Here is a 54,298-nt window from a genome sequence, read left to right on the forward strand (position 1 = left end):
GCGGATCGAGCACGGTGTCACCGGCCCGACCGTGTTCTGCCAGATGTCGCTGACCCGTTGTCTGCCGAGTATGTGGCGGCTGCTCGGCAAGACGGACTCGGCACGCGTGGACCTCTCCGGGCCGGACTTCGTGGCCCCGAGAAAGCTGCGCAAGCCGCGGGCGCGGTCGTGGGTCAACGCGTTGCCGCTGACTGCCTCTCAGCGGTTCCTGCTGGTGCTGAAGCTACGCGCTCCCCTGCTCGCGACGCTGTTCCTCGCCTGCTACGCACTGGACGCGGCCGACACCGCGCGGCTGAAGGCACTGCACCGGCTCCGCGGCCGGCGGAGCGAAAAGCCCTCAAGCACCAAGGGTGATCGATAGCCAAGACGAGGAGGCTCTGCGCGCGGCGGTCCACGCCCGTCCGGAGACCAGGGACCTGCACTCGGCGCGGATCGAGGGGTGGACCGATCGCCGATGCGGACCGGACAGGCAGGGCAGCAGCCGCAGGGCCCGTCCAGCGCAGGGCGGTCCCAAAGTGCGGACCGGGGCCGTGCCGGCCAAGCGGGTGTCCGACTGCTCCGGCGGAGCCGTTGCCGGTCCGCAAGCCGGGGCACGCGGCCCCGACCGCGGAAGACGACGACCCGCCATGCAGACAGCCCCCGGACGCAACTCGCCCATGCCCGTGCGGGCCGAGGGCGACACCGCCCTCCGGACCACCGACCTGCGGTGCGCGCACCGCTCTGGAAAGGAGCGACCGTGACCGTGGCCGAAGCGATGCCCCGCCTGCTTCTCGCCCTGCCGCTCGCCATCGCGGTCTGCCGTGCGGGCGGCGCGGCAGCACGCCGCCTGCGGCAGCCACCCGTGGTGGGCGAAATCGCCGCCGGAATCCTGATCGGCCCCTCGCTGCTCGGCGGGACGTGGTCGGCGGCACACAGTTATCTCCTCCCTCCCGCGGTCCTGAACCACATAGAGATTCTCGGTCAACTGGGCCTGCTCACCTTCATGTTCCTCACCGGATCCACCTTGGACCTCCGGCACCTGCAGGGGCAGGGGCGCGTGGCGGTCGCGGTCAGCCAGGCCGGAATCCTGGTACCCCTCCTGCTGGGCGGCGCACTCGGCCTGGCCATGTACGGGCCGCTGGCGCCCGAAGGGGTCAACCGGGGTACCTTCACACTGTTCGTCGCAGTCGCCATGAGCATCACCGCCTTCCCCGTACTGGCACGGATCCTCACCGACCGCGGGATCTACCGTTCCCCGCTGGGCGGCCTCGCCATGGCCTGTGCCGCGGTGGACGACATCACCGCCTGGTGCCTGCTGGCCCTGGTGGTCGCCGTCAGCCGCGGGGGGACACCGCTCGACTCGCTGACAGCCGCGGCGCTGGTGGTGCTGTACACCGCGGTAATGCTGCGGCTGGTACGGCCTCTGCTGGAGAAGGCGCTGCGGTCGCGGTCCGGACCAACCGTCCTGGTGTGGCTGTTCTGCGGCGTGTGCCTGTCCTCGCTCATCACCGACTGGATCGGGGTCCACGCCTTCTTCGGTGCCTTCGCGTTCGGCGTCGTCACCCCGCGCGGTTCCGACGCGGTCGAGCAGGCAGTGGGAGCACTGCGATCGGTCGTCGTCCCGCTGTTGCTGCCCTTGTTCTTCCTGACGGCCGGCATGCATGCCGACGTCGCAGTCCTAGCGGCCGATCCGGCACAGTGGTTGTGGCTCGGCGCCATCCTCGTCGTGGCCCTGAGCGGAAAATGGGGAGGCGCCACCGCGGCGGCCCGGCTCAGCGGACTCCCCTGGCGCCAGGCCCTGGCACTTGGCGCCCTGATGAACTGTCGCGGGCTGACCGAACTCATCGTGCTCAGCGTCGGCCTGGACCTCGGCGTCATCGGCCAGGACCTCTTCACCATGCTGGTACTGATGGCACTGCTCACCACCGCGATCACCGCGCCCGCAGTCGCCGCCTTCGGTTACGGATCCCGCCCACGAAACGGACCCGCCGGTACCACGAGCAAGGCAAGTGACATGGCCGAGGAGAGCGCGGAACCGCCGAAGCCCGACGACACGGTCCGCTCCGGGTGACGGACGGTCGCGGGGAGAGTCTGCGGCAGTGGCGGGCTCCAGCGGCCTAGGGCCCTTCTGATGGATCTCCGTGGAGGAAGGAGCGGCGTCCGGTGCGTGCTCTCGGCGCGGTGCGGCGAGCGGGGACACCTCCCACGCCCTTCGGGCAGTGGGGAGCGTGCTGGACGTCGCGACGCCGCGGAGATCCGTCAGAAGGGCCCTAGTTGTATTGATCACGAGCGTTGTTGACACTGGCCGGGCTTGATCATGGCGAAGACCTCCGGTGTGGTGGAGCTGTCTAGGAACGCACCGCACGGAGGTCTTCGTGTCCCACCGTAATGCCCGGCTGACCGTTCACGGCAGGCGGCTGCTGGTCGAACGTATCCGCTCAGGTCGCCCGGTCGCCCATGTCGCCGCCGAGATGGGCATCTCCCGCGTCACGGCCCACAAGTGGATCCGCCGCTGGCAATCCGAGGGCGAGCCGGGCCTTTGCGACCGCTCCCGCGGCCAGCCACCGATCAGCCGTGTGAACAACGCTGCGGGTCAATACACCTAGTCGGTGCGGACTCCGACAGCCGCTTGTCCTTGCGCTACCGGGCGGTCTTGCGCGGGTCGGCCTTGAAGTTGACGCTCCAACACCCAAAAATGAACGTTTCCGCAGGTCAGGGGCCTGAACTGGTGGGGCGGGTGGGACTCGAACCCACGGCCGACGGATTATGAGTCCTTTGAGGATCTTGGCGGTCCTTGTCGATCCATGCTCATCTTGGCCGTTTTCCCAGGTCAGACGAGGTTTGGCGCCTCGGTCCTTCTCGGCCCTTGTCAGTCTTTTCCGATCCTTGTGTCCAACCTGCGTCCAGAACGCGCCCTGGACGGACGCGCACACCCGGTTCAAGGATCCTCTCCCCAGCTGATGAGAGGGTCTCGAAATCTTCTAGTGCGGGTTGTTCGGAGGCTGCTCCAGCACCACCTGTCCGGATGGGCGTTGGGGCAGCAGCGGCAGATGCTGGATCCATGAGCGGCCCGGGCCGGGGTGGAGTGTGGAAGTTCACACCCCGGCCCGGGTCTCATCGCAGGTGCTTCGCAGGCTTGGTGGCGGCGTTGAGCAGGTACTCCAGGGGGCCGCGGCGGAAGAAACGGGACCAGATCGCGGCGAACAGGATGGCTCCGAGGACGTACATGATCAGGGGCAGCCAGGACTGCTGGGTGCCGGTTCCGGCGGGCGTGGACAGTGCGGACTGTGCGAGGAAGTGGCCGACGTAGGCGGTCAGGGACATGGTGCCCACGGCAATGACCGGCTTGGCCAGGCGGCGCAGTCGCGGCAGACGGTCCATCGCCACCGTCGCGCCCACGATCACGAGGATCGCGATTCCGACGCTGCCGATGATGTCGAACGTGGTGCCGCTGTGCGGCCCGGCCTTCAGGAGAAACGACGCGGACATGTCGGGGAACGACCCTGCATCAGCGGGCATCGACCCGCTGCCGGTGGGCATCGACCCGGAGCCGCCGGACGACGGCCCGTCTTCCGCGAGGCTCCGCAACGCGCCCTTGCCGGCGAGCAGCAGGGACATGCCGTAGGCGGCCGCGGTGAGGGTGGCGCCGAGCGCGGCCAGACGCTTCTGGATGGTGCCGCAGGAGAGGTCGAGGCGGCCCAGCGCCATGCCCGCGATGACGAACGACATCCAGGTGAGCGCCGGGTAGAAGCCTGTTAGCAGCAGATCGAGGACGCCGACCTCGCTGAGGTGACGGAGCGGGTCGTAGGTGTTGATGCTCTGCTGGACCGACGGGGTCAGCAGCGAGGTGAGGACGAATGCCAGCTGCGGTGTGACGAGGGCGAACGCGGCCGCGATGATCGCGAGGGTCCTGGCGCTCAGTCGCACCAGGGGCAGGGCGAGGAGGAAGTAGACGCCGTAGAAGCCGAGGATGATCACGCCCCCGTACTCCATCGCCATCACGGTGCCCAACGCCAGCAGGATCACGGCGCGGATCGCGATGCGGGCCCTCGCCTGCCGGCCCGCCAGGCCGGTCTTGGGCTCGCGGCGGCCGGCGAGCAGCATCAGTGAGAACCCGGCGAGGGTGGCGAACAGGACCGACGAGTGGCCGTCCGACATGTATCGGATCCAGCTGGCGACGCCAGTCGTGGCGGAAAGCGGGGGGCCGATGTGCACGACGTACATGCCGAACACCGCCAGCGCGCGGGCCAGGTCCACCCCGACGAGGCGTCCCATCGAGGGACCGGGCGAAGCCGGGGACTCGCGGGAGGTCTGGGGCGGCGGAGGCGAGTTCTCCTGCGGAGCTGATGTCTCCTGCGGCGGCTGTGTCTGTGTCATACGGAGAACCTCGCGTGGACGTCCGGGGACGGACCATCCGGCAGTCTTCGGGCTCTCCCCCGCCGATCGGCGGGTACCGCCCTGCCGACAGGCGGAGTCTCGTCCTGACCGGTCGGTCCGGTGCGACCGGACGGGCGGTGTTGTCCGGCCACTTGGCGGGGGTGGACCCGACGGTTGCCGGATGGGCCCGTGGCGGCCGGGCTTGAAGACTGGAGGCATGACAGACCGCGCCGACACAAGGAGCGCGAGGACTGCCCCGGCACTTCGCCCCGCGTACCGGGTTGTGACGCCGCGACACCGCAGAAGAAGGGAACTTCGTGAACACCGCATCCGCTCCGACGACGGATGAGCCGTCCCTGTCCGCCCGGGAGACGATCAAGGCACTGGGCGCGTATGTGCGGCCGCACCGGTGGGCGGTCGCCCTCGGTCTGTTGTGCGCCCTGGTCGGGGCCGCCGGGGGGCTGCTGCAGCCGCTGGCCACGAAGGCGCTGGTGGACCGGCTGGCCTCCGGTGAGACCATCGCCGGGATCCTGATCGCGCTCACCGTGCTGGTGGTGCTGGGCTCGGCGGTCGAGGCGTTCGGCGCGTACGTGCTGGAGCGGACGGCGGAGTCGGTGGTCCTGGCCGCGCGGCGCACCCTTGTGGGGCGGCTGTTGCGGTTGCGGATCTCGGAGTGGGAGCGGATCCCGCCGGGTGATCTGATGTCCCGGGTCACTTCGGACACCACGCTGCTGCGGGCGGTCAGCACCCAGGCGGTCGTCTCCGCGGCCACCGGCGCGGTGGCCTTCGTCGCGGCGGTCGTGGTGATGGCGTTCCTGGACGTCGTGCTGCTGGGTGTGACGCTCGGTGTGATCGTGTTGGTCGGTGGGGCCGCCGCGCTGGTGATGCCACGGATCGCGCGGGCCACCGAGCGGTCGCAAGAGGCGGTCGGGGAGATCTCCGTCGGATTGGAGCGGTCTCTCGGGGCGTTTCGCACGGTGAAGGCGTCCGGTGCCGAGGAGCGGGAGACCGCTCGGGTGGTGGCGGCGGCGCGGCGGGCGTGGCGGCACGGTGTGAAGAGCGCGAAGTGGGAGGCCGTGGCGGGCTCGGCCGACGAACTCGCCGTACAGCTGGCCTTCCTCGCGGTGCTCGCGGTCGGCGGGGCGCGGGTGGCGTCCGGGGAGATCCCCGTGTCCACCCTCATCGCCTTCCTGCTGTACCTCTTCTATCTGATCGAGCCGGTGTCCAAGCTGGTCGACGCCGTGACCTCCTATCAGGAGGGGGCGGCCGCGGCCTCCCGCATCGCGGCCGTGGAACGCCTCTCGACGGAATCGCCCGCTCGGCAGGCGGACGCCCTGCCCCGGCAGGGGACAGCCGCGCCGGGTCCGGCGTCGGTCCGTTTCGAGGACGTGTCCTTCCGCTACCGTCCGGGCCTGCCGTACGTCCATCAGCGGGTATGTTTCGAGGTACCGGGTGCCGGGATGACGGCCTTCGTGGGCCCCTCGGGTGCGGGCAAGTCGACGATCTTCGCGCTCATCGAGCAGTTCCACGAGGCCACCGGTGGCCGGGTCCTGGTCGACGGCAAGGACGTACGGCACTGGCCGCTGTCCCAACTGCGGTCCGCCATCGGATACGTCGAGCAGGACGCCCCGGTGCTGGCCGGCACGCTCCGCGAGAACCTCGTCTTTGCCGCGCCCAATGCGACGGACGACGCCCTCCGCGATGTCCTGGCCCGCACGAAGCTCGACACCCTCGTCGAGCGTCTGCCCCACGGCCTGGACACCCCGGTCGGCCACCGCGGCTCGAAGCTGTCGGGCGGTGAGCGGCAGCGCATCGCCATCGCCCGCGCCGTACTGCGCAAGCCCCGCCTGCTGCTGTTGGACGAGGCGACCTCGCAACTCGACGCCGTCAACGAGCTCGCGCTGCGGGACGTCATCGCGGACGTGGCCCGGGAGACCACTGTGCTGGTGGTGGCCCACCGCCTGTCGACGGTGACAGGCGCCGACCGGATCGTCGTCATGGACGCCGGCCGGGTCCGGGCCGTGGGCACCCATGAGGAACTGGTGGACCAGGACCGGCTGTACGCGCGGCTGGCGGCCACCCAGCTCCTGGCCCCCGCGCGATGACCCACCACACGCAAGGTTGTCCGGTCGTCCACTGTCCCAGTCCCGGCCGGACAACCCCAGGCACCGACACCCACGGAAACCAAGACCGCGAAAGGCCGCCTATGCGCGCCGAGTCCGCCGTCCGTTGCAGACGTGGGCTATGGGACTGGCTGGCCCAGCCGACTGCGCTGTTCGGCGGCGTGTACGGGCTCCTGGTGTCGAGTTCGGCCGTTGCCGCGCTCACGCAGTTCGGCGAGGTGACTCGGGCGGCGCGCATGGACGACGCCGTGTGGGTCCTGTTCACCGCCCTTGCCTCGGCCCTGGCTCATGGATACGCCCACCAGATCGCTCACCGCGATGCTCAGGGCCATCCCGGCATACGGGGAGTGGTGCGCGCAGTCCTCGCCGAATGGCCGCTGGTAGTGGCGGCGTTGCCCACCACACTGCTGCTGTGGGGGGCGGGCCTTGGCTGGTGGCACTCCACAGGCATCGAGTACGTCGCCTTCGGAATCAACACCGTCCTGCTCCTGGGCTGGGGCCTGCTCGCCTCCCGGGCCGCAGGCCGTACGTGGGGACGAGCCGTCAGGATCGGCGGTACTGACGCGCTCTTGGGAGTGGCCGTCGCCTTGGTCAGCACCCTGCTGAAGTGAGGCGGCGATCAGGGCTGTCAGCCTGGTTCCGGCATCCTCACCGGGCTGACGCGGCACCGGACACGGTCAGGACGGGGAGCTGGACAAAGGGCAAGCCGGCGGAGCACGGTCCAGGGGCGTCGGCGTGCGCTGCCGGTTGAGGCTCACGTGTGAGCCGCAAGCCGCAAGCCGCAAGCCGACAGAACAGCATGTCAGTCCGCGCTCAGGGGAACCCTCAGCCGCACCCGGTAGCCGCCCTGAGCAGTCGGGCCCGCGTCCAGGGTGCCGTGCAGGATCTCGGCCCGTTCCCGCAGGCCGACCAAGCCCTGCTGCGAACCGGGCAAGGAGAGGGAGGGGCGCGTGGGAGGGGTGTTGGTGACGGTCACTCCAATACCGTCCCCGTCCTGCCACAGCTCGACGCGAGCGTTGGCGCCGGGGGCGTGCTTGCGGACGTTGGTCAGCGCCTCCTGAACCGTGCGGTAAAGGGCGCGTTGGGCGGGTGTGCCCACGGTGGGCGGCAGCTCACCCGTCAGCTCCGTGTGAGTGCCGCTGGATTCGACCAGTTTGCGCAGGTCGGCCAAGGTGGGCTGCGGCGTCAGCTCGGTGGATTTGCCGCCGGAGGCGCGCAGCAGCGTGACCATGGTGCGCAGCTCGTCGAGGGTGGTGACGCTCAGCGAACGGATCGTGCGGGCGGCCTCCTTGGCGTCCGCGTCCCGCGCGGCGACCTGCAACGCCCCGGCCCGTACGGCGATCAGGCTGACCTGGTGGGATACCACGTCGTGCATCTCGCGGGCCAGCTGGGCGCGTTCACGGGCGAGCACGGCCTGGGCGTGCAGGGTCCGCTCGTGCTCCCTGGCCTCCTCGACCTCGGCCAGCCGCCGCGCCAGGTCCCGTCGTGCCTGGAGAAGCTGGCCGAAGAGGACCGGGGCGACGCTGGTTGCCAGGCCGTACACGAAGAAGACCAGCGTCATGGTCCGGTCCGCCTCGGCCAGGGGCCACGGAGTACTGCTCGCGACGGCGGCCAGGACGACGCACACCGCGAGGAGACGGCGGTTGCGGGAGCGTTCGGCCAGCGTGAACAGCGCCGCGAGCACAGCGACGGCGACATCCTGCATCAGCGCGATGGGCAGGGTGAGCAGGAAGACGCCGAGCGGGAACCTGCGCCGGAACGCCAACGCGGCGCAGCCGACCGCGGCCAGCGTGACCTCGGGACGCGTGTGCTCCCACATGTCCACCACCAGCACATCCACGGCCGCCACCGCCACCAGGACGATGTCGACGACCGGCGCGGGAACCCGCTGCCACACGGCACGTGCACGGCTCATCGGCCGGCCTCCGACCGCGGGCGCTCGTCGAGCAGCCCGGCCCGCTGCGCCAGCAGCGCGGCCTGCACCCGGCTCGTCACCCGCAGCTTCGTGAGGATCGCGCTGACGTGGTCCTTCACCGTGCCCGCGCCCAGGTGGATGCGCGCCCCGATGTCGGCGTTCGACAGTCCCTCCGCCACCAGGACGAGGACGTCGCGCTCCCGCGCGGTGAGCAGCCGGACCCGCGCGGCCTCCTCGTCGACGGCCGCCTCGGTGCCGGGGTGGCTGTGCAGCAGCGTCCGCGACGCCTTGGGCGACAGCACCACACCGCCCGCGACCAGGGTCCGCACCAGGTGGGCAAGCTGCTCCGGCTCCGTGTCCTTGAGCAGGAAACCGGCCGCGCCGGAGTTCAGCGCGGTCAGGATGTACTCGTCGGCGTCGAACGTGGTCAGCATCGCCACCACCGGCGGATCCGGCATCGTGCGCAGCTCGCGCAGGACGGTGAGCCCGTCGACGTCCGGCATCCGGATGTCCAGCAGCACCACGTCCGGCCGCTCCCGCCGGACGGTCTCCACCGCGTGGCCGCCGCTCGCGGTCGCGACGACCTCGATGTCCTCGGACGCGCCCAGAATGAGTTCGAAGCCCGAGCGGACCAGTGCCTCGTCGTCCACCACCACTACCCGGATCACGCGCCCTCCGCCTCATCTTCGTTCATGCCGTCCGGCCCATGTCGACTCGACCCTAAAGCCACGTAGAGCTCTTGCGGCCCGGCGAGCGGCAGCTCCAGCCACACGGCGGGGTAGCACCCACCACTCGGCAGGGACACGGCAGCCTTCTGCCGGATAGTCCATGATCGGCCCGGGTCTCCAGCCTGAGGGTCATGACCCATCACCCAGACTCCCGGCCGCTTACGGCCGACGCGCCGTCCCTTGAACGCGAGCGCAGCGAGCCCTCGACCGGCGCGCCCGGCGTGGGCCGGCTGATCGGGCTGGACCTGGCCCGCGGCCTGGCCGTCTTCGGCATGTACGCGGTCCACGTAGGCCCCGCTCCCAGCCAGGGCGGGGTCATCGGCTTCCTCATGGAGCTGGCGCAAGGCCGCTCCTCCGCCCTGTTCGCCGTCCTGGCCGGCTTCGCGGTCGCCCTCATCACCGGGCGCCGCACACCGAAGACCGGCCTGGCCGGCCGCCAGGCCGCCGCCAAGGTGATCATCCGGGCCGTGATCCTGCTTACCCTCGGCACCGCCCTGACCATGACCGGTACCCCGGTCGTGCCGATCCTCGCCTTCTACGGACTGTTCTTCCTGCTCGTGCTGCCGCTGTACCGGCTGAGAGCCAAGCCACTGGCGTTGATCGCCGTCGGATGGGCCCTGGTGGGTCCGCAGCTGCTGTACGCGCTGAAGCCGGTGGTCGGCGGCCGCGTGTTCCTCTCCTACGGCCAGGCTGACGGCCCCGTCTCACTGTTCTTCACCGGCGGATATCCGGCCCTGACCTGGGTTCCGTTCGTGATCGCCGGGATGGCTGTCGCCCGCTGCGACCTGGCCACCACGGCCGTCCGTGTACGCCTCGCCCTCACCGGCGTCGCCCTCGCCGTCACCGGCTACGGCGGCTCCTGGCTGACGGTGCGGCTCATACCCGGTGCCGCCGAAGCCGTCCGGAAAGCCGAAGAGGGGCCGGGCATGTCGTCGGTGTCGTCCGTATCCCCCGACAGCATCGGCATCTTCGACGACACCCCCGCCGGGATGCTGGCCTCAGCCCCGCACAGCGAGGCGACCCTGTCCATCATGGCCGCCACGGGTGTGGCAATCCTGGTGATCACCGCGTGCCTGGCCGCCACGGACGCCTTCCCCCGGCTGCGCCGCCTGGCCAAGCCCGTCATCGCGGTCGGCTCGATGTCACTGACGGCGTACGTCTACCACATCGTCGCCATCTGGCTCCTGGGCACCGAGACATCGGCCGTCCGGCCGCTGCACATCCTGCTCGGCTTCATCGCCTCCGTCACCGTCCTCGCCACCCTCTGGTCCCGCTTCTTCCGGCGAGGGCCGCTCGAATGGCTGATGGGCAGGGCGACCGGACTGGCCCACCGCATCCGATAAGACGCATCGGGGTGGGGCACTTCCCCCGGATGCCGTTCCGACGCGAGTTCGGGCGTCACCCCGCCGCTCGCCTCCGTGATCCATATCGATGAGAAGTGACGCCGCTCGGCCTTCAGACGGAGCGGAAGAACTGCCGGCTCGTGGTGAGCCTGCCGACCCGCGGCACTCCGGCGACCAGCTTGACCACCACAGGCGTTCTTGTACGACCGAGACCGGGCCCCCGCCGATCCGAGGGGCCACGCCGGCCGACAGGCGGGGGACCTCCTGAAGCCCGGCGGATGGTCGACCGCCCCCGCCTCGGCAAGGTTGTCCCGGTGACCGAGATCGAAAGCCCCAAGAAGGCGCCTGCCCAGCCCTTACCCGCACCCGAGTCCGCCCCGGCGACGAAACGCCCTCCGTCGACCGCACGGCTGGTCGGAGTGGACCTCGCCCGTTCCTTGGCCGTGTTCGGAATGTTCGCCGTGCACGTGGGCCCCTTCAACCCCTTCCCCACCTCCGGCGACGGCGCCGGCACCTGGTTCGTCTGGCTGGCGAGCGGCCGGGCCTCGGCGCTGTTCGCTACCCTCGCCGGGTTCTCGCTGGTGCTGATCGCCGGCCGCCTGGAGCCGCAGACCGGACTGGCCGGCCGACAGGCGAAGGCCAGGATCGTGATCCGGGCCGTGATCCTGCTCGTGGTGGGCACCGCGCTGGCGATGACCGACTTCGGCGGCGGCGTCATCATCAACTACTACGCGGTGTACTTCCTGCTGGCCCTGCCCCTGCTGCGGCTGCGGGCCAGGACGCTCGCGACCATCGCGGTCGCGCTCGCGGTCGTCGCACCGCAGGTGGCGTACTGCCTGCGGGCGCTGCTCAGCGATCACACCCCTGAAAGGGCAGGGCTCGGCGGCGGGCGGGCATACCTCTGTTGAGGGGTGTGCGGCCGCCGCCGAGCCCTGCCGGTTCTGGTGCCAGGTCCCGTCGGTAGAACCAAGCCCGCCCGCTCCTGCACACCGGATCACGTCACGCATGAGCAGGGGCCATCGATGCCTCTCGATGGACGGGATGAGCAGGAGCACCGGTGCGACTATTTGTGGGGCGGGACCCGCCCAGTCCGGACCGTCCCGCCATGTCTGTCGGTCCTTTCCGGACCGTTTCCAGTACGGGCCGTTTTCGCGTCCCAGCTCGGACCGCACCCCATTCGGGCGGCCTCCGTACCCAGCGGCCGACCCAGCAGAGCCGCCTACTCGAAGGTCCCTGGCAGCACTTCTGAATCCTCGCGTCCAGCCAGCGTCCAGAATCCGGCACCCAAGGCCTCGTGCACGCCACCCGCGGGAACCTGCCCCGTCGTCAGACCACGAAATCTGCGCAGGTCAGAGCGATGCGACCTAACACCGACCACAACGGAGCCGAACTCACGAGCAGCGGATTCAGTCCGTTCAAGCAAAGTTGACGATCCGGCAGGACAAAATGAACGTTTCCGCAGGTCAGAGACCTGCACAGGTGGGGCGGGTGGGACTCGAACCCACGGCCGACGGATTATGAGTCGGTAGGTTTCCCGCTGAGCGCCTCTGGATCGCTCTGGATACTCTGGAAATCCCTGGTGAGCGAGCTCCGTCACTCCGGCTCACTCCGAGGATTCCGGCCCTCTGCGGGACGTCCGCTCACGCATCGCTCACGCAACCTGGGTGGGCTGCACGGGTGTTGAACTGGGACGACTCCATTGTCCCGCACTCCCCCGCTCACCACAACGGGCAGACATGCAGCGGCCCCGGTTACCGAATTTGGAGGCGCTCCATGATGTCGGCGATCTCGGCGCGGGCGGCAGTGTGCTCCTCGTTCGTGATGCTGCTGCGTGGTCGGCATACCCACGTCTCCACCACGCCCGCGACGGTGACGAGTGGCACGTGGTACGACCCGTCTCCGTCGTCGTGGCGCGGCAGTCCGCCCTCACAGTGCGGGCAGTATCCGGGTCGTCCGCGGAGCTGGTAGCGCTCGCCCTCGGCCGTACACCAGGCGCCCTTCCGCCCGCGCCGCTGGTATGTCCGATCGAGGTTCGGATAGGAGGGGTCGCGGTAGGTCTCTACGACGCCCTCCTCGGCCAGCTTGCGGACGGCCCTGCGGGTGCTGACCAATTGGGACCGGGTGGGCTCCTCAACGGCGTAGACGGCGGCGGCCAGCTTGCTCATGGCGACGCCCTTGAACGCGGGCGCCGCGGTGACCTGCTCAATGACGGCCCGCTCGACGCGGCCATGGCCTCTGCTCATGACGCCCTCTCTAAGTGTTGCCTAGCTACGCCCAATTGTAGAGCTAGGCAACACTTAAGCGTCTCGGCGTCAAGACATGGAGCGGCCCCGGTCGGCGTCGGGGGACTGCCGGCCGGGGCCGCGGGGATCGTCACCGGTGCGATCGGCGTGCCACGCCGGTGACGGGGTCTACTTCCACTCGGTGTGTGCGTAGCGGTCCTTGTGGGGGCCCGAGTGGCCGGGCTCCCACGTGCAGCGGCCCCTCCTGTGCGGGTTGCGCACCCAGCAGTACCCGGCTGCTCGACCGGCCCGGAGGTCGTCGCTCTGCTGAGTGCGGTTCTTCTGTTCGTCAGTCATCGGCTCTGCTCCTTCGGGGTTCGGGTGGGCTGTCGGGGCCGGCGGCCGTGGCACCAGCAGCTACAGCGAATGGTCATGATGGGCGCCTCCCATGAGGGGGCGCCCGTCCGCCGTATCACCTTGGGCCCGCTGCACAAGCGGCACATGCCCAGCTGGCACTCGGCCGTCTTCTCGTCGCCGCTCACGGCCGGTCAGCGAGCGGGACCAGGCGGTGCTTGTCGCGGCACGGCGGGCAGGCAAACAGTGCAGGGCCGCCCCCTCGGGAGACCGGCTCGATGACGTCGATCAGCCGGACGTCCTCGGCGTCCCCGCCATGCCAGCAGCAGTAGCCGTAGGCGGTGGGGGTGGTCACGGGGTCTGTGGTCTCGGGTTGTGTGCTGCTCATCTGCTGTCCTTCATGGCTTGGTCGTTGGCAGCCGGCGGGCTTGAGGAGCCCGGTCACCGGCTGGCCCCTAACTGCGCCCACAGCCCGCACTCGTCGATGGTGAGACCGGAGGTGTGGGCGAGGCCGGTGATGATCTGCCAGCCAGGCCCGTGACTGTGGATGAGCGGGAGCGGGTCGGGGCCCTGCGCCGTGATGCGGATGCGTGCACCCGCGGTCGACAGGGTCATCTCGACGGCGGGGGCGCCCGAGCCGAGGATCGCGAGGTACAGCTCGTTCGCGATCACCGGGGCGTCGGGGTGCTTCACGCGGCCAGCCACCCACAGGCGGACATGGGCGGCTTCGATGGGCTCGGCCTTGAACGCCTTCTGCCACGTATGACCCGACTCGGGCATAGCTGTCCCCCGGATTCAACGGTTTCCGGATACGGGTAATGCTTATCCGTATCCAGATTGTCGGCGTGATTGGCGCTGGTCAAGCGGGACGGGAGAGTATGTGTATCCGGATTGACGTGATCGCTCGAAGTGGGGGTGTCTCGGTGGCACAGCCTGAGTACCTGCGGATCGCCGCCGACCTGCGACGCCGCATCTCTCCGGGCGGGGAGTTCGGGCCGGGCGACCAGATCCCGACGATCCCCGAACTGTGCGCCGAGTACGGCGTATCCGAGGCCCCGGTTCGCAACGCGCTGCGCCTGCTCGCCAGCGAGGGCCTCACCGAAAGCCGGGCCCGCGCCGGCACACGCGTGCGCTCGCGGCCTGCGATCCACCGAATGGCCGCCGACCGCTACCGCTCCGTGCCCGGCGCCAAGTCCACCCCGTACACCAAGGACCAGGGCATCGGTTGGACTGAGTACCGGCTCGACAAGCGGTTCGAGCGGGTCCAGGCCGACACCGAACTGGCGGCGCTGTTCGAGTGCGAGGTTGGTGAGCAGCTGCTCGCCCGGCACTTCGTGTTCCACGACAACGACCAGCCCACCCAGATGTCGACCAGCTACGTGCGCTGGTCCGACGTCGCCGGGACGCCGGTCGCCGACCCGATCAACGAGCCGTGGCCGGGCGGCACGCGGGCGCAAATGGCGAGCCTCGGCATCCGGGTCACGGCGATCACGGAGTCGTTCACTGCGGCCATGCCCACCGAGCTGGAGGCGGCGACGCTCCGCCTCGGCTCCGGCGTGCCAGTCCTGCGGTACACGCGCAAGCACATCGCCGACACCGGCCGGATCGTCGAGGTAGCTCACCCGATCGTGCGACGCGGCGACACGACCATCGTCGACTTCCGCATCGAGCTCGACGACTAAGGGGTAGCGCGACGGCCCTGGTTATGCGCTACCCCTGGGCATGACGAATCGCCCCCTGCACGGCCGCGTGGACCGTGCAGGGGGCGTTTGTTCATGGGTACTGGCGGCGGTTGGGGTCGAGGGCGGCGGCGAGGGGCCCGTTGCCGTCGCTGTTGCCGGGCTCGTCGGGCGGCGGGGCGTCGGTGCGGCGGCAGACGAGGGCGTCCGGGTCCCACTCGGGCGCCTGCAGGCTGTACCCGTTGGGGCAGGTCTGCCCGTCCGCGCCGTCCTTACCGTCGGCGCCGTCGCGGCCGTCCCTCCCCGGGGGGCCGCTCGGCCCTGGAACGGTGGAATCGGCCCCTGGTGGCCCTGATGGTCCGGGGACTGTGGAGTCCGCCCCGGGCTGGCCGGGTGCACCGGACGGGCCGGTGGCGCCGGGTGATGGGGTGATCGTGGGGGCGGGTTTCCCGGGGTCGCCCTTGTCTCCCTTGTCGCCCTTCTCTCCTGGGACGGGGATCGGCACGGGGACGCGGGCGCGGTCGTCGAGGTCCTCAACGGCCTTGCTGGGATCGGGCACTGCCGGCGTCACCCCTTCGGCTTTCACCTGCTCGCGCAGGATCCGCACGTCGGAGGCGAGCGTGGATACGGCGTTGCCGCGCCGGTCTGCCTCGTCGGCGAGCTGGTTGTACCAGGACCAGCCGATGACGGCGAAACCGGAGAGCACCAACAGCCAGCAGAAGACGGCGATCCACCGCCAGTGCCCGGCGAGCGCCTGCTGTGCACGGGTCACGGATCGCCTCCCAGCTCGACGACTTTGATGCGGAGGCGGGCGACTTCTTCCCGGTCGATGAGGCGTCGCTCGAGCAGTTCCTCGATCTTCTGGTCCCGGGCGGTGAGCTGCTCGCGCAGCTTGTCGCGCTCTTCTTGAATCTGGTCCATCTCGGCGTTCATGCGGGTGGTTGCGTTCTCGCCCCGCTTGCCGAGGTACGCCACCAGGCCGCCGACGACCGCGCCTACGCCTACGAGCAGGCTGCCGATGGTGGTGGCGTCCAAGGCGGCTCCGATCGGTCAGACGTCGGAGCGCGGCGTGTGCGGCGCCGCCCATCCGGCGACCGCCGCTGAAGCGGCTGGCACGAGTGCGAGGACGAACGGCTCCAGGGCGTCGGGCATGCCGGAGATCAGGGACGGGTCGTCGGTGACGGCGCCGAGGATCGCCAGCCCGGCGAGGCTTGCCAGGTAGGTGAGGACCGAGGCGGCCTTGACCTTCTTTTCGATGGGGGCAGAGGCAGCAGCCATGGTCAGGACTCCTTCGTGAGTGTGTCGCCGAGCTGCTCGAGCGCGGCCTTCGCGCCGGCCTCCGCCGCGGCCTGGACCTGAGCCAGCGGCAGCCCGCCGTCCCGGGCGAGCGCCGCAACCGCGGCGGCGAGCGCGGCGACCTGCGCGGTGAGGGCGGCCGTGGTCTTGTCGATACGGCGGATGCGGGTCGTGTTGTCGTTGACGTGGGAGCCGAACGCCCAGTAGTGCTTGGGCGACTTGGGGTCGGCGCTGTAGTCGGCCGCGTCCTTCGGGGCCTTGAAGACGCCGTCGGTACCGGCCAGCGTCTCCAGGTCGTCCTTGGTGAATGCCACGTCGTTTTCCTCGGGGGTGGTGGTTTTGGGCGGGGTGGGCGACGCTGCGGGGCGGGGTGCTCCCGCCTTGACCCAGGCGTAGACGGCGTCACCTGGGCAGGCGGTGGCGTAGCCGTCGCGGTGGCCGCCGATCCACATACCGGCCGGGCCCTGGGTGCGGCAGTACTCCAGCGCGTCGCGGGCGCCGTGCAGTTGGGCGTCGGTGGGCTTGGTGAGGCCGGTGGAGCCGACCATGAGCAGCACCGCGTAGTCCTGCTCGTTCAGGCTGGTGTTGCCGTTCGCGCTGTTGCGGCGCTTGAGGCCGCGACCCTCGTACACGTAGCCGTGCGTGCAGACGACGAACGAATAGCCGATGTCGGACCAGCCGTTGCCGTCCATGTGCTGTGCCTGGATTTGACGGACGTAGTCGTCGCACTTGTCGTGGGACCGGTCACTGTAGGCGGTACCGAGGTAGTGGAACTTCACCCCGCGGCGCGGCCGGCTGTACGGGGTGGCCCCGTTGGGTGTGCGGTAGGCGCGGGCGCCCCACTGCGATCGAGAGACGAGCTTCACGGCGTCCCCCTTTCTGGGCATGAAAAAGACCCCGGCCGTCGGCGCGGGGCGTCGGGGTCAGGCTGCGGTTTCGTACAGGAACGTCATGCGGACCTGGGCGCCGGCGGCGAGGGTTTCCGGGAGTGTCGGGCTCATCCAGCCCAGGCGGGGGTTGGTGCTGCTGGAGGAGAAGAACGGGCTGGTTGTGCTAGCGGAGTTGCCGATCAGCATGTGCCCGGCCCACCGGTCGGTCCCGAGGAGTTGTGCGTTGCCGATGATGGTGGAGCCGGTGTTGGCGGAGGTGAAGGGCAGGCTGAAGCTGTAGTTGCCGGTGCCGTAGGTAGTAGTGCTGCCGGTGGTGAGGTTGATGTGGCAGAGGCAGGTTCGGCCGATCTTCATGTGTCGGCCGGTCAAAGTCCCGTTACCCAGGACCGGGTTCGTGGAGGACGACGTCCAGGTAGGTGTGTAGGCGGTCCAGGCGGCGAACATCGAGTTGAACTGATCGCGGATCTCCTGGTTCATGATCGCGGCGGACACGACCTCACCGACGACGAAGGTGCGCGGGGCGAACGTCACAGCTCCTCCATCGGTCCGGGATCCGGTACCGGGTCCGGCGGCCGGTTCGGGTTGTTCGGGTCGTCGTCGTTCCACCAGTTCCGCAGGGCAGGCTTCAGCGGCAGCAGTGCCGCCTCCACGGCGGCGATGTCCGCGGGGAAGATCAGCGCGCACCATCCCCACTGACACTCGGTGCAGGCGTACCGGGGGTCGGTCGGGGAGACGACGGCCGCCGAACCGCAGCTGGTGCAGTCGGCGAGCCACCGGTTCTGGTTGATGCGCGCGTAGTACGTCTCGTCGACCGTCTCGGCCGGCGGGACGACGCGGCGCCCCATCCGAGTCTCGTACCAGCGCCACACCAGCTCGGCGGCGGGCACGTCAGCCCACGCGTCGGGCGGCATGGAGGGCGGGGGCGTGTAGAACGTCTCGGCCCTGACCACGGCGATGGGCATGCGGGGGCTCCTAGTAGGCGAGGCGGGTGGTGGAGTCGAGGACGCTGTAGGTGGGGTCGTCGAGGACCCACACGGTGTCGGTGTCGGCCCGCGACGTGTAGAAGTCGAGGTGGTGCTGGTTCAGGCCGATCCGCTCGGTGTAGCCCTCGACGAACACGTTCGTGGTGGCGGCCGGTGCCTGGTCGGGCAGGCTGGTCAAGCCGATCACTGTGGACACGTCGGCATCCAGGAGGGCGCGGTAGGTTGCCACGGGCATCGAGTACGCCTCGACGGGCACCTGCCGGACTTCGGCGACCGGATTCGCGTACCGGCTGACGAGCCAGTTCGCCGCGTCGAGGGCGGAGTTGTCGCTGTTCTTGAACAGCTGCAGGTCCCGGGACTTCTCGCCGTAGGTGTCGATCGACGCTTGGTTGAGCACTCGCTGGGTGGCGCCGCCCGGCCTGCTCGCGGTGACGGTGTTGACCAGCTTCTGGTTGTCGTAGGCGTACTTGACGCCGTCCGTCTCCAGGTCGGGGTAGCTGAGTGTCAGCGCGGGCGTCGGGTTGTAGCGCACGTCCCTGGACTGGAACAGCAGCGGGCCCGAGTTCCTGGTTGTCAGGAGCTTGCCGGACTCGGTCGCCTCAATTTCCCGCATGTGGTCCAAGGCGCTGCTGCCCAGTGCGGCCTGCGACGCCACCGCGTCGAACGTACTGCCCTGGAAACTCACCGTGACGCCGGCGTAGGAGGCGAGGCGGGAGAGCCGGGCGTTGGCGGCTTCACCGATGTGCTCGGTCGTGCCTGTCGTGTAGTGGCCGGACAGCTCGGCCGCGGTCACCGACCGGCAGTAGACGGCGACGTGAGCGATGGTGCCCGACCACAGGCGCGTGTTCCGGTAGCCGCCCACCGACAGCGTGCGTAGCTGATCGCCGTTGAAGCTGCTCAGCGAGTAGGAGACGCCGTCGATGTAGAGCAGGTTCTCGAACTCGTTGTAGACCATGTGGTGCAGGGCGCCGTCGGCGAGGTTCGGGGTGGCGAACACGTAGGACTGGGTGCCGTTGCCGCCCTGGTCTTTCTCCAGGGCGAGCTTGCCGGTGCCGGACTCCAGCAGGATGACTACCTTGGTGGCGCCGTCGCTTGAGGCCAGCGCCATCAGGACGCGGCCGTTGGTGCTGGTGGAGAACCACGCCTCGGCCCGCACCCGGAAGCTGGTGTTGGCGTCGACGAAGTTGGGGCCGAGGTCGGCGGTGAGGTACTTGCCCGCACTCGTCGACGCCGGCGTGAACACGGGCGCTCCGCCCGCGCTGGCAGGTCCTGTGCCCGCGCCGAACTCGAGCGTGCCTCCGGCCCCGGTCTGCACGAGGGAGAGGGAGCCCACTCCCTGCGTGCCGGACAGGTCGCCGGCGCTCGCGCTGGCCTCCGGCTCGGTCAGCGGGTAGTAGACGGTCGGCCGGTCGAGCAGGACTTCCTGCACGAGCATCGGCTTCAGCGGCTTGGTGATGCTGGCCCACGTGAAGAGGTCCGAGCAGGTGATGGTGGCCGTGGACGCGAGGCCCTTCCACGCCACCGGCCACTGGTTGACGAGGCCGAAGAAGCGGGGGTGGACGGTCGCGCCGAGCCAGTCCCATTCGGCATAGTCGCCGGTGCCGCCGGTGCGGGTGCCGGTGAACTCGAAGTCGACGGTTTGCGAGGTCACCCAGGCGGGGGTGGCGAGGCTGCGGCGCACGGTCCAGGTGGCGCCGTCGCGGGAGGATTCCCAGTAGACGGTGCCCGCAGTCTCGCGGACGCGTAGCCACATGTGGTCGTAGGCGGAGTAGGTGAGGGACACCGGGCTGCCGTCACTGAACGACACCTGGTTCTGGCAGCTGAGGACGTTGGTGACGGGGTTGTAGGACCAGCCGATCCGGGTTCCGCTGGTGGTGGAGTGCACCCACATGCTCGCGGTCGCGGTCGACGAGCCGCCCGCAGCCGGTGCGCTGATCAGCCGGGCAGTCACCTTGGACCCGGTCAGGGTCCACTGACGGACGGTGCGGAATCCCGAGAACACCCCGGGGTCGAGACGGATGCGGGCCCGGCCGCCGGTCTCGCTCGCGCCGCCGTACACGGTCGGCCACAGCGCGGTGTTCACCCGGTTGTCGTCGAAGTCGTCGGACAGCATCTCGATCGGGTACGGCACCGACCCGGTCTGCGGCGTGAACGTCGCGACGCTGACCCGGATCGGAACGGCCAGCTTCACGTTCGGGTAGTAGGCGCCCGGCCGGTCCGGAGTGAACCGCCCGTCCGAGTTGTCGAGGACCAGGCTGCACGTCCCGGGCTGTATCTCGCCCAGCTCGTTCTCCGCACCGCGCGTGATATCGATCCCGCGCGACAGGTCGACGTACTGGGAGATGTCCGTCAGCGTGGGAGAACTCGCGGTCAGGGCGTGCCCGAACGCGACCTCGACGATGGTGTGCGTCACCAGACCTCCTCTCAGGCCAGGCCGAGATCGCCGCCGCCGTTGTTCCGCTTCAGCTCGCGCAGGGCCTCGCGGGCAGCCCGCGCGAACCCGAGCGTGTCTACGACCGCGCCGTCGACGTGGATGTGGATATCGCCGCCGCCGCGCCGCCCGGCGACAACCGCCGCCCGGCCGACGACTGGGGAAGCGAAAGCGCGCCCCGCGATCCGGCCCGCGACGGTGTCCATCGCCTGGTCGATGTACGGCAGTCCCTTGATGACGCCGACCGCCACGCCCTTCGTGGTGTTCTCCCCGTCGGGCATCATCTTGGTCGCCGGGCTCTTGATCCCCAGGGCCTTGCGCAGGGATCTCTGCATGGCCTTGGCGATCTTCTCCATGGCCTTCTCCAGTTGCTTCTCCTGGGAGAGGAGGCCCGTGAGGAAACCCTTCGACGCGTTCTTGCCGCTGTCGTACATGCGGTCCGCGCCGAGGCGGCCAAGGCTCGTCGTGCTCTTGTCCACTTGGGTTTGCAGGGAGTTGATCTGCTTGAACGTGTTCTTGTCCGCGCCGACGAGCGCACTCGCGTAGGCGTAGCCCGCCTCGGGGCCCATGTTGAGGATCTGCCGCAGCAGCCCCTTGTTGAGGCCCTTCTTGGCGAGGATGTCGATATACCGGGTGAACATCCGGATCTGCGCCAGCTTCGACGCCAGCCCGGCCTTGATGCCGCCCGCGGTGACCTGCTCGGGTTCCATCCCGAGGTTTCCGAGGCTGGCGCCCTGGCGCGCCGATGACGTGATTTCGCTGGCGTACTTCTTCGCCGTGGCGATGGTCGCGGCGACCTTGTCCCGCTTGGCCGCCAGGGCGAGGAGCTTCTTCGTTTCCCGGTTGACCATCGCGACCAGGCGGTTGTCCTTCGACCCGGAGAACGCAGTCCAGATGTCCTTCGCGAGATCCTTCGCAGTGGCCTTGATCTTGGCCCGGGATCCGGTCAGGCCGATGATCATGCCCTTGCCGACGTCGGCCATCAGCGCCTTCGTCTTCTTCGACGGAGACTTGATCTGCAGTTCCTCGCTGATACCGGCCGTGACCGCGGCCGCCATCACCCGGGCAGCCGTAAACACGCCGGACGTCGACCCCAGCCCCGCGGCAAGACCTTGAGCCGCGGCTACGCCCGCGCCCACCGTGCTGCTCAGCATCTTCTTGGTCGTCGCCGCATCGAAGACCCGGGCGTCGGCCCCGAACGTGACGATCTCCGGGCCCTCTTCGCCGACGATGGCCATCTCGCCCCGGCGGGGCGTACCACCGTCCGCGTATCCGTTGAGCTTGGCGTTGTTCCGGCCCGCGGTGGCCTCGACGTTGATGGTGTGGCGGACGGTGTAGATGTCGACGGTCTTGCCGCGGATCGCGTCGATCGCGCGTTTGATTGACCGCGCTGGCCCGCTCGCCCGGTCCAGCAAGGACGCCGTGACGTTCTTGTTCTTCAGCTCGCCGAGCTTGCGCTTCGCCGCGTCGACCTTGGCCTGCAGGTCCTTGATGGTGGCCTTGAGTGCGGCCTGCTTCTCCGGCGGCAGGCTCTTCATCTTCGCCTTGGCGGCCTCGATCTGGCTGGTCCAGTTGTTGATGTTCATCTTCAGCTTGCCCGCGGCCAGTTTCGGTGCGGACGAAGCCGCGAATTCGCTGGCCTTCTTCTCGGCCGTGGTAAGGCCGTTGAGGAAGCCGTTCTTGAACCGGTCGAAGTCCCGGTTGGCGGCCTTGAGCTTGTCGCCGATGCCGGGGACCCAGCCGAACGCCTTGGCACCGCCGGACACGATGGCGTCGAGCGCGGTCAGTACGCCGGTCGCCGCCAGCCGGAACCCGCGGATGATCACGGGGGTTGCGCTGATCGCGGCGCTGGTCATGTCGATCATCGCGCCGCCGAAGACCCGGGCGCCTTCCAGGACGGCGACCTTGTTGTCGGCGACCCAGCGGTTGAGCCGCTGCAGCGGGCCGACCGCCTTGTCTACGGACTCGCCGATCGGCAGGAACGCCGAGGCGATCCCCAGGCCGGCATCCTTCAGCGTTGGCCCGACGATCGCGCCGACGTCGCGGACCGTCTTCAGTCCGAAGCTGACGTCCTTGATCACCGGGCGCAGCAGTACGAGGACACCGCGCAGGCCGTCCATGGCGCCCGCCGCCAGGTTGCCGCCGATCTTGAAGGTCTCGCCGAAGAGCGGGCCGAGGGTGCGGCCCGCCTCGCCTCCCAGCCGGCCGATCCCGCCGAGGAGGCTGTTGACCGAGTCGAACAGCCCGTCGAGCATGTCCGCGGTACCGGGGATGCCGGTCTTCAGCCCGTCGAACATGTCGGGCAGACCCTTGGACAGGAGTCCGCCGATGCCGTCCGAGAACGCCTTGAGGGTGGGCCCGGAGGCGGCGCCGAAGTCGAGGAGGCTGCGGGTGAACGGGCCCATCGACCGGGTCATGTCCCCAACGAATTGAGTGCCCAGCTTCAGGTTCGTCTGCAGGTCGTCCTGGAACCCGGAGTCTTTGAGCAGGCGGCCGACGCCTTCGGCCGCGTCCCCGAACCCGGCGCCCATCTCGGTCGCACTCTTACCGATGATCTTCACGACCGGCTCGGCGTCCTTCAACGCCCGAGTGAAGCCCGGGAGCATCGCCTTCTGGACGTCCTTGCCGACGCCGGCGAACTCCCTCTTCATCCCGACGAGTTCCTCGGTGAAGGAACGAGCCTCGGGAGACAGCTTCTTGAGGGCCTCGGCGTACTCCTCCTTGCCCTTGCCCGCCGCCTCCATCGCATCGCCCACACCGGCGAAGCCCAGCTTCAGGGTGACCGCGGCGAGGGCGCCGCCGGCCATCATCGGCACCAGCGCGCCGAGCGCAGGGAGCAGCGACAGACCGGCCGCAGCAGCCACGCCCAGCATGACGCCGCTGAGTCCGCCGCCGGAGCTGCCCAGGGCCCCGGCAGCGCTACCGCCCGCCGAAGCCACATCGCCGAGGCGGCGCGCCACCACGGGCATTCCGCCCGCCATGGCCTGGGCAGCGTTCGAAGCCGAGAGGAAACGGCCACGCAGATCGCGCAGCCGGCCGTTCGCGTCGGTGGTGAACGTGGCAACACCGCGCTGCGCCTGGACGCTGGCGTCGGCGACGCCGAGAAGCCGCCGGGCAGCCGCCACCATGCGGGTGCCCATGCCGTCCGCGGAGTCGCCGGCCGACGTGAACCGGCCCTGTAGGTCCCGAATCCGGGTGTTGGCATCGGTGGTGAACTGGCGCACTGCCCGGGCGCCGCGCTCGCTGGAGTCGGCCAGGCGGCGGTGCAGGCGGGCCGCCGAGTCGCCGGCCTGGTTCAGAACGCGGGTCAGCCGGTCGTCGCCGTCGAGGACGAACCGCATCCGGTCGGCCATCACTCACCCCCTGACTGGGCGGCCCGGAGCCGGGCCTCGTGGTTGTCGATCCAGGTGGTGAGCAGGTCGAACTCTTCCTCGGTGAGGTCGTCGACGTCCCGCGCGGTGTAGTGCAGGTACAGCCCGAACAGGGGCAGGTAGGTCAGGCGGCGCTCGGTGAAGCTGGGATCGGCTCCGGCTCCAGGGCGGGGGCCGGGTCTTTTGGGGCCGTCACGTCGGCGATCGCGGCCTCTGCGTCCTCGCGGTTGAAGGCGCTGTCACGCAGTTCGTCGAACGCCTCGGCGAGAGCCTCAGGGGTGCTGCCGTACTCCTCGAGGAGAGCCTCGGCGTACCCCTTGACCTCGCGAGCGTCGAGCCGCGCCCGCAGCTCGCCCTCCCACGGATCGAAGTCTCCGTAGCGCAGGCCGGGTTCGGCCCGCTTCCTGATGACCCAAGCGACGGTGCGCATGGCGTTGATCTCGCCCTCGCTCACCGCTTCCTTGATGTCACGCCAGTTGGCGCCCGCGGTCCGCTCGGCGATCTGGATCTCGGAGGCGCGCAGCTTGCCCGCGTCGAAGTGCTGCTCGTCGGCGCCCTCCGGCGCGTAAATGATGATCACGGGTGCTCCTATTCGAGGCGGCGCCGGACGTCGTCGAGGACGCGGGCCACCTCTCGCTCCATACGGGGTGTGTGGCGGCGGACCGTGCGGTCCCACCAGAAGGGCGTGACGGTCTGGTTCGACCAGCGGCGCCGGTTGCCGAACACCGGGTGCCTGATCCGGCCGGGCGGCGGACCGGAGTTGATGACCTTGGGCATGTTCTTCAGGTCCGGCGGCAGGCGGCCCTTGTCGACCCACACGGTGGCGCCCGGCCGGCCGCCGGTCCGGACCGAAATGCGGATCGCGTCGGCGATCGTCGCCCGCAGCGGGCGCGTCGTCGGCGACGCTCCGCCGCGCTTGCCGGGGCTGCGGCCGGGCGATCCGATATTCAGGCCGCGCATCGTGGACTGCAGGTCGTCCTTCAGCGGCTCGGCCGCGCGGCGGATGCGGCGCTGCATGCTGGATCGGATGTTCTCCCCGCCGGCAGCCCGCAGTCTCCGCTGGAGTTCGAGCAGGCTGCCGGTGTTGAGGATCCGCACATCGCGGGTCACGGTGCACTCACAGCGTGACGTCGGTGGAGATGTACTCGATGCGCGGCTGGTTGGTGCCGTCGAAGAGACCCACGAAGTTGAACGTGGGCTTGACGACGCCGAAGCCGTCCACGACGGGCGGGCCCTCGTCCAGCTTGATCGCGGGGAGGGTGACTCGGAAGACCTCATTGTGCGGGCTCGCGATCTCCGGCCCGATGAACTCCCAGACGAAGCTGGTCGCACCGTCGGAGGTGTGCAGGTCGTCGAGCGTGGTGTGGGTGTAGTCCGTCTCCAAAGACCCTGTGATCTTCACCTGGTCGTTCTCGATCGGCTCCTTCTTCAGCGCCGACTGATTCGCGTAGAACCGCTCGACGTCCTGCGGCCTCTCGAACTTCACGCTGACCTTGCGGATGCCGTCGAGCGCGGTCTCCGCACCGAAGCCACCCACCTTGAGCGCCATCTGCCCGAAGTGGAACGGGCTCATGTTGGAGTACGACGCCGCCGCCAGGGTCTGCGTCTCGTCGCAGTCCTTGCCGTCGAACTCAAACGTACTGGTGAGCATCTCGCCCATACCGCACGCGAACTCACCCGAGGTGACCTTGCAGCCCAAGAAGGTCTTGTCGGTCACCGTGCCCGACGTCAAGGGCACGCCCTTCTGGATCGTCAGCGACTTGCCCGCCACGCTGGCCAGCGTGTGCGTCTGCAGATAGGCCGCCGTCGCGCCCTGCTGCACCGGCGTCACCGTCGTACCCATGAGCGCCTGCAGCAGCAGCCCCATGGCCTTGTTGGTGACCTCCATGTCGATGGAGCCCTGGACTTCCTTGCGGGTGAGTACCCGTCGCGACGACAGCGCCAGCAGGCGACCGGCCGCGATGCCGGCGCTCTGTGCGGTCGTCTTCTTGAGAGCGAGGCTCTCCTTCGTGAACTCGATGAACTTCGACGGCGCGACGAACGTGCCGTAGCTGCTTTCGGCCGCGATGCCCAGCTGGGCGCCGAGGCCAGACCCGATCGCCATGGATCAGTCCTCCTTCTGCGACGCCTTGGCCGCGGTCTTCTTGAGCGGCGCCGGCGGCGCCTGCTCGCCCTTGGGCTCCTCGACCGGCTCCCAGTTGCCGGTCTGGCAGACGTAGCCGTCGAACCGCTCGTCGGGCACCTCGACAACCTCGTCGGGCTGTACCTCGCGGTCACCGAGCTCGGGCACTGTGACCGGCTCAGGCCCGATGAAGCGCACACGCGCCATGGCAGTACTCCTCCAGTGAGTTGGATCAGATCCGGGCGTGGCAGGACACCGTGAATCCCAAGGCCACTCGCGCTCCCTGGTCGGTGAAGTACTGGCGCAGCGACGCCCGCGTCAGTTGCGCCCAGAGAACGGTGTTGTTGAGCGTCGGCGCCTCCGGGTTGGCGGCGGTCGCGCGCAGCTGCTGCTCGACAACGCCGAAGATCTGGAAGGCCCGGGTGCGCACTGCGGCAAAGCCGTCGTCCCCTGACCAGACGTCGAGCACGCACGCGATGGTGAACTCCTCGTCGCGTGTGCGGGCGCCCGCCGCGTTGAAGTCCTGCACGAGGTCCGCGCTGGAGTCTTCGCCGCCCGACCAGCCCACGGCCAGGAAGTCCTCCGTGGCAATGTCGTTGGTCGGTGGCCCGTCCGTGACCATCACGTCGTCCAGGCCGCTCGCCGCTCCGAGGATGGCGAGCAATGCCGCAATGGCCCCGGGAAGAGCAGAGGTTGCCATCTACCCCACCCCCGGCGGCAGGCTGTCCGGATCCAGCAGCTGCACCGCGCGGTTGGGGATCGCGAACCCCAGACCCGGCAGCGGCTCGGTCACGTCGAAGTCGTCCGTGCCACGCTGCGGCCGGCCTGGTCCCTGCCGTGTACGCCACAGATGCTGAAGGATGATCTTCCCGGCGCTGCGGATGTTCGCCCCGACCACGACCCGGCCGACGACGTAGACCATGCGCAGTGGGCCGTAGAGCACACCACCGTCCATCTTGGTGACGATCCCTGTCTCGCCGTCCAAATCCAGGTCTGCGACGGCGTAGGACGTGCCGCCCGTCACCGTGGCCACGGCGCTGGTGAGTTCGATGGCGGGTGTTTGGGTCAGTGCAATGGAGCGGGCCCTGGTGAAGCGCATGACCTCGGTGACGGAGCGCACGACCACAGGGCCGGTGAACTGTTCGATGGCCCGAGTGCAGGCCTCGATCCAGTCGCGGATCTCGTCGTCGTCTGTGTTGTCGGTCTTCTTGAGGTGCCGCTTCGCCGTCTCGAGCGACATCAACGCCGGGGGTGCCGCCTCGCGGACGTCGAACATGTCCGTGTACGCGCCCGCGTTGACGCCCGTCGCCACCCACCGCACCGTGTGCCGACCGGCCTGCACTGTCGGATAGTCGTAGGCGTACACCCCGGTCGACGTCGGAGTGACAGGGCTGACCGTCGTGCTGGTCCGGTCGGGCAGGGTGATGGTCACGGCCATGGATCCGGCGTTCGCCGGGTTACCAGCCGCATCCGTCACGGTCGTGCCTAGCGGGACCACCGCGCCGAGGTCGAAGGCCATGTCAGCCTCCCTTCAGTGCTGGTGCACCACGCGGATTCGGACCGAGCCGGCCGAGCGTGCGCAGGCTGGGACCACACCGCCCGGGCCGCGTGATGTTCAGGTCGTCGAGTTCGGCGAAGTCCGCCGTTCCGGCATCGCGATGCGCCTCGAACAGCAGGCTCAGGTCGGTGCGTGACGCCCAGGCCGGGGAGGCGGCTGTGCGGAGTACCGTCCACGTCCGGCCGTCCGGCGCCGACTCCCAGCGCAACGTCCCGGCGTCCTCACGCAAACGCAGCCACGCGTGCGCCACCGGGTCGTAGGCAGGGAACAGAGCGCCGTCGTCGGCGTAACCGACACGCAGATACAGGCCCATCGCGTTCTGCGCCCGGTCGATCAGGAACCCGGCGTCGGTGCCGCCGGTGTCCGTGAGGACCAGCAGCGAACAGGCGGCCGTCGACGCCCCGCCGGCGGCGGGCGGATACACGCGCGCGGCGACCTGGCCCCAGGCCAGCGTGTATACGCTGGCCGACCGGTACGCGGCATACCCGGTGGTGCAGGGAATCCGGGCCCGGCCGCCGGCTTCAGTCGGATCCCCGTAGGACTGAGACCAGACGACCGGGTCCCGGACGCCGTCGTCGAAGGCATCGGACAGCAGGCCGAAGTTCGGCACTTGATCTACGCCTTCGTGAGGTCGGCGCTCAGTACCGTCTTGCGGGCCTGCCCGTTCTCCTCGGCGGCCAGAACGCGCACACGCTCGTCCTCGTCGGCGCCCTTCAGATACTCGATGACCTCCGGCGCCGTGTGCTCGCCCGGATCGAACGGCTTCGGGCCGCCGCCGCCCGAGTCGGCCGTCTGCGTCGGAGGCGTCAGGGAGCGCGGTGTGCCGGGCTCGGCGGTTGCCTGCTCGACGGGCTTGAGCTGTGCGGCCTGCACAACGGTTGCCGTGGGCTCCTCGAAGAGGTGCTTGTGGGTCTTGAGGATCGGGTGCTTGTCGTCGACCAGCTGGCCAGCGACGAACGCGACCGGGGCGCCGTCCCGCCAGATCGTGAACGACTCAGTGCAACGCTTCATGGTGCTCCTCAGCTGTGCGCGATCGGGGCGCGGCGCGTGAATCCGCGCAGGATGGTGGCGCCGAACGTGCCGCCCGTCGTGGCACCGGACGTGGTGACCGAGGCGCGCAGATAGCGCTTCGAGCCCTTGTAGCCGAGCTCGAACACCGTGTCGTCGTCGGTGGACGCGATGGTCGGCGCGCTCCCCTGCAGATCCGCCGCGGCGACCGTCGACCAGGCGGAGTTGTCGTCGGACTCCTGCAGAATCACGGCGTGCGAGCCGTCCGTGACGGTGCCGGTGTGAACGACGAGCATCGCCGACCGGGACGCGTCCTTGTTCTCGTTCAGGTCGACGCTGGTGCCGTTGACCGTGCCGTTCGTGCGCAGAGCGACGGTCAAAGTCGCCTTGGCCCGCGCCACGTTGTAGAGGCTCTGCCTCATGGGGTGACTCCCTTGGGGGATGCGGACGGCCGGAGAACCACGGGGTTCTCCGGCCGTAGGGCGGGCTGGATCAGGTGACGTTGAGCATGCGGAACGCGCCGTCGTTCACCGAATCGGCGCCGACCCGGTACCAGGCGTACCAGCCGCGCTGGCCGGTCGGCCGGCGGTTGGCGCCCACCAGGTGCGGCAGGAACTCGATGCTCATTCCGATGCGGTCGGCGATGACGTAGTTGTCGAAGTCGCCGTACACGGCCACGTAGTTCTCGGCCGCCGCGGTGACGACGCCGTCCATGTCCTCCGATTCCAGGGCCTTGCGGCCCAGGAGCAGCGGGGGGACGTCAGCGCCGATGCGCTCCCACAGGTTCGTGCCGCCGGAGCTGTCGAACTGGCGGATGGCGTTGTAGATGCCGCGGTTGGCCAGCCAAGCCGCGTTCGGCCGGTACCGGCCCGGAAGGGCGGTGTCCGTCTTGTAGACGTCGCCGGACGCGAAGGTGTCGGCGGTCGTCGAGGTGACGATCGACGAGGTGCCGGTGAGCGCGGTGACGATGCCCGTGGGCTGGCCCACGCCGGTACCGACGGCGAGGGCGGAGGCCTCCAGGGTGTCCTTGCCGAACGCCAGGAGCTTGCCCACCTCGGTGGTCACGTTGTCGGCGTCGTCCATCGCCTCGATGGAAATCGGCACAAAGCCGTCCGCCTTGTGCACCGGCACGGTGGGCTGTCCGAAGGCCGGAGCGTTGTCGCCCGCCTCCGAGTTCTCCGCCGCCCACCGCCACGACACGGCGCCGGCCGACACGCCGTTCCACACGTCGCCGGTGGCGACGACCTGCCGGGCCACCTGGCGGATCTGGTTGATCGACCCGTTCGCCGTGATGATGATCGTCGGGTCGAGCTGGAACGGCACCAGGTAGCCGCCCTGGTTGTCCGTGAGGGACATCGCGCGCTCGAGGGCGTGCTGCTCCTCGGGGGTGACCATGTGGCTCTTGCCGCGGGCCAGCTTGGACCAGGCGCGCATGTACTCCGGGGAGGACGTCGCCAGGCACATGCGGGCGATGGTGCCCCGCTTGTCGTCCCAGGCCTCAATGATGTCCGTCGATGCCGCCCGGATGCGGTCGTTCGCGCCGGCCATCTTCTCGACCGCGCACAGCGCGCGGGCCCGCAGCTCCTGGCCGAGGTCCTCGGGGGACCGGTTGAAGGTGCGCATCTCGCCGAGGTCCCACGGGTTGCGGAATCGGCGGTCCTCGACCGAGTCCGGGTTGAGGATCGGGTCGAGGTCGTAGGCGCTGCCGCTGCCCTGCGGCGTGCCCCGCTCGATGCCCAGGGCGGGCGGCTGCCGGTCGGTGGCCTGGGTGGCAGCACGGACGCGCTCCAGGGCGCTTCGGCGCTCTAGCTGGCGGCGGTGGTCGTCGACCTCGGCGAACTCGCGGGTGAGTTCGTCGAAGGTCTGCTCGTCCTCGGTGGTGAGGCTGTCGCGCTTCTCCAGCTCTTCGAGCTGGGCGCGGATGTCGCGCAGGCGGATGACCGCCTGGCCGTGCGAGAGCTGAAGCTTGGGCATCAGCCGGTCTCCTTCGGAGTGTCGATGGACGCCAGTACGCCGTCCATCAGCTCGCCGATTTCGGCCAGCTGAGAGCGCATGCGGACTGTGCGGTCGGAGGGCGACGGGTGCCCATCGGCGGGCGGCGCGTCAGTGGTGCTCGGGGTGGGCGGGTGCTCTGGAGTGAGCGGCGCGCCGGTGGAACGGTCGGCGGCCGGGTGCCCGTTGGCGGGCGGCGCGGCCGGTTTGCTGGCACGGATGGCCTCTCGCACGGTGCGTGCGATGGCCTCCGGGTCGTTGGTGACTCCGCTGAGGTCCACGACGATCTGCCGTCCTCCCAGCGGGTTTCCGGCCCGCTGGTAGAGCAGGGCGGTGGCGACCTCGCGGCGCAGCTCCGGATCGTCCGGGACGGACGGCGTAGCGGCGTCACGGGCGAGGGAGTGGCGGATGCGGCGGGTCATCTCGTCGTCGTGGGCCAGGCCGTCGGCAACGTCCCTGGCGCGCACGGACACGCTGGTGCCCGCGTAGGCCGGGAAGACGACAGGGCCGAGCTCGCGGCACTTCAGCTCGATCAGCTCGCGCTGCAGGGGCCCGCGGTCGCCCGGCATCCACAGCAGGTCGTAGACCTCCTCGGGCTTGACCAGCTTGCCGTTGACGTCGCGCCACTCCTCACGCACCACCTCGAACCGGAAGCTCATGCCGTTCACGGACTTCTCGGCGATGGCGTCGCGGACCGGCTGCATCAGCCAGTTGTCGGTGATGCGGCCCTCGACGTAGAGGCCCTGGTCGTCCTCGCGCAGGTCGCTGATCGCGCCGATCGGAATGGAGCCGATGAGCGGGTGCCGGCCGTGGTCGAACTGCATGACCGGGGTCTGCTCGCGGATCGTCTTCTTGAAGGCGCCCTTGCGGATGGTCTCGGTGAACGTGCCTTCCCAGGAGTTGATCTCGGTGGGCGTGCCGAAGAGGGCCGCGTACCCGGACAGGGTCCGGCCGTCGCCCTCCTCGTCACCGTCGGCGCGGACTAGCTGGAACGGTACGGACCTCTCCAGGTCCCGCACCGCAGCGGTCAGGGGCATCAGGAACCCTCCTCGGTCGGAGCGGGAATCGGGGGATCCTCGGCAGAGCCGGGTTTCTGCAGCTGCACGGAGAACAGGCCGGTGTGGTCCAGCAACGCCCAGTCGTTCGCGGTCACAGCGGCCATGACGGACGCCGGGGTGTACCCGGCGTCGACGAGGGTGCGGATCGTGCGGGACTGCACACCCTGGATCTCCGCAGCGTCCCGGGCGTCCTCGCGAAGAAACGGAACGTGCCGGGCGTCGTACCAGAGCCGCACCGCGCCCGAGCCGCTTCCCGGCGGTGTCACCAGCGGGGCGAAGGAACCCGCCGCGTTCTGCCACAGCGGGTGGATCGTGCCGTCCGCGAACCGGCGGCGCGCCTGCCCGTAGTTCGAGTAGGTGGCGGCCTTCAGCCCTTCCGACAGGCCAACGATGATCGAGGGCACTCCGGCCGCCGACGCGATGCGGGTCTCTCCAGCGCCCTGCACGCTGCTGAAGTCCATCTGCTGGAAGTCGGAGCCGACCACCGTCACGTCGGCGCCGCCGCCCAAGTAGAGCGTCTTGTAGGCGTTCTCCACCCCGCGGTGCGACGACTCCATCTTCGCCTTGAACTTGGCGAAAGCCTCTGGGGTGACCTCGCGTGCCAGCCGGACCACCAGGTTCGGCGTGGCGGCGTTCTCGAAGTACTTCTGCTTGTGCGCGGCCATCAGGTTGTCGTTCTGCGTCTCCCGCAGAACCGGCGTCAGCCACGACATGCCGCGGAACGTCGCCAGAGGGTCCGGGACCGGCGCGAAGTGCGCCACTTCCTCCGGCCACAGGAACACCGGCTCAGCGCCCGGTTCCTGATACCAGTAACCGAACCGGCGCCACCCCAGATCACCGCCGTGCGGATGCCGGCGCCGCTCAAGGACGATCTGCACCCAGTCCGGCCGCATCCGCACGGCTTCGTTCTCGTGCTCGGTCCAGTAGCTGTTGCCAGCCAAGTCGGCGTCCTGGATGACCCGTGACAGGAGATCCTGCGTCGTCCCGCCCGCCCACGGCGTCTCCAGCAACCGCAGATCCTGCGTGCCGAACATCTCGCTGGGTGTGCCGTTGTTCAACCGCTGCCACGTGAACCGCGGCGCCGAGAACACCGACATGCGGGCCACCATGCATGCCCAGATCACGGGGTTCGTCGCGAACAACGTCGCGTACCCGGGAAGGTCCGTGGGCGCTTTCTCGGCGGCTTGGCCGGGCTGCGACTGGGTGATGCCCAGGGCGGAGAACCCGCCGTAGCCCAGCGACGCCTGCAGAGCGGCCGCATAATCGTCGATCGTCGCGATGTTCCGGGTGCCAGACCGGGGGCGACGGGAACGCTGCCACAGGCTCGTCACGGGCTACCCCCGTCCGTGTCAGCCAGGAAGAGGCAGTACGCCACGAGCAGCATCCCCCCGACCATCAGGCCGGCCGCGAGGCCGATACCGACCCACACACCAGCGGTGATCATCCCCCCGCCCGTCAGCACGCCCGCCCGGGACCAGCCCGCGCGCGTCAGCCGAACTCGGCCCACGGTTCCACCTCCTCCTCCGGCTCTTCGATCTCGACGAAGACGCCCCAGCGGGCCAGCGTCACGCCCACCAGCGGCGTGATGTCCACGCCAAGGGATCGGCGGGCCCACGCCCACGACTCGCCCAAGTCCCGCTTCCGCGCGCCCGCCAACGCCGTCGCGAGCGGAGCATTGTCGAGATGCGAGATGCGGCCCGCTGCCACCGCGTCGTAGAATTGGCCGGTGGCCTGGACGACGTCCCGGGTCTTCGTCTGCACGATCGGAGCCAGCAACCGCGGCTCTTCGTCCTCGTCGACCTCTTCTTCCGGATCGACCTTCAGCTCGTCCGCCACGTCCTTGATGAGCGAGCCGGCCGGGCTGCCCGGGTCGATGACCCAGCAGCGCGGCCCCCACTTCTTCGTCAGCTCACGTGCACGCTTGGCCACCCAGTCCGTACCCGGCCGGTTGTCGACGACTTCGACGTGTACGGCAGCCGTGTCACCGCGGCGGCCGGCCACACAGATCGATGCGTGCGACCGCTCCGGGGTGACGTCGATGGCGAACGCCACCGGGTCCTCCGCAGCGCTCTCGTCGTCGGCCAAGGCATCCCACGCGTCCTTGCCGATGACCGCCCAGGCGTCGCCCTCTTCCGACGGATACTCGCCCTGGCCAAGGCGCTCGCGCGCGTACCCCTCCTTGCTCTGCGTGGCCCGCTCGTTGGCCACCTTTGCCAGCGTCAGCCGGTAACCGAGCGCCGGGTTCGATTTCATGACCGCCTTGTCGGATGCCGCGTCGTCATGGGCTGTGCAGTCCCGCGGGCACTCCTTGACGTGCAGGTCCGCCGACCACTCGAAGTACGCCAGCGACGGGTCCGGCACGCCAGCTTCGATCGCCGCCAGGGCCCGTTTCCGTAGCCGGGCCAGCTGAACAGAGGGCGCGCCGATACCGGCGCTGCCCAGGTACCAGATCTGCGGATCCTCGATGGCCGCCATCGTCGGCAGCAGCGCGTCCATCGCGTCGTCACCAAGGATCATGTCCTCGTCGAGGATGTTGCAGTCACCGGTGAAGCCGCGTCCGCTGCCCTTGCTGCGGGCGATGAACCGCAACTCCTGCCCGGAGTGCAACTCGATACCCTCGTCGCCTACCGTCTTGCGGTAGATCTTCACGCGTTTATGCAGGTCAGGGCATCCACGGATGAGGCGCTCGATCCGCTTGTACGCGGCCTTCGCCGTTTTGAACTCGTGCGCCGAGTGCAGGATGAGCTGCTCGCCACCGATGAACAAGCCCCACAGCTCGCGGGCTTCGATGATCCCGCCCTTGCCGTTCTGCCGCGGCACGTTGACCGCTACCTCGAACGACGACCAGCTGCCGTCTGCCTGCTCGCCCATGCCGACGCGCAGCACGTACTGCTGCCACGGGTCCAGGTGCAGGCCCGCCTTGGCGGCCAGGTCGATGGCCTCCTGGCCAGCGCTCGTCACCGACGGAGGCGCCGTCTGGATCGGCGGTTCCTGCCAGCCGTACACGCGGCCGTCAGCCCTCGGCGGCCTGCTCTCGGGCGGCGGCGCGGCGCTTCTCTCGCTGCTCAGCAATGTCATCGACGGCGTCCCCCTTCTCCCCGACGGGGGCGAGCTTGCGGAGGTCGGCCATGATCGAGCGGAGCTTGTCGGCGACAACGGCCTTGGCGGTCGGGGCGTCCGAGTCGTCGATCGCCTTGGCGAGGTCGCGGGCGACGGCCGCCATTCCGGGCGAAGTCTCGTCCGCGTGAAGATCGTCAAGCTCGGCGGCGATCTTGTCGGCGACGCTCATGATCACCCCCGGTGGTGACGCAGCGTCACATCACGCAGAGTGACGGCCGCTAAAACGGTCGAACCGAGTTCGCGCGAATTGATCTTTCAAAATCGCCGCGCAAAAAATCGGGCGACAAGGGCGTTTGGGTCGCCCGGTCCTCCCAATTTCACGATGGGTTCGGGCCCCCCTCCCTCCCGACTCGATCGGCTGACAATCACTGCTCTGCCTGCCCTGATGGCGTCGCGTCACCCAGGGCGAGGGCGCCGGCCTCCCATGCCGAGCACCGCCGATCGCGCTTCGCCGGGTGACTCGGAGGGCTTGCTGGGGTGCTATCGCCGACAGCAGGTCACCAGGTCCGTGACGACTGCCGCGTGACTTTGTGCTCGCTACCTCGCTTGGCCCGCTGTGCGTACCAGCGTGTAGCCACAGCCTGTAGTCCTGGTGCGCGCATGTCCCGGATGCGCTGCATCACCACGTCCTTGCCCGGGTCGACCGCGACGACCTCGGCACCGTGGCGCCGGTACCGGGCCAGCCACCTGGGGCTTGGCATGGTGTGGATCAGGTAGACGTCGACCTCGTCGAGGTGCTTCACGGCCTCGTCGATGGCGGCGTACCGGGCGCGGTGCGCCACCTTCATGGCGGTGGGGTGTTGGGACCAGGCGGGGGCGCCGGGGCCCATCAGGGCCTGGGTGATGCGGTCCAAGTCGATGACGATGTCAGTGGGCCGGGCACGAGCCTCGATCCAGTTGGACTTACCGGAGGCCGGCGGGCCGGTCACGACGTACAGCACGGCGTCACCTCCGCAGCTACGGCCGCCACTCCTCGCGGTAGCCGGGCCGGTCGCTGTACCCGGCTGCGAGGCTCGGCAGGATGACGCGCCGGTACTCCGACAGGATCTCCTGCACACCGCTCGTGAGCACCAGGACGTCCGCCGCCATCGCCTCGTACCGGCGTAGCAGCTCCCGCTTGGCGTCGATCTCGCGCAGCACCCGAGCCGGATCCCACTCCGCGATGTGCCGGGCCACGCCCTCGTCATCCGACGCCACCGGATCGACGTGCGTGACCACGCCGTCATCCATCGCATCCTCGATGTACCAGCGTTGGCCGCCATCTCGGGCGCCGAAGGGCGACGGTTCGGCATGCCACGCGGCCGCGTCCTCGCACCATGTCGCCGCGCGAGCGATCCGCTCATCCTCGTCGAGCTGCTCACCGAGCCACCGCACCAGCTCATCCATGCCCGCCATGGCCTCACCACCTCCGTGAGGACCGTACCGGCTGGCGCTGGTGGTCGGTGCGGTTACCGCGGGCCGAGTTGCAGCGGCGGTGCGCGCTGCGGGCGTTGGCGGGGTCGAGGAGGTTGCCGCCGCGTGAGAGGGGGACGGCGTGGTCGAGGGTGAAGGCGTCGCGGTGGCGGCCGGCGAGGGGGCCGGTGATGTCGTAGCGGATGGGGCGGCCGCACCACCAGCAGGGGAGGCCGAGGGCACGCTGTTGCTCGCAGAGGCGGCGGTAGGGGCGCCCGTTGCGGGGGTTACCGGCCACGGGCGCCACCTCCGGTCACTCCTTGGGCACGGCCCACTCGGCGGTCTCGGGGAGGCTGTCGGCCGTGTAGAGGATGCGTTCGGGCCGCTGGTCGCCGGGGACGGGGAAGACGGTCTTCCCGCGCACGCACTCGCCTGCCTTCATCTCGGCTTCGTAGGGGTACTCGGGCCTGGGGAAGTCGTCGTAGGTGACGCTGCTGGGCTCGATGCGGGCGCCGTCGGCGTAGGCGAGGGCCCAGGGGTAGCGGGTGACGCCGGCCTTGCCCTTCTTGAGGCAGGCCCTGATGTCGACGGCTGCCCAGACGTAGCCGTTGGTGTCGAACTCTTCGTCGGCGGAGACGGAGTTCTTGGCGACGTCCTGCTCGTAGCCCATGACGGTCACGTCGAAGGTGACGCCGTCGTCGCCGGTGAATGTGAGGGTCTGTCCGATGGCCCTGGGAGCGGCCGGTGTCGACTGGGACGGGGTCGGTGCGCTGGTGGTCTTCGTGGCCGCGGGAGTGGTCTTGTTGCTCGCTGCGGGTTCGCTGTCGCTGCTGCAGCCGGTGGTGGCGGTTGCAGCGGCGAGCAGGACGGCAGGAAGGGCTGTACGGGTGCGCATGGTCCCCCCAAGGACGTTCTGTGCTGAGGGGGCATCATGCGCCGCGCGGTGGCCTCGCGGGGACCGTGTGGCCGTGTTGTGACCGCTTGGTGGCACGACGAAGCCCCGGGGGCTGGGGGCCGCGCCGGGGCTTCGTGTGTGTCTGTGGTGCCGGTTGAGGGCACAGTTGTACACCCGGATCGTCACACACCGTCTGACCTGCGGTCAAGCGGACTGACGTTCGCGGCGTCTGGCGGCGAGCGCTGCGACGTCGGGGAAGGCGTACCAGGGCTGCCGGGGGCTGCCGCCGGACCGGGTGAGGTGGCCTCGGTAGACGAGCTGGCGGAGGGCGCCGAGGGTGATGCCGAGTTGCTGGGCGGTCTGGTGGGCGGTGAGGTGGCCGGGCCGGATCATCTGCGACTCCATGGCCCCATGATGCGCCGATCGGCTAAGACCCGGTCGTCTTGCGGCACTCGCCTTCCACGGTGGGGTTGTTCAGGTTGTTGCTTAGCGCGGTGTGCTGTTCGCTCAGGCGGTTGTCCTTGTCGACATCGTCTGGGCTGCTGTAGCCGGGGCCGATCTTGGTTTCCCGCAGGTCGCCGAGTTCGAGGGTGACTGAGACGAGTTCTGCGGTGTTGTTGAAGGCTGTGGCGAGAGGCTGCCATGTGTCGTCGAGGCGGGCAGCTTGGGCGGCCTTGTCGGCGGCCTTGTCCATGCGGGGCAAGATCTTGTCTCGTGAATCTTGCCGGGCGGCGGCATCCGTCAGGGGGTCTCCGCTGACGTCGGGGAACTCCATGTTGCAGGCTTCCCGGGCAAGTTCGAGTGCTTTGTCCTTGTCGTCGCCCGAGCACGCTGCGAGCACTGAGGTGGCGATCGCAATGGTGATGGCGAATCTGGTGATGCCGCGTGGTCTGCTCATTTTTCCCTCCAGGTTCCGTGCTGGCACATTCTGTATCTGCGTCCGTCGACGCGTCTCGCTGGTCGTGTGCAAGGGGCAGTGAGTGAGGCTGTGGTGGACGCCAGAGAGGCCGTTTGCGAGGTCCCCGAAGGACCTTGCAAGCGGCCTCACCGCCTCACTTGATCGCCGTTTGCGCTGATCAACGCCAGTGGGGTGGGGCAGTGGCCTTGGAAGTGGAAAGTCACTGCCCACTGCCGGGTCACTGAGCCTCTGCGAGCTCTTCCGCGCGCCGTTCGAGGGCCCTCTCGACGCTCTCCAGCTTCACCACGGGGTAGCCGTCGTACAGGCCGGTGTCCTCCCCGTACTCAACGAGCAGGGCGCGGAGTCGTTTGCCGTCCCAGTGTTCGTAGGCGGCGTGGTTGCGGGTCTTGAGCCGGTGGAGCACCTCGCCGGTCTTCACGCGCTTCTCGTGGGCAACGACGGCGGCCAGGTCGACGAGGTGGTCGACGGGCTGGGCGACTTCCAGTTTGTGGACGGTGGCAACACCGTCGCGGAGCGCCCGGGCCCGGTCTGCGATCTCCTTGGCCGGGTCGGTGTCGATGAAGTGGGTGCGGACGGTGATGGACGGCTCCCCGGCCGGGATGTCGATGCCGTCGCCCGCGACGACCAGCGTGCCCTTGTCGAGGCCCTGACGCAGGAGGTGCGGGGCGGCGCCGGCGTTCACGGCCTTGTCGCCGAGCGCCATCTTGGCCTGCGATTCGGTGCCGACGACGAGCGAGGCCCGGATGTGGGCGCCCTCGCGGACCAGCTTGGGCAGGTTCTCGTCGGTCGGGTCCTGGGTGCCCTGCCACAGAGTGACGGACACGGCGCGGCCCTGGTTGTGGAGTCGACGGCAGGCCATGAAGTAGCGAGACGTGGCCTTCTTGCCGCCGTAGGGCCGTCCGTCGTCGCCTTTGAGCGGGTTCATGAAGGCGACTTGGGCTTCGTCGACGATGACGACCAGGGGGTGGTGGACGGTGCCGGGCGGGTCCTGGAGGCGCCGTTCCATCTCCTTCACTGCGGCCTCGGCCATCTCGGTGACGGCGCAGGCGTGTTCGTCGGTGGGGCCCTGGATGAGCACCTTGGCGATGCCCTCGAACATGCCCCAGTCGCCGATGCCCTTGAGGTCGCCGATCCAGAACTCGACGGTCGTGTCGAAGGCGAGCCAGAGGGCGATCGAGCGCAGGGAGGCGGTTTTGCCCTGGTTGGACAGGCCGGTCATGAGCAGGTGCCGCTGGTAGACGCTCATGGACACGGCGTCGCCGCGAAGCGACTGGCCCCAGGGGGCGCGGCCGGTCTTGTAGTCGGCGCGAGTCTCGGCGTCGAGGGTGAGCGGGGACGGGCCGATGGGCTCGTCGAGGGATCCGGAGTCGGCGATCCACAGGCGGACGGTGCGCGGGGCGGGCGGGATGGTGATGAACACCTCGTGTTCGTGCCGGTTGAGGTTCTCGGCGAGCCTGCGCCGCTTGGCCTGGATCTCTTTGGTGGAGACGCCGGAGGGCAGGTGGACGTCGACTTCGACGCCGCATCCGGCCAGGTTGATCGGGGACAGCATGGCGGCGCCAACGTCGCCCATGCTGTCGATGGCCTTACGCAGGGCCGGGATCCCGAGGTCTCGGAAGGCGATGACGACGATGGATGGGGTGATGGGTCCGCCGAGGTCGCGGGCCTGGATGGGCAGGGCCCACTGGGGGGCGGTGTGCTGGTGGCGGCCGACGGCCCACGCGGCGGTGAGGCCGATCCAGGGGGCGGCGGCCAGGAGCGGGCCCCAGATGACGCCGCCGATGAAGGCCAGCATTCGCACGAGGTCGATGACGGTGTCTATGGGGGTGAGGACGTCGTGGGCGTCGCCGGTGCCCCAGGCGAGCAGGATGCCGAGCATCAGCAGGACGCCGGTGCCGCCGGCGGTGGCGAGGCCGATGGCCTTGGGTGCCTGGATCATGATTTGGAGCGTGTCGAGGCGGCGCCGGTGCCGGGCGGCCCGGTACGCCTGGGCGCGCTGTTCCCATTCCTTGACCTCGTCGAGGAGGCCGGCGGCTTCGGCGGCGCGGATCATGCGCTCGTAGCGGGAGGTGCTGCGGGAGTCCCAGATGCGGCGTCCGACGACCTTGGTCCCGCCGAGGACGTAGGAGCCGTGGCGGACGGCGAGGCGTCCTGTGGTGCGGACGCGTTCGTCGGCGAGGGCGGCTTTGGCGATGCGGAGGTAGCGGGCGCGGCGGCGTTCGGGACGCGTGGAGGACGCCTCGGCGGCGGGCGCGTCCTGGGTGTCCGAGGGTGCGTCCTGTGGCGGTTTGATCAGGTGGACGGTCATGCTGGGGCTTCCTGCCTCTTGCTGGGGTGGGGAGGCCCGGGGCGGCCGGTGTCCTGGCCGGGAGACGGCCGCCCCGGGGTGTAGCTACTTCTTGTTCTTGCGGCGCAGGGCCGTCTTCTCGATGCGTTCGATGCGCTTCTGCAGGTCGCTGATGTCGACGTTGCCGGTGCCGTCGTCGGCGAGGCCGCGCTTGCCCATGCGGGCGGTCAGGGCGGCGATGCGCACCTTTTCGCCGGTGGTGAAGTCGGAGAACTTGAGGTCGTCGGGCTTGGGCATGGTCACTTCCCCTTCTGGAAGTCGGCCCACATCGAGCGCAGGACGAGGGCGAGGATCGCGACCGAGATGCCGCCGATGGCGATGGCGATCGACGCGAATGCGATGCCGACGCCGCCGATGCAGGCGGCGCAGGCAATACCGATCCACTCGCCGGCGCTGCGGCCAGGCTTGTGCTGGTGGTCGCATGCGTGAGGGTGGGCGGTGGGCTGCGCCTGCGCGGCTTTCGCCAGCTCGACGGCGGCGAGCGCGATCTGTACGGCGGCCGTGTTCATCGAGGCCTCTCTTGCGGCGGCCTCGGCCTTGTCGAGGGCCTCGCTCACGGCGTCCACCTCCGGACGCGGCGGGCGATGGCCGGACGGGCCAGGACGCCGATGGTGAAGGCGAGGACGGCGGGCTGTCCGGCCAGGGCGGCGGCCGTGTCGGCGGTGAGCGACAGCGCGGCCGGACAGAGCAGGAGGATCCCGATGACGGCGCCGAAGATGATCGCCTTCATACCGGCACCACCGACCCGGAGATGGCGGGCAGCTGGTCGGGGTGGAACAGGTTGCGGCCGGACGCATCCTTGGAGTGGACGGGGATGCGTCCGTCGGCGACCCAGTTGCGCACAGTGGACGGCTTGATGCCGTAGTGCCGGGCGACATCGTTGGACGTCATCAGGGGCGGCTCAGGACGCGGCTCGTCCTCGGCGTCCTGGTCCGTCCCGGGCGGGAGTTCGGGCGTCCCGTCGGCGTCCTGCTCGGTGTCGCGTTCGAGGGTGACGGTGGGCGGCTCGACGGGCTCGGGCAGTTCCACATTTGTGGAATCAGGGACGCTCGGGACGGCTGTGGACGCGGTGGCGTCCTTGGCGTCCGGCGGCGACGCTGCGAGGTGCAGCAGGTGTCCGACGACGGCCGGTGGAACCAGCGAGGTGACCGCGATCAGGAACGGCTGGTTCGCGATGACGTGCCCGGTGTCGATCAGGTGGGAGACGACCTGGGCGGCCATGGCGAGGCCGAGGGCGAGGCAGGCGCCGATGATGGCGGACCAGCGTCCTCGGTCGCCAGCCCGTCGGGTGGAGGCGACGGCGGCCGCGATGCCCGCGTAGGCGGACAGGACGACCGGCATGCCGTAGGAGAACGGGTCGTCCCATCCGGCGTTGCGGGCGAGGTGGTACTCGCCGGGCGCGCACATCAGGAGGGCGACGCCGAGGACGACGGGCCGTCCGCCGGCGGTGAGGCCGCGCACCCACAGCGGGGCGGCGCCCCGGAGGCCGGGCGTGCGGCGGGGCCGCCCGAAGAGACGACCGAGGCGGGCACGGAGCCGCTTCATCGGTTCTCACCTCGCAGCCGGGTGAGGTCGTCGAGGGTGCGGTCGAGGCGGGTTGAGGCGATGCGGAGCGCGTGGGTGAGGTGCCTCCCGTCTTCCGGGTCGAAGGAGGCGTGGAGGTCGAGGGCGACGTACAGGACGGGGTGGGGCTCGGGCTGCTTGACGGCGTGGGGTGCGTGGCTGATGTAGCCGTGCATGACCTCGACTTCGCCGTGGCTGGCGGTCACGGCGGTGGCGGTGATGGGCGGGCCGTTGTGGGTGATGTCGGCGAGGTAGCCGACGGTGTCGTCGTCGTGGCCGGTGCACCAAGCGGGCTCGGCGGTGACGATCTCGCCGTGGTCGATGGTCTGCAGCGTCACCGTGCCGTCGCGGTAGCGGGGCTGCTGCACGGGCAGATCTGCCCGAATCCGAGTAGACGGAGCGTTAGGTGCCGCATACGCGCGGTCGACGGCCGCAGCGAGGATGTCCATCGCCCGCTGCTGCTCGGGCGGGAAGACGCGCTGCGCGTCGCGCTCCATCTGCACGTCGAGCTCGTGGAACGCCTGCACGGACAGCCACGCCTCGACCTCGTGCCGCACCTCGGCGACGCTCAGCGACTCGGGGTCGCGTTCCCCGGCGATCTCCGCCCAGGCGATCCCGAGAGCCGTCACCAGCTGCTCACGGGACATGAGGAAGTCGACCCGCACGATCACCTCGGGCGTGTGCTCCTCGTCGCCGAGCGGCTCCGTCGGCCCGTACACGGGCAGGTCGGTGCTCACTGGCCTTCACCCCGCTCGTTGGCGAGGAAGGCGGCGACCTCGGGGAAGTGCCTGTCGACGAAGCGGCGGGCCTTCTCGTCCTCGGTGACGGGCTCGGCGTCGAGTGCACGGAGGAGGAGGCGCAGGGCCTCGCGGAGGGCGGGGACGCTGTCGCTGCCGAGCAGCTGCTGGGCGACGCGGATCGCGACGTCGAGGTCGCTCGGTTCGGTGACGGGAAGGGTGGTGTTGCCCGCGCATGCGGACGTGGAAAGATCGGTCATGCCGACTCCTGGTCTGCTCAGGATGCTCGGTAGAGGGTCGGGCGGTGCGATCGCCTCCCGGGTGTTCCAGCACCTGGGAGAGCTGCCGTCCGGCCCTCGTCTATTGGGTTGTGTGTTTCTTGATCGCCCTTGCTACGGCGGTCCAGCTGAGGCCGATCTCGTTGGCCACGGCGTAGATGCTGCCGAGCTCGGCGGACCCGTCTTTCAGGGCTTCCGCGCGTCGTCTGAGGGCTGCCTCCGTCTGGCTGGCGAGCTGTTCCAGCAACTCGTCTTCCTGACGTAGGCGCTCCCTCCAGGGGATCGCTTCCATCTCTGCGATGATATCGCACGGGGGGTTATATGCAACACCCTGTTGGATACCCAGAGGGGCTGTCATCGAGAGTCCTCGGTCTTCCGCGCCCGCTGGAACGCCGCGTGTATGAGCCGCTGCGCCTCCGCCAGATGCCGGGCGCAGATCTTCAATTCGGCGCCCGGGTCAACGGCCTCGCCGGTGCACTGGTTGCCGCGCCCGGACAGGACACGGCACGTCACGACCCGCTCGGGCACGACTCCTCCTTCGGCTGAAAGAACTCGAGATTCGCCCAGTCCTGGCCGGTCGCGTACACGTAGCCGCACCACCGGCACTTGAGCCGGGTCTGGCCCGGCAACCTGGAGATCACCGCCCCGCACACCACGCCCTCGCCGTCGATCGCCACACACGTCCCGAGCCGCTGCGGCCGGGGCGCCGGATCACCGACGATCGTCCGGGCTTGGAGCTCAAGCTCCCGCGTCTCGCGCGCCAGATCCCCGATCGCCGGATAGTGATCGACGATCCACTCCAACTCCATCGCCAGCCATCGACAGTCCGCAGCCAGATCCGCCGGCGGTGGAGGCGGCGAGTGCCGCGGCCACCGCTCCCGCTGCACATCCACCCGCCACAACCGCAGCACCTCAGCCGCGCGGCCCCAGTTCACCGTGTCCAGAACGTCCTCGTCGATCGGAGATTGCGGGCCTGCCGCGCCCTTCGTGGCGATGATCTCGCCCCAGCCGGACCGGCGGGGCACGAGGCACTCGCCGACCTCGTTGTACAGGACGGGCAGTTCCTCCAGCCGCTTGGCGAGCTGGACGGTGTGCCGCTCGCACAGGTACCGGCCGCCGGAGTTCTCGCCGCACAGCTCGCAGGACGCGGTCACGCGCGGGCCTTTTCGCGTGCGGCCTCGAGCTGGGCTTGGGCGGCGCGTGCGGCCTTGCGGTCGCGGCGGTCGTCGAGGACCCCGAAGGCGACCTGGACGAGCAGCATGAGGTACATGCCGAGCGTGACGCCGAGGGCGAGCAGTTGGATGTCGTGGTCACTCATGGTCGTGCCGCCTTCCTTGATCAAAACGGGGGCTCGTCGGAGTAGCCAGCGCCCTGGGCGGCGGGCTGCTGGTTTGCGGGCTGCTGCTGGCCGCCACCCCAGCCGCCGCCCTGCTGCTGGCCGTTGGCGGGCTTGGCGTTGGCCCACGGGTCCGCGTCTGGACTCCGTTCGCCGGTACGGACTCCAGACGCCGGGTTCTTCTCGACCTTCGCCGTCGCGCGGGCGAGGCTGACGCCGACCTCGTCGACGTCGATCTCGTACACCGTCCGCTTCACGCCTTCGCGGTCCTCGTAGGACCGCTGCTTCAACCGGCCCTGGACGATGACGCGGACGCCACGGCTCAGGGACTCGGCGACGTTCTCGGCGGCCTGCCTCCACACCGAGCAGGTGAGGAACAGGCTGTCGCCGTCCTCCCACTCGTTGGTGGTCTTGTTGAAGCGGCGCGGGGTGGAGGCGATACGGAACTTGGCGACGGCGGCGCCGGCCGGGGTGAAGCGGAGTTCAGGGTCGTCGACCAGGTTGCCGACGACGGTGATCACGGTCTCGCCTGACATGGCGGACTCCTTCTGCGGTGTGGTTACCCGATCGGGTAACCTGGCTGACCTGCATCTTTACGGTTCCCGTAAGGTTCTGGAGTGGCCGGGCCCGATATCCGCGGGCCCGGCCGGTGTCGTCAGATCCAGTTCATGTGCTGGCCGAGGACGTCGAATGCGCGGATGCCGTCCGGGCGGGTGCGGCCCGTGAGCACGAAGTACAAGTCGTGGCTGGCCTCGATGCGGTGCTCGTCGCACGTGGGGATGCGGAGGATGCTGTCGTCGTCGACCCTCGCGAAGCCGAAGCCGATCGCGTTGTCGGCTTCGTTGGTGACCTCGGCAAGGGCGAGGGTCACGAGGGTGGCCAGCTGAGGGCAGCCGCCCGTGTCGGTGCAGTGTTCGGTGCGGAGGCGGGCCGGGACGCGTTCGATGCGGGTTTGCACGATGGCGTACCCGTGGTCGCGAATGTCGTCGGTGAGCGCGGCGAGCGGGCCAGGGGTGAGGGTGCGTTCGGTCACTGGTTTCCTCCGTGGGCTTCGCGGGCGGCGGCCATGATCTGGTCGACGAGGGCCTGGCCCCGCTCGGGGTTCGGGGAGTGAGCGGCGAGCGTTCGCATGCCCTCCTCGTCGATGACGGTGAGGGTGCGGCCGAACGTGTCGGTGATCGTCTTGGTGTTGACGCCGAGCGCGGCGCAGATGGCCTTGGCGTCGGCGTCGGTGAAGTCATCGTTCACTGGTCCTCCAGGAGTTGGGTGTTGACGGCGCCGCCGATGGACACCCACAGGACTTAGGCTTGGGCGCTGGTGAAGTCGCGGCGGCGGGCTTGGTCTTCGAGTTCGGCGTAGGTGAGGCCGAGCCGGGCGAGCGAGTCGCGGACGGCCGTATGGAACTCGGCCTCCGTCACCTCGATCACCACGTCGTCGGGGTCCTCCACAGAGGTCCCGGCGGGACCGCTGTCGTTCGCGGGGGTCACGTTGAATCCCGCGGTTGCGGCTCCGGCGGTCGGAGTCGCAGATCCGTCCGTCGTGCGGGCGGAAGCCTGGTTGCGGAGCTTGGCGGCGTGCCGGAGGGCGAGGCCGCGGTTGCGGGCGGCGGCGAACGCTGCACGCCGGCGCTTGGCTGCCTCGGCGCGGGCCCGAGCGGCGGCGATCTTCTCGGCTATGACGTCGTCGACGTTCACGAGGCAAGCCCGAGCAGGCGGTTGGCTTGCCGCAGGGCGACGCACGGATCGGTCACCATGACGACGGACATCCGTCGCAGTAGCGCCCTATAGCAGCGACGGCAGGGCCGTTGCGGTGCGCCCTTGCGCGGGTGCTTGCAGTGGCGCCGGATCGTCTCGTGGAGTTCCGCGACGGCCTGCTCGCCCTTCGCTTCCTCGGCGGCCGTGGGCTCCGAGACGGGTATGCCCAGCCGCTCGACGAGGGCCTGACACGCTGGACTCAGAGGCGCCTTGATGCGCATCTGCTCAGGGCAGGAGTCGCGGAGGTCGGCGAGCAGACGCTGCGCTATGCCCTGACGGCGGTAGACCGGCGCAACGTAGATCAACTCGATGGCGTACCGGGTGAGGTCCGCCGCGCAGAATCCTGCGGGCTGGCCGTCGACGTAGAGGACAACCGTGTTCAGCCAGTTCGCGATCGGCAGCCCCGACGGGAAGTGACCGAGGCGGTCGAGGCCCTCGAACAGGTAGTCCTTGAACAGGAGAGTGAGGGCTTCTACGTCCCGGTTGGACCGGTAGTCGAATGAGGCGGCGTCCACCTTAGGCGCCTGGGTTTCTGTCATTTCTGTCAGGCACTCCTTAGGTGTGTATCAGAGACTTCTTCTTCTTCTTTTCGCCATGACTTGTCCCAAATGAGGGGGTGCGGTAGGAACTTGGGCGACGGGCGCCGCCCTCTCTGTCCCTCTGCACGGGCCTCCTCGGGCATGGGCGCCGCCCATCCGCGGTCGACGAGGACCCTGATCGCGTCGTGCACGGTCTCGGAGGTCACTCCGTCCGGGCCCCAGGCGTTCCCGTCCACGCCCCGCTGCGCGTCCCGCACGCTGAACGGCAGTCGGATCTGGTCAGCCTTGCGACGGCGCAGCCACTCCAGGACGTCGCGGGCCGGGGTGAGCTGGCCCTCACGGTTGGCGCCCATCAGGTCGAGGCAGAGGCGGGCGTGCCGGATGAAGTACGGGGCGAGGGCGACGGCCGCCTGGAACTGTTCGGCCGTGACGTGCTTGGCGTGGGCGTCCGTGTACAGGGCGAGCAGTCCGGCGACGCGGGCGATCTTCCCGGGGAGTTTGCTCGCCCATGAGGCCATCTGGTGCAGGTCGCCGCCGCGCCGGAGCCGCTCTTGCAGGCTCTCCTGGAAGACGTACATGGCCTCGCTGGCCTCGTCGGTGAAGTCCACTACGCGGACCAGGGAGCTTTTCCACAGGTTATTCACGAGGTTGTGGAGGCGGCGTTCGAGGTCGTCGATCAGCTCGCCGGGGATGGCGACCGAGCCGCGCGGGTCCTGGTAGCCGAGCCGGGAGGCCGGGAAGCTGTAGAGGAAGCGCTGCACGAAGCCGTTGTGCAGCATCTCGTCGTCCTTCTTGCGGCCGAGCTGCTCCAGGATGATCGGCTGGACGAGCAGGCCGACGGCGAGGTGTGCGCTCTCCATCTCGATGGAGTCCCGGCCGATCCGGTCGACCGGCATGGCCTTGCCGTCGTAAGCGTCGAGGGCGAATCCGGTGTCGGAGGCGCCGCTGTTGTAGAGGCCGCCCATCTGCTTGATGAGCGTGCCCTCGGAGTGGATGACGGCCATACGGCCGCCCTGCATGGACGCCTTCTGCGGCATCGCGGCGGGGGTGATGTCGCCGAACAACAGGCGGGGCAGTGCGGGGACCGGGCCGACCTCGGCCAGCTGACGCTTGGCGAGCTTCGCCTCGTCCATCTTCAGTTTGAAGACGTCCGGCTTCGCCTTGATCGCGGCCTTCTCGGCGTCCTCCAGGCGGGCCTGTGCCACCTTGAGGAACTGCTCGGCCTCCTCGATCTCGGGCAGCGCCTCCTCGCGGAGTTTCTTCTCGATGCGGCGGAGCGCGTCGCTGAACGGGCCCTCGGCGGCACTCTTCCGTTCGCCCGCGCCGGCGACCGTGGCAGTCCACAGGGACGAGGCCTCCGACCAGCCGGGGCGGATGCGGATCTGTGCGCGCCCGCCCACGGCTGCCGAGATGGCGGCGAGCGAGATCATGGCTGGGATGTCTGGCGCCACCTGCACCTGCTCGGTCACGGCGTTCACGACGGCCGCGAGATCCGCGCCGAGGAGGTGGGTGGGGAACGGGGTGAGGGTGGGACGGTCGATGGAGATGGGCTCATCCCAGGCCCCCGGGAAGTGCCTGACAGAATTGACGGAATCCCCGTCGCCGGACACGTCCTCCGCCCAGTTCGGTGCCGACGTCACGCCGTCACCGCCGGGTCCTGCGGGTGCGGGATGGGCGCCCACACTTGGTGGAACTCGCTGTCGGTGTGTCCGGCGGCGAAGTGGTCGGCGGCGTCCTTGCCGGTCCTGGCCTGCACGACGTAGACCGTGCGGGCCACGCCGCGCAGCGTCTCGACGACGAGCTGAGCGTGTTCTCGCCCCTTGGGGTCACGGTCCGCGACGATCGTGACGTCCATGCCCTCCAAGAACCGGGCGTGATCGGCTGTCCACTTGCCCGCGCCGCCCGCGTTGCAGGTAGCGACGAGCCCGTGGTCGACGAGGGCGTGCACGTCCTTCTCGCCCTCGCACACGAAGATGACGCGGTCGGCTTCCTTCGCGGCGAGCAGCTCGGGTAGCCGGTACGGCACCAGGGGCACCAGCCGGTTGCCGTCCCTGTCGTTCAGGCTCCAGCGGCGGCCGGACTTGGTGGTGGGGTCGGGCCTCCACTGGGCGAAGTCCTTATGGTCGCAGCGGGTGACTCCGTGGACGACGGCGCCGTTCTCGTCGCGGTAGACGTACTGCGCGACCCGCTTGTGCCCGGGGCCGCCCTTGTCCTTGCCGCGGTCCCGGCACGGGATCCACGTGTCGTCGGCCGGGCGGTCCTGCCGTCGTTCGAGGGGCTCGTCCCACAGGTCGGCCTCGGTCCACCCGAGGACGGCGAGGAACTCGGCGTTGCCCTGGCACTTGTGGCAGTAGACGGCGACGCCCTTGGGGATGCGGCTGATGGCGACGGTGTCGGGGGAGTCACCGTCGTGGCAGACGCCGCGCGTGCGCAGCTTGCCGCCCTGGTAGCGCGTGGGTTCGCCTCGGTCGCGGAGGAAATCCGCCAGCCGGTTGAAGGCGATGGTGTCAGTCACGAACGGCTCTCTTCTTCGAGCATTGGCCAGGTGGTTCGTGGGGTGGGGCGGGCGTTGCCCCCAGGCGCGGGCGCCCCACCGTTCAGGTACTTCGCTTGGCCTTGGCGACCTCGTCGCCGATGGCGGTGATGTCGCTGATCCAGTGCCGGGCAGCCGACTGGACGGCGTTCGCGGTGGGCTGTTCTTCGAGGTGCGCCTTGATGGATCCGAGGACGATCTCGCGGCGCCCGCGCTCAGCGGCGCGCTTCAGGTACAGGCCGACCTCGTCGTCGGCGTAGTCGTGCTGGACCACGTCGAGGTCGATGGGCTCGTCGGCCGGCCACTGGCCGGGGCGGTGACCGGTCACCGAGAAGCCCCGAGCACCCGGAAGACGAACACGACGGCGTCGTCGCGGTGCGCCTCGCAGACGGGAATGTCCCGGCGGACCTGCGTTCCGTTGTGAACGCGAAGCACTGATCCGGCGGGCTGCGGGCATCCGGTGCAGTGGTGCCCGTCTGCGTCACCAACGACGGCCTCGATAGAGCAGTCGCACCAGGAACACTGTTCGCCGTCGGGGAAGTCGTTGACGACGGCGATGGTGCGGCCGTCGCCCGCGACCTCGCGTGCGCGGGCGAGGGCCTGGTCTGACCAGAAGGTTTGCTGCGCGGTGCGCGTCACGGCGTCTCCTCGCGGAAGATGGGCCAGCCGGGGCCGGGCGGAATCTCGGGCAGGCCCCTCAGTGCGTTCGGGGTGTGGGCCGGGCAGCGCAGGCCGGGCAGGTAGCGGCGGACGCCGCCGACCTCGCGGCAGTGCCGCCGCTCGGCGCCGAGCCAGTGGCCGCACTCGGGCCGCTGCTTGTCGCTGGCCGGGCGGCCGGGGGTGGGTGTAGCTACACCCCCGGCCGTCTCGGTGTTCTGCGAACTGGTCACGCCTGGGCCGCCTGCTTCTGCAGGTCGAGGACGAGTTCACGGATGGCGGTGAGCCGCGCTATGGGGGCCTGTCCCTTGGGGACGGCGACGATGATGCTGCCGTCGTTCTTGACCGCGCTGAATGCCTGGAAGGCCGCGGCGAGGTCGGGGGCGTCCTCGAAGAGCTTCGCCATATCGAGCTCTTCCAGCTCGATGGCGTACTGCTCGATGAACGCCGGTATGACGACGGTGGCCGCGTACTCGTTGGCGAGGGCCTCGATGCGGTCGGCGTCTTCGCGGAGCTTCTCGGCGGCGGCGAGGCCCCGTGCGGGGGTGGCGGCCTGGAAGTCGCTGAGCTGCTGGTCGGTGGCGATACAGAAGGTGGGCTGGCCGGTGTCCGCGTCGGTCACGATCTCGGCGAGGGCGAACGCGGTGATGCTCTGTTCGGTCGGGGTCGACGTCGCCGTTGACGCCGCGGTTACTCTGGTGTCCATAGAGCTGCTCGTTTCTTACTTCGCGGTAGGGATGGCTTGCTCGACTGGAGGGCCCGGCTGGTACCCGGGCCCTTCGTCGTTTCCGGCGGACGCTCCGGCCTGGTACGTCGGAGCGGTGCCGTTCTCCTGCGGGACGAGCCCGAGGAAGCGGTGGAGGTCGATGGTCCGGGCGACGCGTCGACGCCCGAGCGGTATGACCTCGATGGGCAGCCGGCCTTGGGCTGCCAGCTGGTACGTGGTGGATTCGGCGAGTCCCAGGGCCCGGCCGACGGTCGGCCACAGCGGGACGACGGCGGGCTGGTCGAGGATCTCGGCGATCGAGAGGGCCGGGGCCGTCACGCGGATTCCTTGGCCGGCTTGTCAGCCAGCGCCTTCTCGAAGCGGTCTATCTCGGCGAGCGAGTAGAGGACCTGACGACCGACCTTGATGCCCTTGGGCCCGTAGCCGACATGCCTCCAGTAGCGGACTGTGCTGGGCGCCGTGCGGTACCTGGCTGCCACGTCTTTCGTGGTCAGGTACGTCGGCACCTCGGTTTCGAGCAGCTCTGACACCGCTCAACCCCCTCACGGTGTTGGCGTTGAACACCATGAGTATGTACCCGGTGGCGGTGTATCGCAACAACAACATCAGGATGTAGCGTGTTGCGTATGAAGGATGTTGATTGCGTTGAGCGCTGAGGAGACAGCGGCCGCAGGCCGCATGGCCGAGGACATGTTTGTGCGCCAGATGCGACGTCGCCGGGCGCTCCTAGACCTGTCCCAATCGGAACTGGCGGAGCGGGTAGCAGAGCTGGGAGGGGGGCTTTACCAGCAAACGATCGCCAAAATCGAATCAGGACAGAGGGCGCTTCGACTGCAGGAAGCAGACCTCATCGCCCAAGCTCTGGGGACGACCGTCTCCCAAATGCTGTCACAGTCCATTGATGCTCCCGCAGAAGATCCCGAGCAAATGGACGTCGACGAAATCATCTCGAGAGCGAAGGCCGCCCAGCGGCGCCGCGACGAGGCGTCAGCACAGCTGGCAGCAGTTCGGATGGAAGAGGTCAGAGCCAGGGAAGACATGCAGGTCGCGCAGGCCAGAGCGGCTGCGGCCGCTGCACACGCCGCTCGTGCAGCCGCCGAGTTGGAGGCGGCCGAGGGGGAGCTACGCGCAATGACCCGGGCGTCCCTGAATCGACAGTCTGAACTCAACGCCAAATACGGCCCGCGCTGGCGTGAGAAAATGAGTCTTAATCCTCCGATTACGCGCGACCAGCTTCTGGAGTGGAACCGTCAGCATCTCGAAGAGATGAAAAAGACGGCCGAGTCGACGACGTTGAATAGTAGGGACCGCGCGGTCCTGATGAAGACCATTGACGATCTTGAGGAACGACTCAAGGCCTGGGAGGGTGAGGGGTAGCTCATGAAGGGTTCGACGTACCGCCGTTGTTACTGCCGCGCCGGAGACGGCAAGGCACTGAACAAGTCTTGCCCGCAGCTGTCGAGCAGGCGCCACGGAGTATGGGCGGTACGACAGGAGCTCCCGCCACGTGCCGACGGTGGCCGGCGCTCCTTCTCCCGTTCCGGCTACGGCACCGCCAAGGACGCCCAGGAGGCGCTGGACCAGATCCGCGCTCTCCTCGCTCTCGCTCCCGGAGACGACCTGGAAGCGCAGACGAAGATCGGTGACCTGCTCGAGGCGGTCAGCAAGAACAAGAACGCCCCGTTGCCCGACCTGTCCGAGACGCGCCGCCGGTTCCGCGCCGGCCAGCCGCTCACGTCGAAGCTGACCGTCGGGGACTGGCTGGACGAGTGGTGGGAGTCGAAGAAGCGGAAGAAGAGCACGCTCAACGGGTACAGCTCGCACATCCGTGTCCACCTCAAGCCGGGCATCGGGCACATCCTGCTCGACCGTCTCAACGTCGGTCACCTGGTGGAGTTCTTTGACGCCATCGACACCCAGAACGAGACGATCGAGGCGGAGAATCAGCAGCGGCGCGAGCAGCAGACACGAGCGACGTGGGGCAAGCCGTCCCGGCCGCCGGCGTCCGAGACGGCTCGGCTCGCGGTCGAGCGCGCGAAGCTGGACGCGCTGCCTCCGTACCGGCGGGTCACCGGCCCGGCGACGCAACAGCGGATCCGTGCGACGCTGCGGTCCGCGCTCAACGCGGCGATCTCGCAGCAGCTGCTCACCTTCAACCCGGCCTCTCACGTCGAACTGGCCTCGGGCAAGCGGCCGAAGGCGGTGCTCTGGACACCCGAGCATGTAGAGCGGTGGCAGAAGACCGGTGAGAAGCCGTCAGGCGTCATGGTGTGGACACCCGTTCAGGTCGGCGAGTTCCTCGACCATGCCGAGGCTGACCGTCTCTATGCCCTGTTCCACCTGATCGCCTTCCGGGGCCTCCGTCGCGGCGAGGCCGTCGGGCAGGACTGGTCCGGAATCAACTTCGCCAAGGCCCAGCTGACGGTCTCTAAGACGATCATCCAGGACGGATGGACTCCGGTGGAGAGCGACCCGAAGACGGAGGGCAGCGCGGCGACCATCGCTCTCGGGCCGGCGACGCTGCAAGTTCTGGCCGAGCACCGCGTCCGGCAGCAGGCTGAACGCCAGGCGTACCTCGACACGGGCCTTCCCTGGCAGGAGACGGGGAAGGTGTTCGTCGACGAGGACGGCGGCTGGCTGCATCCGGAGAAGGTGTCGGACGTGTTCCGCCGGCTGTGTCGTGAGGCGGAGTTGCCGCCGATCAATCTTCGTGATCTACGTCATGTCGCTGCGACGCTGATCCATGCGGGCGGTGGTGACTTGCACGCGATCAAGGAGACCCTGCGGCACGGGACGATCCAGCTGGCGTCCGACACGTACACCACTCTCCTCCCCCAGGTCGACCAGGAGGTGGCGAGGAACGCTGAGGGCATCGTGCCGCGGGCCCGCCGTCCGCTGCCGTCTGACACAGCCGCTCACGCATCGCTCACGCAGGGCGCCGGAAACGACTGAGCGCCCCATCTGGTCTAAACCAGTCGGGACGCTCGGATTGCTGGTGACAGCGGTTCTTCGAACGCTTGTCCAAGTGGGGCGGGTGGGACTCGAACCCACGGCCGACGGATTATGAGTCCGCTGCTCTAACCGGCTGAGCTACCGCCCCATAGCGGCGTGTCGCGTACATGTGTGCGCGCCGTCTGCCGCAGCATAGCCGCTCATACGATCTCCTGCTTCGGATGGTCGACTTCGCGCGGCCTTCACGACCTTGAAGGACTGCGCCGCGCCCCGAGCGGTTCCCCCGGACATGAAAAAGGACCCCTACGGGGTCCTCGTTCAGCATGCTCCCCCGACTGGACTCGAACCAGTAACCTGCCGGTTAACAGCCGGCTGCTCTGCCAATTGAGCTACGGAGGACCGAGCTCCCCCGACTGGACTCGAACCAGTAACCTGCCGGTTAACAGCCGGCTGCTCTGCCAATTGAGCTACGGAGGAATGCCTCGTTGCATCGAACGTACCTACCTGGGTATTCACCAGAAGGCGGGCGCTCGCTGCGACACATACATTAGCGCAAGCAGGGGGGTGCTCCGCCAATCGGTTCCCCCCTGGCACCGATGTCGCACCGGAGACCTACACGAGGGAAGGGTGGCCGTCATGCGCTACCGGCTCACGTTCGTCGTCGGACTCGCTCTGGGTTACGTGCTGGGCACGAGGGCCGGACGCGAGCGCTACGAGCAGCTGAAGAAGTCCGCCCAGCAGGTCGCCCAGAACCCCGCCGTCCGCAACACCGCCGAGTCGGCCGCGCAGCAGGGCCGCCAGTTCGCCGGCAAGGCGTACCACGTGGTCAGCGACAAGGTGGGGGACCGGGTTCCCGACTCGGTGGCCCAGCGGGTCCGCTCCCTGCGCGAGCGCAACACGAACGGCACAGGCGAGGACGACTGGGGCACAAGCAACACTTAACGGCACCTCTTCGACGCCGAGTACAGCCGCAAGCCCAAGGGGCACGGGCCGTGAGCATTTGCGGCTCCGCCACGCGGGCGCGACCAGCCACGAAGCACCCGCACCCACCGAACCACAGCCACCCCTACGGCGCCCATGGCCCAAGCCGACGCCGCGGTACGGCAGAATTTTGGCCATG

The 54,298-nt window shown here is 69.2% G+C and carries 71 protein-coding genes, 3 tRNA genes and 1 pseudogene (2 of these 75 running past the window's edge); 12 read left to right on the plus strand and 63 right to left on the minus strand.

The annotated features are described in order from the left end of the window. The 3 genes from ABT063_RS01905 to ABT063_RS01915 all read left to right on the plus strand — a co-directional run. Positions 1-361, plus strand: the final stretch of a protein-coding gene (locus ABT063_RS01905; protein ID WP_351055080.1) for an NAD(P)/FAD-dependent oxidoreductase. Its footprint begins 1,535 nt before the window's first position; the window shows 361 of its 1,896 coding nt (coding positions 1,536-1,896); its start codon lies off the left edge, out of view; it ends in the stop codon at positions 359-361. A 375-nt stretch (positions 362-736) separates the two neighbouring features. Then, complete coding sequence (locus ABT063_RS01910; RefSeq protein ID WP_351055081.1) at positions 737-2,050, plus strand: cation:proton antiporter; 1,314 nt, start codon at positions 737-739, stop codon at positions 2,048-2,050. Positions 2,051-2,354: 304 nt separating this feature from the next. Then, a complete protein-coding gene (locus ABT063_RS01915; protein WP_351055082.1) occupies positions 2,355-2,585 on the plus strand; it encodes a helix-turn-helix domain-containing protein in 231 nt (76 codons plus the stop codon). A 508-nt stretch (positions 2,586-3,093) separates the two neighbouring features. Here ABT063_RS01915 and ABT063_RS01920 read toward each other — a convergent pair. After that, the gene (locus ABT063_RS01920) at positions 3,094-4,356 is read right to left on the minus strand and encodes a DUF418 domain-containing protein (protein ID WP_351055083.1); all 1,263 of its coding nucleotides are present in this window, start codon (positions 4,354-4,356) and stop codon (positions 3,094-3,096) included. Positions 4,357-4,673: 317 nt separating this feature from the next. Here ABT063_RS01920 and ABT063_RS01925 point away from each other — a divergent pair, with 317 nt between their 5' ends. Next, entirely contained in the window at positions 4,674-6,461 is a 1,788-nt protein-coding gene (locus ABT063_RS01925) for an ABC transporter ATP-binding protein (RefSeq protein WP_351055084.1), read from the plus strand. Between the two features lie 101 nt (positions 6,462-6,562). Beyond that, a complete protein-coding gene (locus tag ABT063_RS01930; RefSeq protein ID WP_351055085.1) occupies positions 6,563-7,090 on the plus strand; it encodes a hypothetical protein in 528 nt (175 codons plus the stop codon). A 191-nt stretch (positions 7,091-7,281) separates the two neighbouring features. Here ABT063_RS01930 and ABT063_RS01935 read toward each other — a convergent pair whose 3' ends face one another. Then, positions 7,282-8,394, minus strand: coding sequence for a sensor histidine kinase (locus ABT063_RS01935; RefSeq protein WP_351055086.1), 1,113 nt, complete (start codon positions 8,392-8,394; stop codon positions 7,282-7,284). Further along, on the minus strand, positions 8,391-9,050 hold the full coding sequence (locus ABT063_RS01940; protein ID WP_351055242.1) for a response regulator: 660 nt from the start codon (positions 9,048-9,050) through the stop codon (positions 8,391-8,393). Before ABT063_RS01940 ends, ABT063_RS01935 begins: the two co-directional genes overlap by 4 nt. 203 nt (positions 9,051-9,253) lie before the next feature. Here ABT063_RS01940 and ABT063_RS01945 point away from each other — a divergent pair, with 203 nt between their 5' ends. Together ABT063_RS01945 and ABT063_RS01950 are read left to right on the plus strand one after the other, a co-directional pair. Continuing rightward, positions 9,254-10,465, plus strand: a complete 1,212-nt coding sequence (locus ABT063_RS01945; RefSeq protein ID WP_351055087.1) for a DUF418 domain-containing protein — start codon at positions 9,254-9,256, stop codon at positions 10,463-10,465. Between the two features lie 314 nt (positions 10,466-10,779). Continuing rightward, positions 10,780-11,322 (plus strand): annotated as a pseudogene (locus ABT063_RS01950) (heparan-alpha-glucosaminide N-acetyltransferase domain-containing protein); the annotation flags it as partial. An 894-nt stretch (positions 11,323-12,216) separates the two neighbouring features. Here ABT063_RS01950 and ABT063_RS01955 read toward each other — a convergent pair. The 4 genes from ABT063_RS01955 to ABT063_RS01970 form a co-directional block, all read right to left on the minus strand. Further along, a complete protein-coding gene (locus tag ABT063_RS01955; RefSeq protein ID WP_351055088.1) occupies positions 12,217-12,708 on the minus strand; it encodes a hypothetical protein in 492 nt (163 codons plus the stop codon). Positions 12,709-12,876: 168 nt separating this feature from the next. Further along, entirely contained in the window at positions 12,877-13,044 is a 168-nt protein-coding gene (locus tag ABT063_RS01960; RefSeq protein ID WP_351055089.1) for a hypothetical protein, read from the minus strand. Between the two features lie 181 nt (positions 13,045-13,225). Beyond that, positions 13,226-13,429 (minus strand): hypothetical protein, encoded by a 204-nt coding sequence (locus ABT063_RS01965; RefSeq protein WP_351055090.1) that lies wholly within the window; start codon positions 13,427-13,429, stop codon positions 13,226-13,228. Positions 13,430-13,482: 53 nt separating this feature from the next. Beyond that, positions 13,483-13,821, minus strand: a complete 339-nt coding sequence (locus ABT063_RS01970) for a hypothetical protein (RefSeq protein WP_351055091.1) — start codon at positions 13,819-13,821, stop codon at positions 13,483-13,485. Between the two features lie 143 nt (positions 13,822-13,964). Between ABT063_RS01970 and ABT063_RS01975 the strand changes: the two genes are divergently transcribed. After that, positions 13,965-14,723 (plus strand): GntR family transcriptional regulator, encoded by a 759-nt coding sequence (locus tag ABT063_RS01975; protein WP_351055092.1) that lies wholly within the window; start codon positions 13,965-13,967, stop codon positions 14,721-14,723. A gap of 91 nt (positions 14,724-14,814) precedes the next feature. Here the strand turns inward: ABT063_RS01975 and ABT063_RS01980 are convergent, their stop codons facing one another. From ABT063_RS01980 to ABT063_RS02240, 53 genes are all read right to left on the minus strand, one after another. Beyond that, positions 14,815-15,492 carry a collagen-like domain-containing protein gene (locus tag ABT063_RS01980; RefSeq protein ID WP_351055093.1) on the minus strand — a complete coding sequence of 226 codons (678 nt, stop codon included), beginning with the start codon at positions 15,490-15,492 and terminating at the stop codon, positions 14,815-14,817. Continuing rightward, the gene (locus ABT063_RS01985) at positions 15,489-15,755 is read right to left on the minus strand and encodes a hypothetical protein (protein WP_351055094.1); all 267 of its coding nucleotides are present in this window, start codon (positions 15,753-15,755) and stop codon (positions 15,489-15,491) included. The genes ABT063_RS01980 and ABT063_RS01985 overlap by 4 nt, the downstream gene beginning before the upstream one ends. 15 nt (positions 15,756-15,770) lie before the next feature. Beyond that, complete coding sequence (locus ABT063_RS01990) at positions 15,771-15,998, minus strand: holin (protein ID WP_351055095.1); 228 nt, start codon at positions 15,996-15,998, stop codon at positions 15,771-15,773. A gap of 2 nt (positions 15,999-16,000) precedes the next feature. Continuing rightward, complete coding sequence (locus ABT063_RS01995; RefSeq protein WP_351055096.1) at positions 16,001-16,882, minus strand: peptidoglycan recognition protein family protein; 882 nt, start codon at positions 16,880-16,882, stop codon at positions 16,001-16,003. A 57-nt stretch (positions 16,883-16,939) separates the two neighbouring features. Then, positions 16,940-17,437 carry a hypothetical protein gene (locus ABT063_RS02000; RefSeq protein WP_351055097.1) on the minus strand — a complete coding sequence of 166 codons (498 nt, stop codon included), beginning with the start codon at positions 17,435-17,437 and terminating at the stop codon, positions 16,940-16,942. Next, entirely contained in the window at positions 17,434-17,868 is a 435-nt protein-coding gene (locus tag ABT063_RS02005; protein ID WP_351055098.1) for a hypothetical protein, read from the minus strand. The genes ABT063_RS02000 and ABT063_RS02005 overlap by 4 nt, the downstream gene beginning before the upstream one ends. Before the next feature lie 10 nt (positions 17,869-17,878). After that, entirely contained in the window at positions 17,879-20,302 is a 2,424-nt protein-coding gene (locus ABT063_RS02010; RefSeq protein WP_351055099.1) for a LamG-like jellyroll fold domain-containing protein, read from the minus strand. 11 nt (positions 20,303-20,313) lie between these two features. Beyond that, positions 20,314-23,673, minus strand: coding sequence for a hypothetical protein (locus ABT063_RS02015; protein WP_351055100.1), 3,360 nt, complete (start codon positions 23,671-23,673; stop codon positions 20,314-20,316). 142 nt (positions 23,674-23,815) lie between these two features. Then, entirely contained in the window at positions 23,816-24,271 is a 456-nt protein-coding gene (locus ABT063_RS02020) for a hypothetical protein (RefSeq protein WP_351055101.1), read from the minus strand. Between the two features lie 8 nt (positions 24,272-24,279). Continuing rightward, positions 24,280-24,801, minus strand: coding sequence for a hypothetical protein (locus ABT063_RS02025; RefSeq protein ID WP_351055102.1), 522 nt, complete (start codon positions 24,799-24,801; stop codon positions 24,280-24,282). 7 nt (positions 24,802-24,808) lie between these two features. Further along, complete coding sequence (locus tag ABT063_RS02030) at positions 24,809-25,795, minus strand: phage tail tube protein (protein WP_351055103.1); 987 nt, start codon at positions 25,793-25,795, stop codon at positions 24,809-24,811. Between the two features lie 3 nt (positions 25,796-25,798). After that, on the minus strand, positions 25,799-26,020 hold the full coding sequence (locus ABT063_RS02035) for a hypothetical protein (RefSeq protein WP_351055104.1): 222 nt from the start codon (positions 26,018-26,020) through the stop codon (positions 25,799-25,801). Between the two features lie 25 nt (positions 26,021-26,045). Continuing rightward, a complete protein-coding gene (locus tag ABT063_RS02040; protein ID WP_351055105.1) occupies positions 26,046-26,513 on the minus strand; it encodes a hypothetical protein in 468 nt (155 codons plus the stop codon). Further along, positions 26,514-27,332, minus strand: a complete 819-nt coding sequence (locus ABT063_RS02045; RefSeq protein WP_351055106.1) for a head-tail connector protein — start codon at positions 27,330-27,332, stop codon at positions 26,514-26,516. A gap of 1 nt (position 27,333) precedes the next feature. Next, the gene (locus ABT063_RS02050) at positions 27,334-27,981 is read right to left on the minus strand and encodes a hypothetical protein (RefSeq protein ID WP_351055107.1); all 648 of its coding nucleotides are present in this window, start codon (positions 27,979-27,981) and stop codon (positions 27,334-27,336) included. Positions 27,982-27,986: 5 nt separating this feature from the next. After that, complete coding sequence (locus ABT063_RS02055; protein WP_351055108.1) at positions 27,987-28,382, minus strand: hypothetical protein; 396 nt, start codon at positions 28,380-28,382, stop codon at positions 27,987-27,989. Between the two features lie 8 nt (positions 28,383-28,390). Then, a complete protein-coding gene (locus ABT063_RS02060; RefSeq protein ID WP_351055109.1) occupies positions 28,391-28,801 on the minus strand; it encodes a hypothetical protein in 411 nt (136 codons plus the stop codon). Positions 28,802-28,871: 70 nt separating this feature from the next. Continuing rightward, the gene (locus ABT063_RS02065; RefSeq protein WP_351055110.1) at positions 28,872-30,353 is read right to left on the minus strand and encodes a phage major capsid protein; all 1,482 of its coding nucleotides are present in this window, start codon (positions 30,351-30,353) and stop codon (positions 28,872-28,874) included. Further along, on the minus strand, positions 30,353-31,408 hold the full coding sequence (locus tag ABT063_RS02070; RefSeq protein ID WP_351055111.1) for an HK97 family phage prohead protease: 1,056 nt from the start codon (positions 31,406-31,408) through the stop codon (positions 30,353-30,355). Before ABT063_RS02070 ends, ABT063_RS02065 begins: the two co-directional genes overlap by 1 nt. Then, positions 31,408-32,760 (minus strand): phage portal protein, encoded by a 1,353-nt coding sequence (locus ABT063_RS02075; protein ID WP_351055112.1) that lies wholly within the window; start codon positions 32,758-32,760, stop codon positions 31,408-31,410. Before ABT063_RS02075 ends, ABT063_RS02070 begins: the two co-directional genes overlap by 1 nt. Next, positions 32,757-32,936 carry a hypothetical protein gene (locus ABT063_RS02080; RefSeq protein ID WP_351055113.1) on the minus strand — a complete coding sequence of 60 codons (180 nt, stop codon included), beginning with the start codon at positions 32,934-32,936 and terminating at the stop codon, positions 32,757-32,759. Before ABT063_RS02080 ends, ABT063_RS02075 begins: the two co-directional genes overlap by 4 nt. Then, entirely contained in the window at positions 32,918-34,315 is a 1,398-nt protein-coding gene (locus ABT063_RS02085) for a terminase large subunit domain-containing protein (protein WP_351055114.1), read from the minus strand. Before ABT063_RS02085 ends, ABT063_RS02080 begins: the two co-directional genes overlap by 19 nt. Positions 34,316-34,442: 127 nt before the next feature. After that, on the minus strand, positions 34,443-34,718 hold the full coding sequence (locus ABT063_RS02090; RefSeq protein WP_351055115.1) for a hypothetical protein: 276 nt from the start codon (positions 34,716-34,718) through the stop codon (positions 34,443-34,445). A 328-nt stretch (positions 34,719-35,046) separates the two neighbouring features. Further along, positions 35,047-35,490 carry an ATP-binding protein gene (locus ABT063_RS02095; RefSeq protein ID WP_351055116.1) on the minus strand — a complete coding sequence of 148 codons (444 nt, stop codon included), beginning with the start codon at positions 35,488-35,490 and terminating at the stop codon, positions 35,047-35,049. 16 nt (positions 35,491-35,506) lie between these two features. After that, positions 35,507-35,944 (minus strand): DUF6221 family protein, encoded by a 438-nt coding sequence (locus tag ABT063_RS02100; protein ID WP_351055117.1) that lies wholly within the window; start codon positions 35,942-35,944, stop codon positions 35,507-35,509. 4 nt (positions 35,945-35,948) lie between these two features. Continuing rightward, a complete protein-coding gene (locus tag ABT063_RS02105; RefSeq protein ID WP_351055118.1) occupies positions 35,949-36,239 on the minus strand; it encodes an HNH endonuclease in 291 nt (96 codons plus the stop codon). A gap of 15 nt (positions 36,240-36,254) precedes the next feature. Further along, entirely contained in the window at positions 36,255-36,836 is a 582-nt protein-coding gene (locus ABT063_RS02110) for a hypothetical protein (protein WP_351055119.1), read from the minus strand. A gap of 204 nt (positions 36,837-37,040) precedes the next feature. Next, the gene (locus ABT063_RS02115; protein WP_351055120.1) at positions 37,041-37,241 is read right to left on the minus strand and encodes a hypothetical protein; all 201 of its coding nucleotides are present in this window, start codon (positions 37,239-37,241) and stop codon (positions 37,041-37,043) included. Positions 37,242-37,263: 22 nt separating this feature from the next. Further along, positions 37,264-37,734: a hypothetical protein gene (locus tag ABT063_RS02120; protein ID WP_351055121.1), complete on the minus strand. Its 471-nt coding sequence runs from the start codon at positions 37,732-37,734 to the stop codon at positions 37,264-37,266. Positions 37,735-37,972: 238 nt separating this feature from the next. Next, complete coding sequence (locus tag ABT063_RS02125; protein WP_351055122.1) at positions 37,973-40,063, minus strand: ATP-binding protein; 2,091 nt, start codon at positions 40,061-40,063, stop codon at positions 37,973-37,975. Positions 40,064-40,147: 84 nt separating this feature from the next. Continuing rightward, entirely contained in the window at positions 40,148-40,339 is a 192-nt protein-coding gene (locus tag ABT063_RS02130) for a DUF6257 family protein (protein WP_351055123.1), read from the minus strand. Positions 40,340-40,341: 2 nt separating this feature from the next. Further along, positions 40,342-40,659 carry a hypothetical protein gene (locus ABT063_RS02135; RefSeq protein WP_351055124.1) on the minus strand — a complete coding sequence of 106 codons (318 nt, stop codon included), beginning with the start codon at positions 40,657-40,659 and terminating at the stop codon, positions 40,342-40,344. Then, positions 40,656-40,832, minus strand: a complete 177-nt coding sequence (locus tag ABT063_RS02140; protein WP_351055125.1) for a hypothetical protein — start codon at positions 40,830-40,832, stop codon at positions 40,656-40,658. The genes ABT063_RS02135 and ABT063_RS02140 overlap by 4 nt, the downstream gene beginning before the upstream one ends. Continuing rightward, complete coding sequence (locus ABT063_RS02145) at positions 40,829-41,647, minus strand: helix-turn-helix domain-containing protein (protein WP_351055126.1); 819 nt, start codon at positions 41,645-41,647, stop codon at positions 40,829-40,831. The genes ABT063_RS02140 and ABT063_RS02145 overlap by 4 nt, the downstream gene beginning before the upstream one ends. After that, positions 41,644-42,402 carry a DUF6907 domain-containing protein gene (locus ABT063_RS02150; RefSeq protein WP_351055127.1) on the minus strand — a complete coding sequence of 253 codons (759 nt, stop codon included), beginning with the start codon at positions 42,400-42,402 and terminating at the stop codon, positions 41,644-41,646. Before ABT063_RS02150 ends, ABT063_RS02145 begins: the two co-directional genes overlap by 4 nt. Beyond that, positions 42,399-42,662, minus strand: a complete 264-nt coding sequence (locus ABT063_RS02155; RefSeq protein WP_351055128.1) for a hypothetical protein — start codon at positions 42,660-42,662, stop codon at positions 42,399-42,401. Before ABT063_RS02155 ends, ABT063_RS02150 begins: the two co-directional genes overlap by 4 nt. 100 nt (positions 42,663-42,762) lie before the next feature. After that, positions 42,763-42,972, minus strand: a complete 210-nt coding sequence (locus ABT063_RS02160) for a hypothetical protein (protein WP_351055129.1) — start codon at positions 42,970-42,972, stop codon at positions 42,763-42,765. Positions 42,973-43,034: 62 nt separating this feature from the next. Further along, on the minus strand, positions 43,035-43,208 hold the full coding sequence (locus ABT063_RS02165) for a hypothetical protein (RefSeq protein WP_351055130.1): 174 nt from the start codon (positions 43,206-43,208) through the stop codon (positions 43,035-43,037). Beyond that, positions 43,190-43,834 (minus strand): hypothetical protein, encoded by a 645-nt coding sequence (locus tag ABT063_RS02170; RefSeq protein WP_351055131.1) that lies wholly within the window; start codon positions 43,832-43,834, stop codon positions 43,190-43,192. Before ABT063_RS02170 ends, ABT063_RS02165 begins: the two co-directional genes overlap by 19 nt. Then, positions 43,831-43,998 (minus strand): hypothetical protein, encoded by a 168-nt coding sequence (locus tag ABT063_RS02175; protein WP_351055132.1) that lies wholly within the window; start codon positions 43,996-43,998, stop codon positions 43,831-43,833. Before ABT063_RS02175 ends, ABT063_RS02170 begins: the two co-directional genes overlap by 4 nt. Before the next feature lie 20 nt (positions 43,999-44,018). Then, a complete protein-coding gene (locus ABT063_RS02180; RefSeq protein WP_351055133.1) occupies positions 44,019-44,552 on the minus strand; it encodes a single-stranded DNA-binding protein in 534 nt (177 codons plus the stop codon). 119 nt (positions 44,553-44,671) lie between these two features. Next, positions 44,672-45,049, minus strand: coding sequence for a hypothetical protein (locus tag ABT063_RS02185; protein WP_351055134.1), 378 nt, complete (start codon positions 45,047-45,049; stop codon positions 44,672-44,674). After that, a complete protein-coding gene (locus ABT063_RS02190) occupies positions 45,046-45,264 on the minus strand; it encodes a BRO-N domain-containing protein (protein WP_351055135.1) in 219 nt (72 codons plus the stop codon). Before ABT063_RS02190 ends, ABT063_RS02185 begins: the two co-directional genes overlap by 4 nt. A 53-nt stretch (positions 45,265-45,317) precedes the next feature. Further along, the gene (locus tag ABT063_RS02195) at positions 45,318-45,710 is read right to left on the minus strand and encodes a hypothetical protein (RefSeq protein ID WP_351055136.1); all 393 of its coding nucleotides are present in this window, start codon (positions 45,708-45,710) and stop codon (positions 45,318-45,320) included. Next, positions 45,707-46,309 (minus strand): GNAT family N-acetyltransferase, encoded by a 603-nt coding sequence (locus ABT063_RS02200; protein WP_351055137.1) that lies wholly within the window; start codon positions 46,307-46,309, stop codon positions 45,707-45,709. The genes ABT063_RS02195 and ABT063_RS02200 overlap by 4 nt, the downstream gene beginning before the upstream one ends. A 5-nt stretch (positions 46,310-46,314) precedes the next feature. Beyond that, a complete protein-coding gene (locus ABT063_RS02205; RefSeq protein ID WP_351055138.1) occupies positions 46,315-47,949 on the minus strand; it encodes a YfjI family protein in 1,635 nt (544 codons plus the stop codon). Continuing rightward, the gene (locus tag ABT063_RS02210) at positions 47,946-48,824 is read right to left on the minus strand and encodes a toprim domain-containing protein (RefSeq protein WP_351055139.1); all 879 of its coding nucleotides are present in this window, start codon (positions 48,822-48,824) and stop codon (positions 47,946-47,948) included. Before ABT063_RS02210 ends, ABT063_RS02205 begins: the two co-directional genes overlap by 4 nt. 82 nt (positions 48,825-48,906) lie before the next feature. After that, positions 48,907-49,170: a hypothetical protein gene (locus tag ABT063_RS02215; protein WP_351055140.1), complete on the minus strand. Its 264-nt coding sequence runs from the start codon at positions 49,168-49,170 to the stop codon at positions 48,907-48,909. Continuing rightward, entirely contained in the window at positions 49,167-49,481 is a 315-nt protein-coding gene (locus tag ABT063_RS02220; protein WP_351055141.1) for a hypothetical protein, read from the minus strand. The genes ABT063_RS02215 and ABT063_RS02220 overlap by 4 nt, the downstream gene beginning before the upstream one ends. Next, entirely contained in the window at positions 49,478-49,732 is a 255-nt protein-coding gene (locus ABT063_RS02225; RefSeq protein WP_351055142.1) for a hypothetical protein, read from the minus strand. Before ABT063_RS02225 ends, ABT063_RS02220 begins: the two co-directional genes overlap by 4 nt. After that, complete coding sequence (locus tag ABT063_RS02230) at positions 49,729-50,205, minus strand: hypothetical protein (protein ID WP_351055143.1); 477 nt, start codon at positions 50,203-50,205, stop codon at positions 49,729-49,731. Before ABT063_RS02230 ends, ABT063_RS02225 begins: the two co-directional genes overlap by 4 nt. A gap of 15 nt (positions 50,206-50,220) precedes the next feature. Next, positions 50,221-50,544 carry a DNA-binding protein gene (locus tag ABT063_RS02235; RefSeq protein ID WP_351055144.1) on the minus strand — a complete coding sequence of 108 codons (324 nt, stop codon included), beginning with the start codon at positions 50,542-50,544 and terminating at the stop codon, positions 50,221-50,223. Beyond that, the gene (locus tag ABT063_RS02240; protein WP_351055145.1) at positions 50,541-50,756 is read right to left on the minus strand and encodes a helix-turn-helix transcriptional regulator; all 216 of its coding nucleotides are present in this window, start codon (positions 50,754-50,756) and stop codon (positions 50,541-50,543) included. Before ABT063_RS02240 ends, ABT063_RS02235 begins: the two co-directional genes overlap by 4 nt. Positions 50,757-50,871: 115 nt before the next feature. Here ABT063_RS02240 and ABT063_RS02245 point away from each other — a divergent pair, with 115 nt between their 5' ends. Then, a complete protein-coding gene (locus tag ABT063_RS02245; RefSeq protein ID WP_351055146.1) occupies positions 50,872-51,603 on the plus strand; it encodes a helix-turn-helix transcriptional regulator in 732 nt (243 codons plus the stop codon). 3 nt (positions 51,604-51,606) lie between these two features. Continuing rightward, on the plus strand, positions 51,607-53,178 hold the full coding sequence (locus ABT063_RS02250) for a site-specific integrase (protein ID WP_351055147.1): 1,572 nt from the start codon (positions 51,607-51,609) through the stop codon (positions 53,176-53,178). 74 nt (positions 53,179-53,252) lie between these two features. Here ABT063_RS02250 and ABT063_RS02255 read toward each other — a convergent pair. The 3 genes from ABT063_RS02255 to ABT063_RS02265 all read right to left on the minus strand — a co-directional run bounded on the left by ABT063_RS02255 (position 53,253) and on the right by ABT063_RS02265 (position 53,655). After that, positions 53,253-53,326, minus strand: a tRNA-Ile gene (locus ABT063_RS02255). A 178-nt stretch (positions 53,327-53,504) separates the two neighbouring features. Continuing rightward, positions 53,505-53,577: transfer RNA gene (locus tag ABT063_RS02260), tRNA-Asn, on the minus strand. Between the two features lie 5 nt (positions 53,578-53,582). After that, positions 53,583-53,655, minus strand: a tRNA-Asn gene (locus ABT063_RS02265). 159 nt (positions 53,656-53,814) lie between these two features. On the opposite strand from ABT063_RS02265, the gene ABT063_RS02270 reads away from it, so the two are divergent. Together ABT063_RS02270 and ABT063_RS02275 are read left to right on the plus strand one after the other, a co-directional pair. Further along, positions 53,815-54,120 carry a YtxH domain-containing protein gene (locus ABT063_RS02270; RefSeq protein ID WP_351055148.1) on the plus strand — a complete coding sequence of 102 codons (306 nt, stop codon included), beginning with the start codon at positions 53,815-53,817 and terminating at the stop codon, positions 54,118-54,120. A gap of 175 nt (positions 54,121-54,295) precedes the next feature. Further along, positions 54,296-54,298 carry the 5' portion of a xylulokinase gene (locus ABT063_RS02275; protein ID WP_351055149.1) on the plus strand. It continues 1,452 nt past the right edge of the window, so 3 of the gene's 1,455 nt are visible here — the first part of the coding sequence; it begins with the start codon at positions 54,296-54,298; its stop codon lies off the right edge, out of view.

Source organism: Streptomyces sp. NPDC002838, from assembly GCF_040295365.1.
Taxonomy (GTDB): domain Bacteria; phylum Actinomycetota; class Actinomycetes; order Streptomycetales; family Streptomycetaceae; genus Streptomyces.

Bases quoted from the DNA above. Each gene is read 5' to 3' on its own strand.
- ABT063_RS01920 (WP_351055083.1), bottom strand. From the start codon at position 4,356: ATGACACAGACACAGCCGCCGCAGGAGACATCAGCTCCGCAGGAGAAC.
- ABT063_RS01930 (WP_351055085.1), top strand. From the start codon at position 6,563: ATGCGCGCCGAGTCCGCCGTCCGTTGCAGACGTGGGCTATGGGACTGG.
- ABT063_RS01935 (WP_351055086.1), bottom strand. From the start codon at position 8,394: ATGAGCCGTGCACGTGCCGTGTGGCAGCGGGTTCCCGCGCCGGTCGTC.
- ABT063_RS01945 (WP_351055087.1), top strand. From the start codon at position 9,254: ATGACCCATCACCCAGACTCCCGGCCGCTTACGGCCGACGCGCCGTCC.
- ABT063_RS01955 (WP_351055088.1), bottom strand. From the start codon at position 12,708: ATGAGCAGAGGCCATGGCCGCGTCGAGCGGGCCGTCATTGAGCAGGTC.
- ABT063_RS01960 (WP_351055089.1), bottom strand. From the start codon at position 13,044: ATGACTGACGAACAGAAGAACCGCACTCAGCAGAGCGACGACCTCCGG.
- ABT063_RS01965 (WP_351055090.1), bottom strand. From the start codon at position 13,429: ATGAGCAGCACACAACCCGAGACCACAGACCCCGTGACCACCCCCACC.
- ABT063_RS01970 (WP_351055091.1), bottom strand. From the start codon at position 13,821: ATGCCCGAGTCGGGTCATACGTGGCAGAAGGCGTTCAAGGCCGAGCCC.
- ABT063_RS01990 (WP_351055095.1), bottom strand. From the start codon at position 15,998: ATGGCTGCTGCCTCTGCCCCCATCGAAAAGAAGGTCAAGGCCGCCTCG.
- ABT063_RS02005 (WP_351055098.1), bottom strand. From the start codon at position 17,868: ATGCCCATCGCCGTGGTCAGGGCCGAGACGTTCTACACGCCCCCGCCC.
- ABT063_RS02015 (WP_351055100.1), bottom strand. From the start codon at position 23,673: ATGGCCGACCGGATGCGGTTCGTCCTCGACGGCGACGACCGGCTGACC.
- ABT063_RS02030 (WP_351055103.1), bottom strand. From the start codon at position 25,795: ATGGCGATCGGGTCTGGCCTCGGCGCCCAGCTGGGCATCGCGGCCGAA.
- ABT063_RS02035 (WP_351055104.1), bottom strand. From the start codon at position 26,020: ATGGCGCGTGTGCGCTTCATCGGGCCTGAGCCGGTCACAGTGCCCGAG.
- ABT063_RS02040 (WP_351055105.1), bottom strand. From the start codon at position 26,513: ATGGCAACCTCTGCTCTTCCCGGGGCCATTGCGGCATTGCTCGCCATC.
- ABT063_RS02045 (WP_351055106.1), bottom strand. From the start codon at position 27,332: ATGGCCTTCGACCTCGGCGCGGTGGTCCCGCTAGGCACGACCGTGACG.
- ABT063_RS02055 (WP_351055108.1), bottom strand. From the start codon at position 28,382: ATGAAGCGTTGCACTGAGTCGTTCACGATCTGGCGGGACGGCGCCCCG.
- ABT063_RS02060 (WP_351055109.1), bottom strand. From the start codon at position 28,801: ATGAGGCAGAGCCTCTACAACGTGGCGCGGGCCAAGGCGACTTTGACC.
- ABT063_RS02065 (WP_351055110.1), bottom strand. From the start codon at position 30,353: ATGCCCAAGCTTCAGCTCTCGCACGGCCAGGCGGTCATCCGCCTGCGC.
- ABT063_RS02070 (WP_351055111.1), bottom strand. From the start codon at position 31,408: ATGCCCCTGACCGCTGCGGTGCGGGACCTGGAGAGGTCCGTACCGTTC.
- ABT063_RS02090 (WP_351055115.1), bottom strand. From the start codon at position 34,718: ATGAGCGTCGCCGACAAGATCGCCGCCGAGCTTGACGATCTTCACGCG.
- ABT063_RS02100 (WP_351055117.1), bottom strand. From the start codon at position 35,944: ATGGCGGGCATGGATGAGCTGGTGCGGTGGCTCGGTGAGCAGCTCGAC.
- ABT063_RS02110 (WP_351055119.1), bottom strand. From the start codon at position 36,836: ATGCGCACCCGTACAGCCCTTCCTGCCGTCCTGCTCGCCGCTGCAACC.
- ABT063_RS02115 (WP_351055120.1), bottom strand. From the start codon at position 37,241: ATGGAGTCGCAGATGATCCGGCCCGGCCACCTCACCGCCCACCAGACC.
- ABT063_RS02120 (WP_351055121.1), bottom strand. From the start codon at position 37,734: ATGAGCAGACCACGCGGCATCACCAGATTCGCCATCACCATTGCGATC.
- ABT063_RS02125 (WP_351055122.1), bottom strand. From the start codon at position 40,063: ATGACCGTCCACCTGATCAAACCGCCACAGGACGCACCCTCGGACACC.
- ABT063_RS02130 (WP_351055123.1), bottom strand. From the start codon at position 40,339: ATGCCCAAGCCCGACGACCTCAAGTTCTCCGACTTCACCACCGGCGAA.
- ABT063_RS02140 (WP_351055125.1), bottom strand. From the start codon at position 40,832: ATGAAGGCGATCATCTTCGGCGCCGTCATCGGGATCCTCCTGCTCTGT.
- ABT063_RS02145 (WP_351055126.1), bottom strand. From the start codon at position 41,647: ATGAAGCGGCTCCGTGCCCGCCTCGGTCGTCTCTTCGGGCGGCCCCGC.
- ABT063_RS02155 (WP_351055128.1), bottom strand. From the start codon at position 42,662: ATGACCGATCTTTCCACGTCCGCATGCGCGGGCAACACCACCCTTCCC.
- ABT063_RS02160 (WP_351055129.1), bottom strand. From the start codon at position 42,972: ATGGAAGCGATCCCCTGGAGGGAGCGCCTACGTCAGGAAGACGAGTTG.
- ABT063_RS02175 (WP_351055132.1), bottom strand. From the start codon at position 43,998: ATGAGTGACCACGACATCCAACTGCTCGCCCTCGGCGTCACGCTCGGC.
- ABT063_RS02180 (WP_351055133.1), bottom strand. From the start codon at position 44,552: ATGTCAGGCGAGACCGTGATCACCGTCGTCGGCAACCTGGTCGACGAC.
- ABT063_RS02200 (WP_351055137.1), bottom strand. From the start codon at position 46,309: ATGACAGAAACCCAGGCGCCTAAGGTGGACGCCGCCTCATTCGACTAC.
- ABT063_RS02230 (WP_351055143.1), bottom strand. From the start codon at position 50,205: ATGGACACCAGAGTAACCGCGGCGTCAACGGCGACGTCGACCCCGACC.
- ABT063_RS02250 (WP_351055147.1), top strand. From the start codon at position 51,607: ATGAAGGGTTCGACGTACCGCCGTTGTTACTGCCGCGCCGGAGACGGC.
- ABT063_RS02270 (WP_351055148.1), top strand. From the start codon at position 53,815: ATGCGCTACCGGCTCACGTTCGTCGTCGGACTCGCTCTGGGTTACGTG.